At 64.4% G+C, this 55,746-nt stretch carries 53 protein-coding genes (1 of these 53 only partly in view); 25 read left to right on the top strand and 28 right to left on the bottom strand.

Going from position 1 to position 55,746, the window contains the following annotated elements:
- Nucleotides 1-27, top strand: partial view of a DUF5804 family protein gene (locus ACEWFR_RS03090; RefSeq protein WP_374059667.1) — the 3' portion only. The gene continues 600 nt to the left of window position 1, outside the view; 27 of the gene's 627 nt are visible here — the last part of the coding sequence; its start codon lies off the left edge, out of view; it ends in the stop codon at nt 25-27.
- A 16-nt stretch (nt 28-43) separates the two neighbouring features.
- Here ACEWFR_RS03090 and ACEWFR_RS03085 read toward each other — a convergent pair whose 3' ends face one another.
- Nucleotides 44-805, bottom strand: a complete 762-nt coding sequence (locus ACEWFR_RS03085) for a hypothetical protein (protein ID WP_374059666.1) — start codon at nt 803-805, stop codon at nt 44-46.
- A gap of 120 nt (nt 806-925) precedes the next feature.
- The gene (locus ACEWFR_RS03080) at nt 926-1,909 is read right to left on the bottom strand and encodes a PLP-dependent cysteine synthase family protein (protein ID WP_374059665.1); all 984 of its coding nucleotides are present in this window, start codon (nt 1,907-1,909) and stop codon (nt 926-928) included.
- A 647-nt stretch (nt 1,910-2,556) separates the two neighbouring features.
- Here ACEWFR_RS03080 and ACEWFR_RS03075 point away from each other — a divergent pair.
- The gene (locus ACEWFR_RS03075; RefSeq protein ID WP_374059664.1) at nt 2,557-2,937 is read left to right on the top strand and encodes a TlpA family protein disulfide reductase; all 381 of its coding nucleotides are present in this window, start codon (nt 2,557-2,559) and stop codon (nt 2,935-2,937) included.
- A gap of 54 nt (nt 2,938-2,991) precedes the next feature.
- Here ACEWFR_RS03075 and ACEWFR_RS03070 read toward each other — a convergent pair whose 3' ends face one another.
- The 7 genes from ACEWFR_RS03070 to thyA all read right to left on the bottom strand — a co-directional run bounded on the left by ACEWFR_RS03070 (nt 2,992) and on the right by thyA (nt 13,714).
- Nucleotides 2,992-4,557: an acyl-CoA carboxylase subunit beta gene (locus tag ACEWFR_RS03070; protein ID WP_374059663.1), complete on the bottom strand. Its 1,566-nt coding sequence runs from the start codon at nt 4,555-4,557 to the stop codon at nt 2,992-2,994.
- A complete protein-coding gene (locus ACEWFR_RS03065; protein ID WP_374059662.1) occupies nt 4,554-4,724 on the bottom strand; it encodes a hypothetical protein in 171 nt (56 codons plus the stop codon). Before ACEWFR_RS03065 ends, ACEWFR_RS03070 begins: the two co-directional genes overlap by 4 nt.
- Nucleotides 4,725-4,923: 199 nt before the next feature.
- Nucleotides 4,924-7,152: a thioredoxin domain-containing protein gene (locus ACEWFR_RS03060; protein WP_374059661.1), complete on the bottom strand. Its 2,229-nt coding sequence runs from the start codon at nt 7,150-7,152 to the stop codon at nt 4,924-4,926.
- A 159-nt stretch (nt 7,153-7,311) separates the two neighbouring features.
- The gene (acnA, locus tag ACEWFR_RS03055) at nt 7,312-10,038 is read right to left on the bottom strand and encodes an aconitate hydratase AcnA (RefSeq protein WP_374059660.1); all 2,727 of its coding nucleotides are present in this window, start codon (nt 10,036-10,038) and stop codon (nt 7,312-7,314) included.
- 573 nt (nt 10,039-10,611) lie between these two features.
- A complete protein-coding gene (locus tag ACEWFR_RS03050; protein ID WP_374059659.1) occupies nt 10,612-11,208 on the bottom strand; it encodes a calcium-binding protein in 597 nt (198 codons plus the stop codon).
- Nucleotides 11,209-12,143: 935 nt separating this feature from the next.
- Complete coding sequence (locus ACEWFR_RS03045) at nt 12,144-12,701, bottom strand: dihydrofolate reductase (RefSeq protein ID WP_374059658.1); 558 nt, start codon at nt 12,699-12,701, stop codon at nt 12,144-12,146.
- Nucleotides 12,698-13,714, bottom strand: a complete 1,017-nt coding sequence (gene thyA, locus ACEWFR_RS03040) for a thymidylate synthase (protein WP_374059657.1) — start codon at nt 13,712-13,714, stop codon at nt 12,698-12,700. The genes ACEWFR_RS03045 and thyA overlap by 4 nt, the downstream gene beginning before the upstream one ends.
- Before the next feature lie 223 nt (nt 13,715-13,937).
- Here thyA and purD point away from each other — a divergent pair, with 223 nt between their 5' ends.
- Entirely contained in the window at nt 13,938-15,230 is a 1,293-nt protein-coding gene (gene purD, locus ACEWFR_RS03035; RefSeq protein ID WP_374059656.1) for a phosphoribosylamine--glycine ligase, read from the top strand.
- A 40-nt stretch (nt 15,231-15,270) separates the two neighbouring features.
- On the opposite strand, the gene ACEWFR_RS03030 is transcribed toward purD, so the two are convergent.
- The 7 genes from ACEWFR_RS03030 to ACEWFR_RS03000 all read right to left on the bottom strand — a co-directional run bounded on the left by ACEWFR_RS03030 (nt 15,271) and on the right by ACEWFR_RS03000 (nt 21,021).
- On the bottom strand, nt 15,271-15,699 hold the full coding sequence (locus ACEWFR_RS03030) for a type II toxin-antitoxin system VapC family toxin (protein ID WP_374059655.1): 429 nt from the start codon (nt 15,697-15,699) through the stop codon (nt 15,271-15,273).
- Nucleotides 15,699-15,947 (bottom strand): AbrB/MazE/SpoVT family DNA-binding domain-containing protein, encoded by a 249-nt coding sequence (locus ACEWFR_RS03025; protein WP_374059654.1) that lies wholly within the window; start codon nt 15,945-15,947, stop codon nt 15,699-15,701. The genes ACEWFR_RS03030 and ACEWFR_RS03025 overlap by 1 nt, the downstream gene beginning before the upstream one ends.
- Nucleotides 15,948-16,050: 103 nt before the next feature.
- On the bottom strand, nt 16,051-17,415 hold the full coding sequence (locus ACEWFR_RS03020; protein ID WP_374059653.1) for an aminotransferase class III-fold pyridoxal phosphate-dependent enzyme: 1,365 nt from the start codon (nt 17,413-17,415) through the stop codon (nt 16,051-16,053).
- Nucleotides 17,416-17,476: 61 nt separating this feature from the next.
- Entirely contained in the window at nt 17,477-18,775 is a 1,299-nt protein-coding gene (locus ACEWFR_RS03015; RefSeq protein ID WP_374059652.1) for an MgtC/SapB family protein, read from the bottom strand.
- Between the two features lie 243 nt (nt 18,776-19,018).
- Nucleotides 19,019-19,294 carry a PadR family transcriptional regulator gene (locus tag ACEWFR_RS03010; protein ID WP_098723819.1) on the bottom strand — a complete coding sequence of 92 codons (276 nt, stop codon included), beginning with the start codon at nt 19,292-19,294 and terminating at the stop codon, nt 19,019-19,021.
- A 499-nt stretch (nt 19,295-19,793) separates the two neighbouring features.
- Nucleotides 19,794-19,940, bottom strand: coding sequence for a hypothetical protein (locus tag ACEWFR_RS03005; RefSeq protein ID WP_176548075.1), 147 nt, complete (start codon nt 19,938-19,940; stop codon nt 19,794-19,796).
- A gap of 397 nt (nt 19,941-20,337) precedes the next feature.
- Nucleotides 20,338-21,021 carry a hypothetical protein gene (locus tag ACEWFR_RS03000; RefSeq protein ID WP_374059651.1) on the bottom strand — a complete coding sequence of 228 codons (684 nt, stop codon included), beginning with the start codon at nt 21,019-21,021 and terminating at the stop codon, nt 20,338-20,340.
- 364 nt (nt 21,022-21,385) lie between these two features.
- On the opposite strand from ACEWFR_RS03000, the gene ACEWFR_RS02995 reads away from it, so the two are divergent.
- A complete protein-coding gene (locus ACEWFR_RS02995) occupies nt 21,386-22,111 on the top strand; it encodes a TFIIB-type zinc ribbon-containing protein (RefSeq protein ID WP_374059650.1) in 726 nt (241 codons plus the stop codon).
- Between the two features lie 85 nt (nt 22,112-22,196).
- Here the strand turns inward: ACEWFR_RS02995 and ACEWFR_RS02990 are convergent, their stop codons facing one another.
- From ACEWFR_RS02990 to glyA, 3 genes are all read right to left on the bottom strand, one after another.
- On the bottom strand, nt 22,197-23,090 hold the full coding sequence (locus tag ACEWFR_RS02990) for a bifunctional methylenetetrahydrofolate dehydrogenase/methenyltetrahydrofolate cyclohydrolase (RefSeq protein WP_374059649.1): 894 nt from the start codon (nt 23,088-23,090) through the stop codon (nt 22,197-22,199).
- A gap of 99 nt (nt 23,091-23,189) precedes the next feature.
- Nucleotides 23,190-24,002, bottom strand: coding sequence for an alpha/beta fold hydrolase (locus ACEWFR_RS02985; protein ID WP_374059648.1), 813 nt, complete (start codon nt 24,000-24,002; stop codon nt 23,190-23,192).
- Between the two features lie 546 nt (nt 24,003-24,548).
- Nucleotides 24,549-25,796 carry a serine hydroxymethyltransferase gene (glyA, locus tag ACEWFR_RS02980; RefSeq protein ID WP_374059647.1) on the bottom strand — a complete coding sequence of 416 codons (1,248 nt, stop codon included), beginning with the start codon at nt 25,794-25,796 and terminating at the stop codon, nt 24,549-24,551.
- 165 nt (nt 25,797-25,961) lie between these two features.
- On the opposite strand from glyA, the gene ACEWFR_RS02975 reads away from it, so the two are divergent.
- The 7 genes from ACEWFR_RS02975 to ACEWFR_RS02945 all read left to right on the top strand — a co-directional run bounded on the left by ACEWFR_RS02975 (nt 25,962) and on the right by ACEWFR_RS02945 (nt 33,175).
- A complete protein-coding gene (locus tag ACEWFR_RS02975; RefSeq protein ID WP_374059646.1) occupies nt 25,962-28,109 on the top strand; it encodes a hypothetical protein in 2,148 nt (715 codons plus the stop codon).
- Between the two features lie 399 nt (nt 28,110-28,508).
- Nucleotides 28,509-29,327, top strand: coding sequence for a transcriptional regulator TbsP (gene tbsP, locus ACEWFR_RS02970; protein WP_374059645.1), 819 nt, complete (start codon nt 28,509-28,511; stop codon nt 29,325-29,327).
- Between the two features lie 311 nt (nt 29,328-29,638).
- The gene (locus ACEWFR_RS02965; protein WP_374059644.1) at nt 29,639-30,343 is read left to right on the top strand and encodes an RNase P subunit p30 family protein; all 705 of its coding nucleotides are present in this window, start codon (nt 29,639-29,641) and stop codon (nt 30,341-30,343) included.
- The gene (locus ACEWFR_RS02960) at nt 30,327-30,959 is read left to right on the top strand and encodes a class I SAM-dependent methyltransferase (protein ID WP_374059643.1); all 633 of its coding nucleotides are present in this window, start codon (nt 30,327-30,329) and stop codon (nt 30,957-30,959) included. Before ACEWFR_RS02965 ends, ACEWFR_RS02960 begins: the two co-directional genes overlap by 17 nt.
- Before the next feature lie 23 nt (nt 30,960-30,982).
- Entirely contained in the window at nt 30,983-31,468 is a 486-nt protein-coding gene (locus ACEWFR_RS02955; protein ID WP_374059642.1) for an Rpp14/Pop5 family protein, read from the top strand.
- A gap of 4 nt (nt 31,469-31,472) precedes the next feature.
- A complete protein-coding gene (gene psmA / locus ACEWFR_RS02950; protein ID WP_374059641.1) occupies nt 31,473-32,249 on the top strand; it encodes an archaeal proteasome endopeptidase complex subunit alpha in 777 nt (258 codons plus the stop codon).
- Between the two features lie 200 nt (nt 32,250-32,449).
- A complete protein-coding gene (locus ACEWFR_RS02945; RefSeq protein ID WP_374059640.1) occupies nt 32,450-33,175 on the top strand; it encodes a ribosome assembly factor SBDS in 726 nt (241 codons plus the stop codon).
- Between the two features lie 51 nt (nt 33,176-33,226).
- Here ACEWFR_RS02945 and ACEWFR_RS02940 read toward each other — a convergent pair whose 3' ends face one another.
- Entirely contained in the window at nt 33,227-33,541 is a 315-nt protein-coding gene (locus tag ACEWFR_RS02940; RefSeq protein ID WP_374059639.1) for an FUN14 domain-containing protein, read from the bottom strand.
- 523 nt (nt 33,542-34,064) lie between these two features.
- Here ACEWFR_RS02940 and hflX point away from each other — a divergent pair.
- Nucleotides 34,065-35,366 carry a GTPase HflX gene (hflX, locus tag ACEWFR_RS02935; RefSeq protein ID WP_374059638.1) on the top strand — a complete coding sequence of 434 codons (1,302 nt, stop codon included), beginning with the start codon at nt 34,065-34,067 and terminating at the stop codon, nt 35,364-35,366.
- Nucleotides 35,367-35,423: 57 nt separating this feature from the next.
- Here hflX and ACEWFR_RS02930 read toward each other — a convergent pair whose 3' ends face one another.
- A complete protein-coding gene (locus tag ACEWFR_RS02930; RefSeq protein ID WP_374059637.1) occupies nt 35,424-35,609 on the bottom strand; it encodes a hypothetical protein in 186 nt (61 codons plus the stop codon).
- Nucleotides 35,610-35,750: 141 nt separating this feature from the next.
- On the opposite strand from ACEWFR_RS02930, the gene ACEWFR_RS02925 reads away from it, so the two are divergent.
- Both ACEWFR_RS02925 and ACEWFR_RS02920 read left to right on the top strand, forming a co-directional pair.
- The gene (locus tag ACEWFR_RS02925) at nt 35,751-36,911 is read left to right on the top strand and encodes a thiolase family protein (RefSeq protein WP_374059636.1); all 1,161 of its coding nucleotides are present in this window, start codon (nt 35,751-35,753) and stop codon (nt 36,909-36,911) included.
- Complete coding sequence (locus ACEWFR_RS02920; protein ID WP_374059635.1) at nt 36,908-37,267, top strand: nucleic acid-binding protein; 360 nt, start codon at nt 36,908-36,910, stop codon at nt 37,265-37,267. Before ACEWFR_RS02925 ends, ACEWFR_RS02920 begins: the two co-directional genes overlap by 4 nt.
- A gap of 37 nt (nt 37,268-37,304) precedes the next feature.
- Here ACEWFR_RS02920 and ACEWFR_RS02915 read toward each other — a convergent pair whose 3' ends face one another.
- Complete coding sequence (locus ACEWFR_RS02915; protein WP_374059634.1) at nt 37,305-38,048, bottom strand: hypothetical protein; 744 nt, start codon at nt 38,046-38,048, stop codon at nt 37,305-37,307.
- 135 nt (nt 38,049-38,183) lie between these two features.
- Between ACEWFR_RS02915 and ACEWFR_RS02910 the strand changes: the two genes are divergently transcribed.
- The 4 genes from ACEWFR_RS02910 (at nt 38,184) to ACEWFR_RS02895 (ending at nt 42,219) form a co-directional block, all read left to right on the top strand.
- Nucleotides 38,184-38,861 carry a hypothetical protein gene (locus ACEWFR_RS02910; protein WP_374059633.1) on the top strand — a complete coding sequence of 226 codons (678 nt, stop codon included), beginning with the start codon at nt 38,184-38,186 and terminating at the stop codon, nt 38,859-38,861.
- Between the two features lie 259 nt (nt 38,862-39,120).
- Entirely contained in the window at nt 39,121-40,869 is a 1,749-nt protein-coding gene (locus ACEWFR_RS02905; RefSeq protein ID WP_374059632.1) for an AAA family ATPase, read from the top strand.
- A gap of 75 nt (nt 40,870-40,944) precedes the next feature.
- Nucleotides 40,945-41,697 (top strand): ribonuclease H-like domain-containing protein, encoded by a 753-nt coding sequence (locus tag ACEWFR_RS02900; protein WP_374059631.1) that lies wholly within the window; start codon nt 40,945-40,947, stop codon nt 41,695-41,697.
- 111 nt (nt 41,698-41,808) lie between these two features.
- A complete protein-coding gene (locus ACEWFR_RS02895) occupies nt 41,809-42,219 on the top strand; it encodes an acyl-CoA thioesterase (protein WP_374059630.1) in 411 nt (136 codons plus the stop codon).
- Nucleotides 42,220-42,299: 80 nt separating this feature from the next.
- On the opposite strand, the gene ACEWFR_RS02890 is transcribed toward ACEWFR_RS02895, so the two are convergent.
- Nucleotides 42,300-42,581, bottom strand: a complete 282-nt coding sequence (locus ACEWFR_RS02890; RefSeq protein WP_374059629.1) for a HalOD1 output domain-containing protein — start codon at nt 42,579-42,581, stop codon at nt 42,300-42,302.
- Nucleotides 42,582-42,829: 248 nt separating this feature from the next.
- Between ACEWFR_RS02890 and ACEWFR_RS02885 the strand changes: the two genes are divergently transcribed.
- Both ACEWFR_RS02885 and ACEWFR_RS02880 read left to right on the top strand, forming a co-directional pair.
- Complete coding sequence (locus tag ACEWFR_RS02885) at nt 42,830-43,453, top strand: hypothetical protein (protein WP_374059628.1); 624 nt, start codon at nt 42,830-42,832, stop codon at nt 43,451-43,453.
- Nucleotides 43,454-43,460: 7 nt separating this feature from the next.
- Nucleotides 43,461-44,666: a hypothetical protein gene (locus ACEWFR_RS02880; RefSeq protein ID WP_374059627.1), complete on the top strand. Its 1,206-nt coding sequence runs from the start codon at nt 43,461-43,463 to the stop codon at nt 44,664-44,666.
- Between the two features lie 18 nt (nt 44,667-44,684).
- Here ACEWFR_RS02880 and ACEWFR_RS02875 read toward each other — a convergent pair whose 3' ends face one another.
- Complete coding sequence (locus tag ACEWFR_RS02875; protein ID WP_374060049.1) at nt 44,685-45,947, bottom strand: cation:proton antiporter; 1,263 nt, start codon at nt 45,945-45,947, stop codon at nt 44,685-44,687.
- A 96-nt stretch (nt 45,948-46,043) separates the two neighbouring features.
- Here ACEWFR_RS02875 and ACEWFR_RS02870 point away from each other — a divergent pair, with 96 nt between their 5' ends.
- Nucleotides 46,044-46,646 carry a hypothetical protein gene (locus ACEWFR_RS02870; protein WP_374059626.1) on the top strand — a complete coding sequence of 201 codons (603 nt, stop codon included), beginning with the start codon at nt 46,044-46,046 and terminating at the stop codon, nt 46,644-46,646.
- 20 nt (nt 46,647-46,666) lie between these two features.
- Here ACEWFR_RS02870 and ACEWFR_RS02865 read toward each other — a convergent pair whose 3' ends face one another.
- Complete coding sequence (locus ACEWFR_RS02865; RefSeq protein ID WP_374059625.1) at nt 46,667-48,049, bottom strand: hypothetical protein; 1,383 nt, start codon at nt 48,047-48,049, stop codon at nt 46,667-46,669.
- 91 nt (nt 48,050-48,140) lie between these two features.
- On the opposite strand from ACEWFR_RS02865, the gene ACEWFR_RS02860 reads away from it, so the two are divergent.
- Together ACEWFR_RS02860 and ACEWFR_RS02855 are read left to right on the top strand one after the other, a co-directional pair.
- On the top strand, nt 48,141-48,602 hold the full coding sequence (locus tag ACEWFR_RS02860; protein WP_374059624.1) for a MoaD/ThiS family protein: 462 nt from the start codon (nt 48,141-48,143) through the stop codon (nt 48,600-48,602).
- A gap of 90 nt (nt 48,603-48,692) precedes the next feature.
- Complete coding sequence (locus ACEWFR_RS02855; RefSeq protein WP_374059623.1) at nt 48,693-48,998, top strand: CGCGG family rSAM-modified RiPP protein; 306 nt, start codon at nt 48,693-48,695, stop codon at nt 48,996-48,998.
- A gap of 325 nt (nt 48,999-49,323) precedes the next feature.
- Here ACEWFR_RS02855 and ACEWFR_RS02850 read toward each other — a convergent pair whose 3' ends face one another.
- Together ACEWFR_RS02850 and ACEWFR_RS02845 are read right to left on the bottom strand one after the other, a co-directional pair.
- Nucleotides 49,324-50,541 carry a TIGR04347 family pseudo-SAM/SPASM protein gene (locus ACEWFR_RS02850; RefSeq protein WP_374059622.1) on the bottom strand — a complete coding sequence of 406 codons (1,218 nt, stop codon included), beginning with the start codon at nt 50,539-50,541 and terminating at the stop codon, nt 49,324-49,326.
- A complete protein-coding gene (locus ACEWFR_RS02845; protein ID WP_374059621.1) occupies nt 50,538-50,903 on the bottom strand; it encodes an Htur_1727 family rSAM-partnered candidate RiPP in 366 nt (121 codons plus the stop codon). Before ACEWFR_RS02845 ends, ACEWFR_RS02850 begins: the two co-directional genes overlap by 4 nt.
- Nucleotides 50,904-51,050: 147 nt before the next feature.
- On the opposite strand from ACEWFR_RS02845, the gene ACEWFR_RS02840 reads away from it, so the two are divergent.
- Complete coding sequence (locus ACEWFR_RS02840; protein ID WP_374059620.1) at nt 51,051-52,184, top strand: TIGR04053 family radical SAM/SPASM domain-containing protein; 1,134 nt, start codon at nt 51,051-51,053, stop codon at nt 52,182-52,184.
- A 146-nt stretch (nt 52,185-52,330) separates the two neighbouring features.
- Here ACEWFR_RS02840 and ACEWFR_RS02835 read toward each other — a convergent pair whose 3' ends face one another.
- Nucleotides 52,331-54,166, bottom strand: a complete 1,836-nt coding sequence (locus ACEWFR_RS02835) for an acetyl-CoA carboxylase biotin carboxylase subunit (protein WP_374059619.1) — start codon at nt 54,164-54,166, stop codon at nt 52,331-52,333.
- A gap of 269 nt (nt 54,167-54,435) precedes the next feature.
- Here ACEWFR_RS02835 and ACEWFR_RS02830 point away from each other — a divergent pair, with 269 nt between their 5' ends.
- Nucleotides 54,436-55,590 (top strand): SPFH domain-containing protein, encoded by a 1,155-nt coding sequence (locus ACEWFR_RS02830; RefSeq protein WP_374059618.1) that lies wholly within the window; start codon nt 54,436-54,438, stop codon nt 55,588-55,590.
- Nucleotides 55,591-55,746: the final 156 nt, after the last annotated feature.

Below are 55,746 nucleotides of genomic sequence, written 5' to 3'. Positions count from 1 at the left end.
CTGACGGAAGCCGAATATTCTCCGTGAGTCGTTTCTCGAGGCGCTACGAGCCGTCGCCGGGCTGACTGTTGCTACCGCTGCCCGATGTCGAATCGACGCTCGTGCTCTCGGATGCTGATGCACTGTCGCTGGCCATCGAGACGCTCGAGGTACTGCCGTCGTGACCGACGATGGTCGCCGAGATGGTCGTCAGCGGTTCCGTCTCGAACGTTACCCGAACCAGGCGGCCGACGGTCGCGATCGACTGGGCACAGACCTCGTCCTCGGCCGACGTGTCTCGGACCGCCGCCTCGAGGACGAGTTCGTCGGTCCCGTCGTCGTCCTCACCGTCGCTTTCGTCGTCGCCGTCGGTACCGGTGTCGTCCTCACCGTCGCTCTCGACGATGTCGATGGACTCGAGGACTATCTCGTAACACGGAGTGGGCGTGGTAGACTCGAGCGACACGAGGATCGACGTCTCGAAATTGGTCTCGTCGATGAATTTGTCGAGCGACTCGGTGTCGGACGGGAATCGTTCCTCGAGCCAGTTCGCAGCGTCGTCGGCGTCCCGGAGGAGCCCCACGTCGGACTCCGTCGACGACGAACCGTACTGATAGGCTAGCGTCCGGTAATCGGCCACTCCGTTCGGGAGATCCTCGATGTCTCCGTCCTCGCCGACCGACTTGGGGTCGCTCTCGTTACTGTCAGGGGCCGGCGAGCCTTCATCGGCATCGTTCCGATCATCATCGTCGTCGGTCGGACTCCCGGTGCCGTCGGCGATACAGCCAGCCGAGAGACCGATCAGCGTCGCAGTGCTACCTAACAATGTCCGTCTGGAGGGACGTGTCATCGTAACTGACCGTACGAACGGGGAGGTAAAGGCGGTTCGGCTAGGTGAAAAAGTTCTTTTCGCCAGATGCGATTCCTCGAGCGTCTCGCTCCCCGCTCAATCGAAGAGGCCGGTCGAGAGATAGCGCTCGCCGCTGTCCCAGAAGACGGTGACGACCAGCGGGCAGTCCTCGGCCGCCTGACCGCCGTCGGTTTCCGGCGAGGCCGGTTCGCTCGCGTCGTCGAACGCGGTCGGGACCTCGGGACAGTCGACACTGGGGTTGGCGATCTCGCGGGCGATGCGCTGGGAGACGAGACTCGTCGCGCCGCTGGACTGGCCCACGAGGACCCCCTCCTCGCGCGCGAGGCGGCGACACTCGTCCTCGGCGTCCTCGAGTTTGACGGTCTCGACGCGGTCGAGCAGATCGAGATCGAGGTTGTCACTGATGAACCCGGGCCCCATGCCCTGGAACTCGTCTTTGCCGGCCTCGCCCGTCGAGAGGACGGCGTTTCTCGCCGGCTCGACGGCGACGATCTCCATCTCGGGGAACGCCTCGCGGAGTCGGCGGCCGGTGCCCGAGATCGTACCGCCGGTGCCGACGCCGGCCACGAAGGCGTCGATCTCGCGGTCGCCGACCTGCTCGATGATTTCCTCGCCGGTCGTCTTGTAGTGTGCGTCGGGGTTGGCCGGGTTCCCGAACTGACCGAGTTGGATCGCACCCGCCGACTCGAGTTCGTCGGCGCGAGCGCGGGCGTCGGCCATTTCGCCGTCGACCAGTTCGAGGTCGGCCCCGTAGGCGGCCATGATCTGCCGGCGTTCCTTCGACTTGTCCGACGGCATGACGATCGTCAGGTCGTAGCCGCGGGCGGCAGCGACGAGCGCGAGGCCGATACCGGTGTTGCCGCTGGTCGGTTCGACGAGCGAGTCGCCGGGTTCGATCAGGCCGTCGCGCTCGGCCGCCCGGATCATCTCGCGGGCCGGCCGGTCCTTGGCCGAGCCGCCGGGGTTGAACGATTCGATCTTCGCGGCGACCGTCACGCCCTCCGGCGAATCGACCTGGACGAGCGGCGAGCCGATGGTGTCCAGGATACTCCCTTTCATTAGCACGGTCTATGGAATCGAGACGTATACTGTTTGCTGTAACGAGTGACACTGACTTCCAGCAAACAGTAGAGACCCGTACTGGACTCAGGCAGGACGTGCCGGCTAGTCGTTCGACGAGTTGGTTACGGCTCCGAGTCACGGACCGCAAACGGCCAGAAAGCCCCTGGACGTCTGGAGTCGATGGGCTCGCTGTCGTTCGAGAGAGCGAAGCTCTCTCGTGACTGAGCGAATTGGAGCTAAGCGGGAGCTTCGCTCCCGCGAGGTCAGCGGGACTATGTCCCGCCAGAATTCCCGAGGTCCGCGAGACCAAAGGTCTCGCTTGATGACGAAAGACGCGAAGCGTCTTTCGAACCACGCGCTTCGGGTTCGCTTCGCTCACCGCTGCAGTGCTTGCGTCGCCCGTCTTCCCCGAGCAACGGAAGAGCACGGCTCTCCCGAGCGGCGAGGGACCAGCGGTCCCTCGAGCAGTCGGCGCTGAGCGCCGACGACCTCGCGGACGCTTTGCGTCCGCTCAGCCCACCAGCCCCTTTCAGTCCCGCCCGGCGGCGGTTGGTCGGGCGGCTACGAGACAAACCCGGTGGGCTCTCGAGCGGAGACCTGCCAGAAACACCGCGGTTAAGCCGTCCGAGCCGTAAACCGTGGGTATGAGTCTCGAGACTATGCGGCCGAACCCCACGTGGGACGCGGCGTCCTACGAGGAGGCGGTCGAGACGCTCGCAGCGTACAACGACGACGTAGTGTACAAGATCTGGGGCGGCGACTGGTGCAAGGACTGTCGCGCCCTGCTGCCCGATTTCGGCGCGGCGCTCGAGGCCGCGGCGGTCCCCGACGAGCGGATCGAGGAGTTCAGCCTCGATCAGGACAAGCAAGGCCCCGGCGTCGACGAGTACGATATCGAGTACATTCCGACGATCGTGATCGAGAACGACGAGGGCGAGGAAATCACGCGGTTCGTCGAAGAGGAGGACGTGCCGCCTGCAGTCTGGCTCGCCGAGGAAATCGAAACCGCGCCCGAGTCGGCGTAGTTCCAGTTCGATCGGACTGACCGACGAAGACGGCCAGCAGGCAACCCGAGGCGCTCAGATCGGGTTGATCGGCCGTTTCTTCGGCGGCCAGTCGTCCTCGTGCGGTTCGTCCGCTCGAGCGAACGCGCGCAGGACCCGGTCGCGGGTGTCTTCGGGCTGGACGACGCCGTCGGTTCCGACGCGGGAGGCCGCTCGGACGGCGTCGGTTCTGTCCTTAAACTTCTCGATCAGTTCCGCACGTCGGGCCTCGGGGTCGTCTGCGGACTCAATCTCTCGGCGGTACGCGATGTCGACGGCCCCCTCGATGCCCATGGCGGCGACTTCAGCCGTGGGCCACAGCACCGTCAACTCCGAGTCGATCGAGCGGCCGCCGCCCATCGCCACGTAGCCGAAGCCGTAGCCGCGTCTGAGGACGACGTTAGCGATCGGGACCGTCGCACGCGCGAGTTCGAATGGGAGCTTCGCGGAGTGGCGAGCGATCCCCTCGCGCTCCGAGTCCGGGCCGGGCAGGATTCCGGGTACGTCGGCCAGCGTGAGGACCGGGAGCCCGTAGGCGTCGCAGATCGCCGCGAAGTGGGCCGCCTTCTCCGATGCGCCAGTATCGATGGTTCCGGCCTTGATCCGGGGGTTGTTGGCGATGACGCCGATCGGCTCCCCCTCGAGGCGAGCGAAGGCGGTAACGATGTTCCGCGCGTAGGTCGGCTTCAGTTCGAACACCGAGTCCCGGTCGACGATCCCCTCGACGATCGCGTCGATGTCGTACCCCTTTCGTGGGCTCGAGGGGATGATCTCTCGCAACCGCTCGCCGTCGACGGCCGGCGGTCGCGAGTCGGCCGTCGGCGGCTCCCGGCGAGCGTTTCGCGGCAGGTACGAGAGGAACGTCCGGATCGCGTCGAGGCAGGCCTCGTCGTCCTCGCAGGCGAGGTCGGCCATCCCGGTCTCGGTCGTCTGAAACCGCGCGCTGCCGAGTTCCTCCTTGGTGCCGTCGACGCCGAGAGCGGCTTCGACCAGCGACGGTCCGGCGACCCCCATCGTTCCCGTTCCCTCGACGATCGGGACGAAATCCGACAGCGCCGCGAAGTTGGTCGGCGCGGCGAAAGCCGGCCCCATCATCGCCGAGACGACGGGAACCCAGCCGGAGAGAGCGGTCTGGAGCTTCGAGAAGCCGTTGTCGCCCCGGGCGAAGGGCGCGGCGTCGAGTCCCTCCTGGATGCGGTGGCCGCCGCCGTCGTGGAGCATGAGCAGCGGCAGTCCGCGGTCGAGGGCGCGCTCGGCGACCCGTGACATCTTTCGGCCGCCGGCGTGGCCGATCGAACCGCCTTTGACCGTGAAGTCGGTGGCGATTAGCGCGACCGAGCGGCCGTCGATCTCTCCGTAGCCCGTCACGACGCCGTCTGACGGTGCGTCCTCGCGCACCCAGTCGGTCGTCTCGGGCGTCGTCGGCATCGGCGACGCGAGGCGGCCGATCTCTTCGAACGTCCCCTCGTCGAGCAGGTACTCGACGCGCTCTCTGGCGGTTAGCTTACCGAGGTCGCGCTGGCGCGCGACGGCCTCCTCGCGCGCCTCGTCGGAGAGCGACCGCTTCGCGTCGGCGACTTCCTCGAACGGATCGTCGCTCATTCGAGGCGCGCCTCCCGGAGGTCGAACGCCCGCATCTCGTTCGTCTCCGTCTGTACTCCGTCTCCGACGAGCGTCTCGTCGGCTCGTACGAAGCCGGGAAGTCGAATCCGAAAGTGATTGTCCGTCGCGCTCTCCTCGATCGGCCGATCGTCGAACGTGATTGCCATTGTCTCTCTCGGACTTAGCTAACTACGTACAAGAATCTCCGAGATGCGGTAACATTGTTCTCGAACGCCAGGACGAGCGCTAACAATAGACGTGGCGCGTCGAGAACGCGTGAGACCGCCGCATCACGTGGCAGCTCGAACGTTCCGTCTCGAGACGAACGCCGGCGGCTCCGCGGACTGGGGCAGTTCTGCGGCAGGTTCAGAACGGCGCGTCCGATTCGCCTTCCGTGTTCTCGCCCGAATCGCCGAGCCACTCGAGCGCATCCGCCACCTCGTGCGTCGGCGGCGAACACGTCTGATCGCGACAGACGTACAGCGTCGGCTCGCCGTTGCGTGCCTCGCGGCCCGCCCAGATCGGGGGTTCGTCCTCGAGTCCCAGCGTCTCGAGCCACGCCTCGAGTCCGTCCTTGGTCGGCGGCCGTCGCGCGAAGAGTCGGTCGGGGTAGTACCGCGACGCGAACCCGTCGCGCCACGCATCGGGGAGTTCCTCCGCAGCGATCGTCACCTCGAGTGCGCCCGACTCGAGTCGGTCGGCGGCGAGACAGAGCGTCGCGTGCTCGAGCGCGTTCGCCTCAATGGTGTTCGAATGGGTCTCGAGGACCGTGGCCGCGATCCCCTCGAAGTCTTCGTCGACGGCTTCGCCGTCTTCCCGAGGGATCTTTGATCCCTCGCTATCCGCAAACTCGTCGAGTGCGAGCAGCGTCTCGAGCGCCACGCCGGTCGCGGAGGGCGTCGACTGGTCGCCCAGTTCTTGGGGTCGCGTGACGAGCGACTCGCCGCTCTCGGGGGTGAAGTAGAGCGTGCCGCGCTCGGCGTCCCAGAACTCGGCCTCGATGACGCGAGCCAACTCGAGCGCGAACGCGAGGTGGTCGACGTCGCCGGTGGCCTGATAGCAGTCGAACGCGCCGCGCGCAAGGAACGCGTAGTCCTCGAGATAGCCGTCGACTTTAACATCTCCGCCCTTATACCGCCGCGAGAGCCGCTGTTCGTCCTCGTCCCAGAGTCGATCCCGTACGAACTCGAGGGCATCGACCGCGGTCTCGGCGTACTCGTCCTCGCCGAGCACCAGCGCGGCCTCGGCGAAGGTGGAGATCAGTAGCCCGTTCCAGCCCGCGAGTACCTTCTCGTCGCGGTCAGGGCGGGGCCGCTCCTCGCGGGCCTCGAATAGCTGTTGGCGAGCCGACTCGAGTCGCTTCAGAATCTCGTGCTCTTCGAGATCGAACTGGCCGGCGAGTTCCGACACCCGCGCGACGCGATTGGGCTGGTTCCGTCCCTCGAAGTTTCCCGACTCCGTGATGTCGTAGCGCGCACAGAAGAGGGCGGCGTCGGTCTCGTTCTCGAGTATCTCGTGGACTTCCGCGGGGGTCCAGACGTAGAACGCACCCTCCTCGCGCTCGCCGGTCTCGGGGGACTCGCTCTGGGCGTCGAGCGTGCTGAAGAAACCGCCTTCGTCGTGGGTCAGCTCCCGAGTGACGAACGTCAGCGTATCCGCGACGATTTCGGCGTAGCGGTCCTCACCCGTCAGCTGGTAGCCCGCGAGAAAGGCCCGCGGAATCTCGGCGTTGTCGTACAGCATCTTCTCGAAGTGGGGGACCGTCCAGTCCCGATCGACGCAGTAGCGGTGGAAGCCGCCGCCGACGTGATCGTAGAGGCCGCCCACGGACATCGCGTCGAGGGCTTCCTCGAGCACCTCGAGATACTCCTCGCGACCGGTTCGGTCGTACGCTCGAGCGAGCACGCGCAGGCGCGAGGGCTGGGGGAATTTCTGGCCGGAACCGAAGCCGCCGTGCTGGCGGTCGGCGCTTCGCAGCGTCGCGTCCGCGGCCGTCTCGAGGACATCGCTCGAGGGAGGCTCCGGGCTGGAACCGGCCTCGGTGCCGGCTCCCGCCGCGTCCGGAGTCTCCTCGAGTTGATCTGTCGCCGCGTCGGTCCACTGCTGTGCGCGGTGTTCCATCTCCTCGCGGTCGTCCTCGCTGTCCCAGGAGTCGGCAATGCGCTCGCAGAGGTCGAGAAAGCCGGGCTGTCCCTGCTGTCCCTCTCTGGGAAAGTACGTTCCGACGAAGAAGGGTTTCCCCTCGGGGGTGAGCCACGCCGAGAGCGGCCAGCCGCCCCGTCCGGTCACGAGCTGGCAGACGGTCATGTAGATGCTGTCGACGTCCGGACGCTCCTCGCGGTCGACCTTGATCGGGACGAAGTTCTCGTTGAGTACCTCGGCGACCGACTCGTCCTCGAAACTCTCCGCTTCCATGACGTGACACCAGTGACACGCCGAGTAGCCGATCGAGAGGAAGATCGGCACGTCGCGTTCTTTGGCGGCCTCGAGGGCCTGCTCATCCCAGGGCTGCCAGTTGACGGGGTTGTCCGCGTGCTGGCGCAGATAGGGGCTTTCCTCCTCCTCGAGCCGGTTGCGCCGGGTCGGATCGTTCATGGGCGGTCCTACGACCGACGCGGCTAAAAGCAACGGGTGATCCGGAGGCGCTCGCTCTCGCGTGTATCCGTCGAGACGCCGATCACACCTCGGAAAAGAACTGCAGTGATCGAGTTAGCCGCGATCGGTTTGACGAGGGTTTGGCGTCCCCCTGTTTCCCTATTCCGTGAGCAGGCGGCGGAGCACGAGGTGGAGCACGCCGCCGTTCTCGACGTACTCGACCGCCGCGGGCGTGCCGACCTGTGCGGTCACGTCGAACTCGGTCGTCTCGCCCGCATCGTCTTCCGCGACGACGGTGAGTTCGGCGTTGGGCTCGAGTCCGTCGTCGAGGCCCTGAATATCGAACGTTTCGGTCCCGTCGAGACCGAGTTCCTCCCAGCCCTCGCCGTCTTCGAACTGCAGCGGCAGGACGCCCATGCCGAGGAGGTTGTCGCGGTAGATGCGCTCGTAGCTCTGGCCGATCGTGGCGCGGATGCCCAACAGGTCGGTCCCCTTGGCCGCCCAGTCGCGACTCGAGCCGGTCCCCAGTTCCTCGCCGGCCATGACGATGAGCGGGGTGTCGTCCTCGCGGTAGCGCTCGGAGGCATCGAAGACAGTCGTCTCCTCACCGGTCGGGTGATGAATCGTGTAGCCACCCTCCTTCCCGTCGAGCAGCTGGTTTTCGATGCGGACGTTCGCGAAGGTGCCACGCATCATGACCTCGTGATTCCCGCGGCGAGAGCCGTAGGTGTTGAACTCGTAGGGTTCGACGCCGCGTTCGCTCAGCCACTGGCCGGCGGGCAGGTCCTCGCTGAACGGCCCCGCGGGGCTGATGTGGTCGGTCGTCACGGTGTCGCCGAGCGTGAGCAGACAGCGCGCATCCGCGATGTCGGAGACGCCGGGTTCCTCGAGCGGGAAGTCCTGGAAGAACGGTGGCTCGCGGATGTACGTCGACTCGTCGTCCCAGTCGTAGACTTCGCCCGTGGGCGCGTCGAGGGCCTCCCAGCGCTCGTCGCCCTCGAAGACGCTCGCGTACTTGTCTCTGAACAACTCGGCGGAGACGTTCTCGTGGATCGTCTCCGTGACCTCCTGTGGGTCCGGCCAGACGTCCTCGAGGAAGACGTCTTCGCCGTCGTCGTTCGTGCCGATCGGTTCGTTCTCGAGGTCGATGTCCATTTTGCCCGCCAGACCGTAGGCGACGACAAGCGGCGGACTGGCGAGGTAGTTCGCGCGGATCTTCGGATGGATGCGGGCTTCGAAGTTGCGGTTGCCCGAGAGGACGCTGGTCGTCCAGAGGTCGTGCTCGTCGATCGCGGCCTCGATGGGATCCGCCAGCGGGCCAGCGTTCCCGATACAGGTCGTACAGCCGTAGCCGACGACGTTGTAGCCCAGACCCTCGAGGTCGTCGAGCAGGTCGGCCTGCTTCAGGTACTCCGTGACGACCCGGCTCCCGGGTGCGAGACTGGTCTTGACGTAGTCGGGCACGTCGAGACCCTGCTCGAGCGCGTTGCGTGCGAGTAGGCCCGCGGCGACCATCACCGACGGGTTCGAGGTGTTCGTACAGGACGTGATCGCGCTGACGAGGACCGAACCGTGGCCGATCTCGACCTCGGTGTCGTCCTCGAGCGTGACGGGGATCTTCTCGTCGAGGCCGGGTTGGTCCGTGGTGACGAGTCCGCCGTCCCCCTCCGCAGCGCCCGAGTCAATGACACCTTCCTCCGCGAGCAGCGTCGGGAAGTGCTCGTCGAGGTCGCCCATCGGAATGCGGGCGTGGGGCTTCTTGTGACCAGCGAGGCTGGGCTCGACGGAGCTGAGGTCGAACTCGACTTCCTCGGTGAACTCCGGATCGTGCTCGCCGAAGAGACCTTGGGCCTCGAGATACTCCTTGGTCAGTTCGATGTGGTCGTCGTCGCGGCCGGTCAACTCGAGGTAGTCGAGCGTCGCGTCGTCGACCGGGAACATGCTGATCGTCGATCCCTGCTCGGGGGCCATGTTGGCGATTGTCGCGCGGTCGGCGACCGAAAGCTGGGAGACGCCGGGGCCGTAGAACTCGACGAACTTGTCGACGACGCCGACCTGGCGAAGCTTCTCGGTGATGTGGAGCACGAGATCGGTCGCGGTCGCGCCCTCCGGCAACTCGCCAGTGAGTTTGACGCCGACGACTTCGGGCAGCGTCATGGTGATGGGCTGCCCCAGAAGGGCTGCTTCGGCCTCGATGCCACCAACACCCCAGCCGACGACGCCGATCCCGCCGATCATGGGGGTGTGGCTGTCGGTACCGACTAGCGTGTCGGGCAGGAGCCACTGTTCACCGTCTTCCTCGCGTGCGTGGACGACCTTGCCCAGGTGCTCGAGGTTGACCTGATGGACGATGCCCGTTCCCGGCGGGACAACGTTGAAGTCCTCGAAGGCCTGCTGGGCCCACTTGATCGCACGATATCGCTCTTCGTTTCGCTCGTACTCGAGTTCGACGTTCTGTTCGTAGGCATCCTCGCTGCCGAAGTAGTCGACCTGGACGCTGTGGTCGATCACGAGGTCGCATGGGACTTCGGGTTCGACGATCGAGGGCTCCTTGCCCGCGCGATCCGCGGCCGAGCGCAGCGCCGCGAGGTCCACGACTGCGGGAACGCCGGTCAGATCCTGAAGAACGACGCGCGAGGGCTGGAAGGGGACCTCGACGTCGGGGACGTCCGGTTCCCACGAGGCCGCGTTTTCGACGTCCTCGGCCGAAATCATCTCGCCGTCGGCATTTCGGAGGACGGACTCGAGCAGCACCCGAATGCTCACGGGCAGTGTTTCGAGGTCACAGAGGCCCTGCTCCTCGAGGACCGTGAGATCGGCCATCTTGTAGGTCTCGCCGTCGTGTTCGAACTCCCGGATTGCGTTCGGGAACGTATCACTTGCCATATGTCGGCTTGGAAGCGGGGGCATTTGAATCCCTCGAGAATGATACGGCAAGTTGTACGTACCCGTTATTTGTCGGTGTTACGGGGGTCCAGAGGCCGCTTTCGAAGTGGTGAAAGTCCGACACGGGCCGTCGAAGCGATCTGTCGAGGCGGGTTCTGACCTCGATGGAGTCGGAGGCCGCCGCAGGGCCGCGCGGCTCTCGGCCCGGTCGCCGAGTCGGCCGTTCGAAGCTGGCTGCGGTCTCAGGGGTCACGTTCTGTTCCGATCAATTGCTGTTATTGTTGCATCGGCTGCGAGGAATACGGACGTGAGAGCGCAACAGAAGGTCACAGAACTGAATCAGCCGGACGGCGAACGGGTGGATATCGTGACGCCTCGTATAGACCGTTTCCGTGGAACAACAACCGTCGAACTCGGAATGGGCCACGACCGTCGTGAAACGGGATCGCCACACAACGGACTCTCCTTTCGGTTGACTCGCTCCGCTTTCGCAGGGACGAACTCGTTCGCCGAACGAGTCCCTCTCTTCGCCTCCGTGTGGATAAACCGAAAGAAGAACGCGAAACGACTGGGTTAGTTGCCGCCGCCAGTCTCGTTACCGCCTGCGCCGCCGCCGTTACCGCCGTCGTCGCCTGCGCCGCCACCGTTACCACCGTTGTCGCCTGCGCCGCCACCGTTACCGCCGTCGTCGCCTGCGCCGTCACCGTTACCGCCGTCGCCGCCGTTACTGGAGGCCCCGAGGGTCGTTTCGACCATCGCGAGCGACGGGTTGCGGAACTCGCCGTCCTCACCCATCGTGTTGCTGTCGCCTTGACTGAGGTCGGCTTCCTCCGACATTAGGATCCCCATCGACGGAGCGGATCCACCGAGGTCGTAGTTGATGATGTACACGTCCCAGTCGTCCGGGGTGCTGAACTCTTCGGCTGCTCCGGTCTCCTCGAGCAGACTGTCTCTCGAACCCCCGGTCAGCGCCGCGGCGACGGTGAATTCGACGCCGGGCTTGTAGTCTTCAGCGTGGACGATCACTTCGCCGTCGGTGTCGTCCTGGGCGGCCCCGGTTCCCGTCATCGCGCCTGCGCCGAGAGCGGCCATTGAGGTGGCAAGTGCTCCCTTTTTCATAAACGATCGCCGCGAGTCGTCGAATAATCCGCTGTCGGTATCTTTTGTCATGTCTCTCACTCCGAGTCCCCTATTCGGGGTGGATGCTTCTTGACCAATTTTCGCATAAGTGATGGCCATCGTTTCACTGTCCACGGTGTCTTGCGTACACAGAAACCTTCCAATGCGGGCTCTATTACCGAACTTAGGCCTCTTGAGAGAGCAGTCGCCAAAGATGTCAACAATGACTGTTTAGCGAGCGGAACGGGCTCGGACGAACGTGTTTGAGGTCGTTAAAATGCTCTGCGAACCCGCGTGGGCGATGTCTCCTCGTTCGTGAGAGGTATCCCCGGATACGGTGCGATCCGAGACCAAGAGCCGGACCATCCGCGGGGTTTCGGTGGCAGAGACAGTAGCGTCGAACGGATCATACAGCAAAACAAACGATTTCCCGGGACTGTTCGGGGGACAGTAGCATGGTGATTCAGTCGAAACCGGCGACTGTCTCCGACCGTGTCTTTAACGTCCACCCGAATTTGCGGCTTCCGTGGCACTCAGGTAGGTCGTCTTCTCGTTTCGCGCTCGGAGTACTCGAGACTCCCTCTACGCGGATTTCCGGCTGTCGTCTCGAGTGGCCTCGAGTCGACACCGAGCGGCGATTCCGAACCCACTTGGTCCGGGAGTGAGGTGAGACCGGATTCGTCCATGCGATCGCATTCGGGGCCCGCTGGTGCGTGCGCTCGCCACGCCGACCGATCGACACCGTCGTGGGATCGATCGGTAGTCGGCGCCCGTCCGTCGCGATCTATACGCGGGCAGTCCCGCCCGGTTGATCCACACGAGACGCCGACAAATGACACATTGTGTCGGCAGAAACAGGAGACAAACACATCACGATCGGTGTACCGTTCGTTCCGGCGAATTCGCTCTTCTGCGTCGCTTCACTCGTCTGCTCTGGGGGCCGCGGAACAGGGCGACCGGATCAGTACTCTGAGCGACAGCACAGGTCACTCCCGGCGAACGTATTCCACAAACGCGAACTCGTCCCGTTCATCTCGAGACACCATCTCCCACGTGTCCCGATCCCAGTCCGGGAACTCCGTATCGCCCTCGGGTTCGTCGTGAACCTCCGTCGCGATCAGCCGATCGACTGCGGGCAGAAACTGTTCGTAGACGGTCGAACCGCCAGCGACGAATATTCGATCGGTTCCGCCGTGGCGCTCGCGCGCGGCCGCCTCCGCCGTCTCGAGGGCGTTCTCGAGCCCGTGGGCGACCACGGCTCCCTCGGGCGTCTCGAGGTCTCGACTCGTCAGCACGACCGTCGTTCGGCCGGGCAGCGGTTCGCCGAGGGTCTCGAGAATGCCCTCGTACGTCACTCGTCCCATGATGACAGGGTGGCCCATCGTCGCCTCCTTGAAGTGGCGGAGGTCCTCGGGGATGTGCCACGGCATGTCGCCGTCCTTCCCGATGACGCCGTTGTCGGCGACGGCGACGATCGCGACGAGTTCGTGGTCCGTCTCGAGGTCCTGCGTCGCGTCTGCCGCCGCGTCCCGGTCCCCGTTCATTCGGCCACCGAGAACTCGAGTCCGTCGTGGGACTCGTACTCTCGAAGTTCGACGTCCTCGTAGCACAGTTCGTCGATCGAGACGTCGGCGACCTCGAGCGTCGGGCGCTCGAGTGGCTCCCGCGAGAGTTGCTCGAGGAGGCCGGGGATGTGATCGAGCCGTTCGTCGCCCTCGGCCTCGGCAGGGGCCTCGGACTCGAGCCAGTCCTTGATCTTGAGGTAGTCCGCCCGCTCGTCGGCGTCGGCCAGCCGCGACTGGAGGGACTCGAGGTTGTCTGCGTACCAGTCACCACGCGCGCCGCGGCCGCAGTAGACGTGGGTGTCGACGACGGTGTGGGCGAACGTGCCCGGTTCGAAGCCGGTCTGCTGGGCGATAACTTTGGTCAGCAGCGCATAGGCCGCGATGTTGAACGGGATCCCGAGTGCGGTGTCGCCCGACCGTTGTGTGAGGTGGCAGTTCAGCCGGTCGCCCTGCACGTTGAAGACGAACGAGTAGTGACAGGGCGGCAGCGTCGAGACGGCCGCGTTCGCGGGGTGCCACGCGTTGACCACGAGTCGCCGGGAGTTCGGCGAGTCCGAGAGGGTGTCGATCACGTACTGGAGCTGATCGAAGGTCTTCCGACCGTCCGCTTCCTCGGTGACCCACTGGTGGCTCTCCGCTGGCCAGGACTCGCCCTCGAGTTGTGCGTCCGCCTCTGGTACCGGAAACCGCCGCCAAAAGCGGCCGTATGCCGTATCCAGCCGGCCGTCGTCGTCGGCCCACGCATCCCAGATCTTGGTTTCCTCGCGGAGATCGCGGATGTGTTCCTCGCCGGAGAGATACCAGCAGACCTCGTGCAGCATCGAGTTCCAGCGGTAGCCGTCCATCTCCTTGGTCGTGAGCAGGGGATACCCGTCCTGGAGATCGACCTCGTAGTGCTCGCTGAACGATGAAATCGTGTCGACGCCGGTCCGATTTGGCTTGTGGGTCCCCGTCGAAAGGACAGTGTCGACGAGCTCGAGGTACTGTTGCATTATCATCCTCATTCGGACGCGTATTTATCATCGTTACGTCCCGTAGATCGACCCGGGCCGCTACGCTATAGTAGCCACTGAAACGATTTACACACTGATCGCAATGCAGTCGTGCGATCAGGTGTGCAGTGACTTTCAGTGGCTACTATAGCCACCACGAACGTGCATATTTCCGCTCGAGGAAAGAGCAACGCTTACAGGTTCGTGCGTTCCGCTTTCGACCATGCGAGAGAACGTGCTCCTGATCGGGGGTGGCGGCCGCGAACACGCCATCGCCCGCGCGCTCGAGGACAGCGAGGCAGACCTGTACGCCTGTGCCAGCAACCGAAACCCTGGTATCGCGCGAATTGCGGCCGGGTTCGAAACGCTCGAGACGACGAATCCGGAGGCCGTCGTCGACTACGCCGAGGCGGTCGACGCGACCATCGCCGTCATCGGCCCCGAAGCACCCCTCGAAGTCGGCCTCGCGGACGCACTCGAGGCTGCGGGAGTCTACCCGTTCGGCCCGAAAGAAGCCGACGCACGCATCGAGACGGACAAGGCCTTCCAGCGGGAGTTCATGCAGGAAAACGACATTCCGGGCTGTCCGGACTTCGAGACGTTCGACGACATGGAGGCAGCCTGCGACTACATCGACGAGTACGACGGCGACCTCGCGATCAAACCGGTCGGCCTCACCGGCGGCAAGGGCGTCAAAGTCATCGGCGATCAGGTCACTGCCGAGGAGGGTAAAGAGTACATCCGCGACGCCGGCTACGACCGGATCGTCCTCGAGGAACGACTGATCGGCGAAGAGTTCACCGTCCAGGCGTTCGTCGCCAACGGCGAGTTCCATACCGCACCCGCGGTGCAGGACCACAAGCGCGCCTACGAGGGCGACGAAGGGCCGAACACTGGCGGCATGGGGAGCTATACCGACGCGACGGACGAACTGCCGTTCATGACCGAAGACGATTACGACGAGGCGGTCTCGATCATCGAGGCTACCGTCGACGCCCTCGACGACTACCGCGGGATCCTCTACGGCCAGTTCATGCTGACCGAGACCGGTCCCCGCGTCGTCGAGTTCAACGCCCGCTTTGGCGACCCCGAGGCGATGAACACGCTGCCGGTGCTCGAGACCGACTTCCTCGAGATTCTGACCGCCGCTCGGAACGGCAACGCGCCACCGGAACTGGACTTTGCCGAGCAGGCGACGGTTTGCAAGTACGCTGTCCCGGACGGCTATCCGACGGACCCCGAGGCCGGCGCGAAGGTGCAGGTCGACGAGGAGAGCGCGGGCGACGCCCTGCTGTACTACGCCAGTGTAGACGAGCGCGACGACGGGATCTACACGACTACCTCCCGATCGTTCGCGCTGGTCGGCGTCGCCGACTCGATCAGCGAGGCCGAGGAGATCGCCGAAGACGCGCTCGCCGTCGCCGGCGAGGAGGGACTGCGCGTTCGCCACGACATCGGCAAAGCCGACCTCATCCAGCGCCGGATCGATCACATGACCGAACTCCGCGGCGAGTGAGGTGCCTGTTCGAAGGAGCAGACACCGCGACACAAACGAGCTATTCGAACGGGTTGGCCGGCGTCGTCAGTCGAGTAATACCATCGACAGCATCGAACCCGTCGTCGAGCGAATAGAGATACTCGAGTTCTTGCCGTCGCATCGAAGCCGCAATAACGGCGTCCGTCAGCGAGAGCGATTTGTACTTCCGGAACAGTGACCGTCCGGAATCGACATCGCGTTTCGGTGTGTGGACGATTTCGAATCCGCTGCTCTCGATGAGCGCATCGAGCGTCTGTACGGCGACATCGTGCGTACTCCTCGCTTGGAGATAGTTGATACTCTCCTCGAGGACATCGCTCAACACGTATGCGGTCGGAAGAGCACCTCGGTCGAACGCTTCCAAGATGGCAGCGGCGCGTTCGTGATTTTGATCCCGCGATAACCGAGCGCCAATGAGAACGTTCGCATCAACTACGGCGCGGGCCATCAGCAGTCACCGGCGACGAGATCGTGATCGTCGGCCGCGTTCGTCTCTTCACCGATATCGACCGGCTCGAGTTCGGAGAACGCACCATACCGTTGCGTAACGACCTCGACTGACAGGGTCCCATCCTCGTCGACACGCCAGCGGATTTTGTCACCGGACTCGATATCGAGCTCATTCCGGACGGCTGCGGGCACTGTTACCGAGTAGCTGTCGTTTACTGTCGTTTCGTCTTCGACCCGGTGTGACATACTCGACTCTAGACGGTCCGCCGCAAAATAATTTGGGCCCTAATTTTCCTACGATCAGCGGCCGACCTCGGTACCCGCGTCGATAGTGGACCGAGATGAGAAGTCATCTCGCTTCACCGACGGTCCCGTCTACGTCAGCAATCGCCTCGAGCAACAGTCCCGCACCCAGTTCGATCTCCCGCTCAGTGACGTCGAGCGGCGGCAGCAACCTGAGCGTCTTGTAGCCACAGCCGAGGGTCAACAGCCCCCGTTTGAACGTGCCCTCGAGCACCGCATCCCGGCGAGCCTTGGTATCGAACTCGACGGCGAGCATCAGTCCGCGGCCGCGCACGTCGATCGCGCCGGGCGCGTCGCCGTCGGTAATGGCGTCCTCGAGTCGCGTCCGGAACTGCGCGCCTCGCTCGCGGACGTTCGCGAGCAGGTCGTCCTCGTGGATGGTATCGATCGTGAGCACGCCCTGCATGGCGGCGACGAGATCGCCCGCGCCCCAGGTCGAGGAGAGTCGACTCTTCTCCCGCGGGAAGACGTCCGAGCGCGAGATCGTTGCGCCCACCCGAAGCCCCTTCCCGCTCGTAATGACGTCCGGCGTGAGATCGAGGTGGTCGACGGCCCACAGTTCGCCCGTCCGTCCCAATCCGGACTGGATCTCGTCGGCAACGATCCGGAGATCATACTCCTCGCGCAGCGCCTCGAGGTCGCGGGCGAACGCAGGATGGGCCACTCGATAGCCGCCCTCGCCCTGAATCGGCTCGAAGATGAGGTAGGCGACTTCCTCGGGATCGACGACACCGCGCTCGGGGTGGAGCGCGTCGGCGACGACGTTCCCGCCGGGGCCGTCGGTCCGCCAGCGGGTTTCGTATGCCTCGTCGGTGTCGGGATACGGGACGCTGACGACGCCGGGGATTTCGGGAAAGCCGCTCCGGTGGACGGCCTTCGAGCGGTTAAGCGAGAGCGCGCCGAGCGTTCGGCCGTGGAACGCGCCGTCGAACGTGATCGCGCGGTGGCCGCCCGCGGCGTAGCAGATTTTGATGGCGTTTTCGACGGCCTCCGCGCCGGAGTTCGAGAGAAAGACCCGGTCCATGTCGTAGTGGTCGGTCATCGCGACCAGTCGATCCATCAATTGCGTCGGCCCGGGAAAGTCAGGGTTGTCGGGTCGGCCGCCGCCGCTGACGTAGAAGTCCTGACCCGCGATTTTGAGCGGATCGACGGGATCGAACGCGCGGAGCTTCTCGCGGATCGTCGGATTGTTGTAGCCAAGCGGCGCGGCGGCGACGTGACTCGTGAAATCGAGCAGGACGTTACCGTCGACGTCGGTGCAGAACGGGCCGATGGCCTCGCCGCCCGCGTCCCAGACGAACTCGTAGACGTACGTGCTCGGGGCGGCGAACCGATGGTGGTAGTCGACCCATTCGCGGGCCCGGTCGCCGGGAATGGTCTCTACCCGCGGTTCCGCCGTTGCTCGGTCCATACGACACTTACGACCGGCATCGGGTAAAGTTACTGACCGCTATACGGTGATGGACGAATCGCTATACGACGACGAGCACCGACGCGAGCGCGCCGCCGATCAGCAGGATCGTACTGTAGATGGCAACTCGGTTCCGGAAGCCGTCGTTCGTCGACGTCGCCGCCAGCAGTGCCTTGACCACGATGCTCGAGACCGTCGCGAGCAAAATAGCGATCGTCGCCTCGGCGGCCCCCAGTTGCCCGCCACGGTAGAGGACGACCGCCGACGTGGTCGCGCCGGCACTCGAGACGAACCCGCTCGCGACCGCGGTCGCGTAGAAGCCCAGCGTGCCGAACCACGTCTCCGCCAGCGAGCCGAACACGAGGACGACGAGGAAGACGGCCCCGAAGCCGAGCGCGTTTTGCAGTGAAAACGGGCTCTCGAGTTCCATCGGACCGGACTCACTCCAGTCGGCGGTGAGCGCGGCGATGGCGAACGCGAGGACGATGACGGCCCCGAGCGGAACGATCGCCTCGAGGAGGATCTCGGAGCCGCTCCCGGCGGTAAAGCCGACCGCGATCGCCAGGTTTCGCGCGGCCATCGCGGCGTTCGCGAGCAAGATGGCAGCGACGGCGTAGGAGGACGCCTCGGGCCGCTGATTGACGTGATCGAGCATCGTCCCGACGACCGCCGTCGAGGAGGCCAGCCCGCCGAAGAAGCCGGTGATCGCGATACCGCGACCGCCGTAGGTGGAGACGATCGCGTAGTTGGCGATCCCGATTCCCGCCACGGCCACGACCATCAGCCAGATGACCTGCGGCTCGAGCGGGATCGCCAGCCCGGCGAACTCGACGGTCGTCTCAGCAGGGAGAATCGGGTAGATGACGAACGCGAGGATGGCGAACTCGGTCGTCGAGCGCATCTCCTGATGGGAGAGCCCCCACGCGAACTCGTGGAGCTCTCGCTTCAAGACGAGCAACAGCGACGAGAGGACGGCGACGGTGACCCCCTCGAGAATGAAACCGACGGTGACCAGCGCGCCGACCCCGTAGGCGACGAGCATCGAGACCGATGTCGTCAGCGAGAGCCCGGCGTCGTCCTCGCTCATGAGGCCCTGGATTGCGAGTAACACGCCCTGGACGATCACGAGCACGCCGCCGAGCACCAGGAGGCTCTCCCCGATGACGCCCTCGGTTTCGACGACGAGGACGGTAAAGACGGCGGCGAGCAGGCTGATCAGCGAGAACGTTCGGATCCCGGCGGACTTCTGGGACCACTCGCGTTCGAGCCCGAGAAACATCCCCAGCGCGCCGGCCAGCGCGATCCGAACGACCGTCTCCTCGAGCGGCGCGTCGGCGACCTGCAGCGCGACCTCGTTCACTCCTGATCGTTCACCGTGATCGTATATAAGCGACCTGCCGACTATGGGACGTGTCAACCGGCGGATCCGACGCCGTGAACCGACGGGGAGCGACGCGGCGACGGTGTCGTCAATCGGACGAACCGAGAACAGACGGGGGACGACGATACGATACTGATGGCTCTCTGTTATATAATCGGACGTTTCGGACGGCGATCATGGGAGCGACCGAACGGGGCGACCGCGATACAGCTCGACGTACTGCTACAGCTCGACGTACTGTGTCTCCCACTCGCGGCGGGCTTCGAGTTCGCGGCGACCGCGGCGGGTGAGCGTGTAGAAGTTCGTTCGACGATCTCGGCGGCCCTTTTCGACGAGCCCCTTGTCGACGAGGGTGTCGAGATTGGGATAGAGCCGACCGTGATGGATCTCCTTCTCGTAGTACTGTTCGAGTTCATCTTTGATCGCCAGTCCGTGGGGTTCGTCCTCGCCAGCGATGACATAGAGCAAGTCACGCTGAAATCCTGTCAGGTCGTACATTGGGAAAGTACCAATCGTACTTACTGTCGAATTTTAATAAGGCTATCGGGTTGTTACGATCGAAAGCAGGCTATTACCAGCGAGACGCCTCGTTTCGTGCGAGAGATATCCATAACGCCCGTGACGAATCATCCGATGAATCTCCCATAATTCGGGGTTCATGTTTACAGTACATGCATTTTGTTTCGGTACGATTATACTGCACACAGACGTTGGTATCAGGTTCCACTGAGGGCGATTAGAACGAAGTTTCGCCACTACGTGGTACGGTATCTGAAACAGGAAAGCAGATCGCGTGACGGAAAAATGTCACGCGATCGCTTGCCGCCCTGAATTGGTCCCCGCTGACGCTTCGGCCCTCCAAGCGAAGCGTCACGTAGAAGATTTTGTTGTGTGTACTTAAATGTAACGACAACGATTGACATCCTCCCTGCCCTGAATAGGGGGATTTCTCCTCGATTATTCGCCTTTGCGATCAGATCTCCCGGCCCCGACACCTTCAGATGTGTTCCTCTTCCAGTACCCAACCCAGCGCCCGTTTATAGTAGGTAAACATCTGTTCGACGCCGTCGTGGCGCATCTCGTCGCTCTCGAGGTGCTCTTTGATGAACTCGTATTGCTCTCGGACTTCTTCTTCGTCGCGCATACCCGTCACTATCGGCCGGCGAGACAAAAAACCGCCACACGTCGTCCGGTGGTATCTCGAGTGGCTCGAGGTGTTCCACAGCGGGTGGGCCGGGTGACCGCACTGTTTCGTCACGAAACCGATCGTTCCGTTGCGAAACGGTTGGAAACGGGTTGCAGCCAGCGGGAACCGTCGCTCGGTGTGCCGTCGGTCGGGATCCGGAGATCGCTCGAGTGCGTTGTAGCGATCGTCGGCAACCGAAACGAGCGACCGTTGCAATCGATACACGAACCGCGGCGACCGACGGTATCACCGACGCAGGGGGGATTTCGGCAGCGTTCGTTCGTGGCACTGGTCGACACGACGGGTCGCGACGGGAGGGGACAGGGCTCCCGCGACAGAGACCAGCGGAAACCGGTTAGTTGCCGGTCCCGTTCGTCTCGTTGTCTCCGGTGTCGGTCTCGTTGCCCGACTCGGATTCGTTGCCGGTCGTGTCGCCCTCGCCGAGCGTCAACGTAACTTCCTCGTCGTCGCCGTCGATTTCGACGTCATCTTCGGTCTCCTCACCCTCGTTTTCTGCGGTGACGGTGTACTCGCCGTCCTCGAGTTCCTCGAATTCGACCTCGCCGTTCTCGTCGGTCTCGTCTTCTATCGGAAAGCTCTGACCGATGTCCGTCGCACCACCGTCGGTCGTGGTTTCGTTGTCCGATTCGTTGCCGGTTCCGCCGTCGGATTCGTTCTCGGACTCGTTGTCCGATTCGTTGCCGATTCCGCCATCGGACTCGTTGCCGATTCCGGCGGTCGATGTCTCGTTCTCCGATTCGTTACCGGTGGTGCCCTCACCTCCGCCGGTCATTCCGGCTTGCTCGAGGGTGACGGTCGCGCCTTCGACCGGTCCCTGGTCGTTTTCGACGGTCACGGTCAGCGCGTACGTTTCGTCGTCGCCGGTTTCGTCCCCCGACTCGTTCTCGGATCCGTCTTCCGGGTCGTCCTCCGATTCGTTCCCACCGGGACCGCTGTCGGCACAGCCGGCCAGTGCAATCGCACTCGCTGTTCCTGCCGCGGTCACGAACGATCGTCGGGTTAGTCTGTTGCGAGACATAGATCTGGATAGAACGTTCCGGCTGGTTTCGATGTGGTCTGCTCCTGCAGCCCGTTAATACCCTATTGAGAGACGCTATATTGTCGATTACAGTCATCTATATCGGGACCGTCACGGTGCAAACAACATCCGAGATACACGGCGCTCAGGAGCGAGATCGGACGGTCGGCCGGCCGATTTCGAAGCCCAACAGCGAATTATGGTTTAAAGCTGGCAATTCGAGCGAACGGTGTCACTGTCTCGTATTCACCGAGTGCCATCTCCGTCGGCTCGAGGCGGACGATCGAGGTCTCGGTCGACGCGGTGATGTCGTCACCGGTTCGGGTTCGGTGGCCCTTTTTGTGCGCCGGTCGTAGCGATACGCATGAAAATTCGGGGCGAGCGCGAGTGCACGGAGTGTGAGACTCGCTGGTCGTACTACGAGACCGGCAGCGTGGGCTGTCCTGCCTGCGGGAGTCTGCGCAGCGTCGGGGTCGACGAACGTACCGAACACACCGACATGCAGGTGGCGTTCGATCTCACACCCGTTCGGAACGCGATCGACGAGATCGGAACCGACGACCTCGCCGAGCGGGCCCGCGATCGCTGTCGCGAGTACGTGCGCCGCCGCGGATTCGTCAACGCCGGCACCCTTCGGGAACTCGACGACACCTATCTCGCCGCGATCGAACTGCTCCACGTCGCCGACATCGTCGCGCGCGAGATTCGCCTCGAGGACCGCGAGGAACTGTACTTCCTCTCGCTGCTCCGAGACGCCGATCAGAGCGAGCGCCCGCCCGCCGAGGACGTCCCGCGATCACTGCGGGCGGCCCGCGGGCTCGCGTACGCGAACGCCGTCCGGGAGTACCGCCGCGACGTCCGGACCTGGGCCGACGACCGGGAACTGACCGCGGGCGAACGGAGCGCCCTCGAGACCCTCGGCGAACACGTCACGCGCATCCGGATGCTCGACGGCGACGTCGATCCGCGGACTGCCGAACGACTCGTCGCGGCGACGCGCGACCTGGCAAACGGCCTCCGCGGCGACGAGCTCGCGCTCTCGCAGGCCCAGGAGCGACTGGACGGCCTCGAGTTCGGTTCGATCGACTGATCGGCGGGGAGCGAGCGATCCAGTCGACGACCGGTGAAATCAGAGACGACGAACAGACTGCAGGATGTCGGGGGATTCCAGAAACTCAGGGAAGTTCGACGACGACGTCTTCCTGCAGGCTCGCGGCTTTGACCGTGTTATAGAGCAACATCGCGCGGGTCATCGGACCCACGCCGCCGGGGACGGGCGTGATCGCGCTCGCCTTCACCTCGGCGCTCTCGAACTCGACGTCGCCGACGAGTTCGTACCCCTTCTCCGTATCCGCGTCGACCCGGTTGACGCCGACGTCGATGACGACCGTCCCGTCCTCGAGCATCGAGCCGTCGATAAGTTCGGGGACGCCCACCGCCGCGACCACGATGTCCGCACTGCGAGTCTTTGCGGCAAGATCGTCTGTTCGGGAGTGACAGACGGTCACCGTCGCGTTGCCGTCCTCGGCCTTCTGGATCAGCAGATTGGCGAGGGGCTTGCCGACGATGTCCGAGCGGCCGACGATGGTCACGTCTTTTCCCTCGGGATCGATGTCGGCGGACTCGAGCAATTTCTGTACCCCGTGTGGCGTACAGGGCCGGAAGCGAGCGTCACCGGCGACCAGTCGGCCGACGTTCTCCGGATGAAAGCCGTCGACGTCTTTGATCGGGTCGACGCGACGGATCACGTTGCGGTAGTCGACGTGGTCCGGGACGGGTGCCTGGACGATGTAGCCGTGGATGTCGTCGTTGTCGTTGAGATCGGAGATGGTGTCGAACAGTTCTTCTGGCGGCGCGTCCCCGTCGACGTCGACGTGGTGGCTCTCGATGCCGACCTCCTCGCAGTCGCGTTGTTTCATGTTCACGTAGGTCTGGCTCGCGGGGTCGTCACCCATCAGCACGGTCGCCAGGCCCGGTCGCGAACCCGCGTCTGCGAGGGTCTCGATTGCATCGGTCAGATCGTCCCGAATATCGCTCGCGACGGCGTTGCCGTCGATGATCTCGGTCATTACTCGAGTGGGCGACCGCGAGGCCCATTAATCCCCGGATTCGTGCGCAGAATCGGTCCAGAAACGGAACCAATATACACGTTTGTGTATATATCTGTCTTAGAACCGCTCGTCGAGGAACGCTCTGATCGAATCGTTGACCGGCCCTGCTTGCTCGAGGTTCGAAGAATGACCCGCCGCCGGAATGCGCTCCATCTCGGCGTCGGGTAGCTCCTCGAGCATCGGCTCGGCCCGCGATGGCGGGAGCGTCGAATCTTCTTCGCCGTGGACGATGAGCGTCGGGACATCGATCTCAGAGAGTCGATCGGTCACGTCCGCCCGGCCGAGCCACGAGTTGAGTTCGTAGTAGACGGCCTTCCCGGGATAGGTCGCCCAGCGATCGACCCACGTCTCGACGAGTTCGCGGTTTTCCTCGAGCGTCGTCTCGCCGAACAGTTCGGCCGTCGACCCCTCCGCGATCTCGCGGGGCATCGGCTCGAGCACGTCCTCGTAGGGCTCCACGAGCGCGCTGTACTCCGCGCGCTCTTCGTTGGGATGGGGGGCAGCTATCGAGTCGATCAGGACGAGGCCGTCGACGCGCTCCGGGTACTCGAGGGCGAATCGCAGCCCCATGAAGCCGCCCATCGACATGCCGGCGATGACGGCGCTTTCCTCGCCGATTCCGTCAAGTAGCGCATCACAGTCGTCGACCAGATCCCACAGGTCGTAGCCCGGCGCGTACCGATCCGTTCGCGCCCGCAGATCGTAGGCGACGGCCCGATACTCGTCTCGCAGAGCCTCGAGTTGGGGCGCGAACATCGTCCGATCCATCAGCGTTCCGTGCGCGAAGACGACGGGCTGGCCTTCGCCGACGTCGGTTGTCAGCGCGTCCGTTCTGGTCCGGTACATCTCCGTGGCCGTCTCGTCTTCCATGCGATTCGGTAACGGGAACCGTTATGAAAAAGGTATGTCATGCGGAAGCGAGCGAACCGTCTCACTGGATACCGGTGTCAGAGCCGGGCCAGTCGCTCGAGCAACCGGTCGTCGTCCAGAATGGGTACGTCGGGCGCTCGGACAGTGGGGGCGGTACGGCGAGCCGGCGGAAACGCCGCGTGTCGGCGAGTGACAGGCGACGGTGCAGGCGCTCGGAGCGCGAATCGAGCACTGAGTCGAAGCGTACGTTCTTCCCGTCCGGGCTCTACGAAACGACCATGGCTTCGAGATCGACGACACGCGATTCGGTATCCTCCCTCTCGCCGGTCGTCGGTTTCGGTCTCGTCGTGGCGATCACGCTGGCCGCGGTGATCGCTGTCGGTTTATTTGCAGTCGTATTAGTCGGCTAGGAACCACCCGAGATACTCGAGGTCGTGACGCGACCGACCGTTCCGAACGGCCGCCGACCGCGATGGAGAAAGACGAGCGAGTCAGTGATCGTACCCGACAGAATGCGTCGAGCCGACTGCCTGCCCGCCGGCTCTCCTATTCGTACAGCGGGTTCTCGTCGCACAGCGTCGCGACGGACTCGCGAACGTCCTCGATAACGGCCTCGTCCTCGGGGGCATCAATGACGCGGGCGATCAGGTCGCCGACCGTGCGGCAGTCGTCCTCGTCGAAGCCGCGCGTGGTCAGCGCCGGGGTGCCAGCGCGGATCCCGCTCGGGTTGAACGGCGAGCGGGTCTCGCCGGGTACCGTGTTTCCGTTGAGGACGATGCCAGCCTCCTCGAGCGCCTCCTCGGCGTCGCCGCCGGTCGTGTCGGGGTGGCTCTCGCGCAGGTCGACGAGCACGAGGTGGTTGTCGGTACCCTCCGAGACCAGCGAGAGGCCGTTCTCGGAGAGGCTCTCGCCGAGCGCTTTCGCATTCGCGACCGTCTGCTCGGCGTAGTCTTCGAACGCTGGCTCGAGGGCTTCCTTGAAGCCGACAGCCTTGCCGGCGATGTTGTGCATGAGCGGACCGCCCTGCCCGCCGGGGAAGACGGCGGCGTCGATGTCGTCGGCGTACTGCTCGTCGCACATGACGATGCCGCCGCGGCCGGAGCGGATGGTCTTGTGGGTCGAGCCGGTGACGAAGTCGGCGATACCGACCGGCGACGGGTGGACGCCAGCGGCCACGAGGCCGGTGATGTGGGCGATGTCCGCGAGGTGGAGCGCGTCGACGTCGTCGGCGGCATCCTGAATGCGCTCCCACTCGATCTCGCGGGGGTATGCGGAGTAGCCCGAGACGATGATGTCGGGGTCGAACTCGGCGGCGTGGTCGGCGAGATCGTCGTAGTCGAGGTAGCCCGTTTCGGGGTCGACCTCGTATTGCTCGACCTCGTAGAGCTGGCCCGTGAAGTTCGCTGGGTGGCCGTGGCTGAGGTGGCCGCCGTGGTTGAGATCCAGCGAGAGGATCTTGTCGCCGGGTTCGCACATTGCGAAGTAGACGGCCTGGTTGGCCTGGGTGCCCGAGTGGGGCTGGACGTTGACGTGTTCCGCGCCGAACAGCTCCGTCGCGCGGTCGATTGCCAACTCCTCGACCTCGTCGGCGAACTCGCAGCCGCCATAGTAGCGCTCGCCGGGATAGCCCTCGGCGTACTTGTTCGTCAGGGCGCTTCCCTGCGCGTCGATGACAGCCTCGCTGGCGTGGTTCTCACTGGCGATCATCTGTAACGTCTCTCGCTGACGGTCTACCTCGCCCTCGAGCGCGTCGGCGACGGCGGGATCGACGTCCCGAACCTGGTCGTGGTTCATGTTCGAAGTGCGGTCTGGCGGCTGTATAAGTGTACCCTTCCCCGGCAAATCGAGCCACTACCGGCGGTCCGCGACACGACGGATCCGAACGGTTATTGGCAATAGTTTGGTACTCGGTGACGCCCCGATACAACTAACTTGCCGGAGTGACATTCAGCCAACCGAATGATCGAGTGGGCGGTAAACGGCGACACCCTCCACGCCACCGACGCCGACAACGCGGAGCTGACGGTCGACGGATCCGACCTCGCCGTCGATACCTCCGATGTCGATATCCCGCGCCCGGTCGACGAGACGGTTGTCGTGACGACTGACGAACTTCGGTTCCCGCACGCGGTGGTGTACGCGTTCTCGCTTGGCCTCGACGAACAGTACGAGCTCGATCCCGCCGGCGAGCCGCTCGCGTTGTCGCCCGACGAGTACGTCGTCGACATCGATACGGAGATCAAAGCGTACCTGCGTTTTTCCGGCGCGGTGCGGATCGAAAAGACCGACGACTACGAGGAGATCGTCGTCTCCTTTCCGAACCGAACCCGCGTTATTCTCGGCTTCCGTTGTCGTCACGAGTTTCCCGCGGGGACGATCACCGTCCCCGACTCCCCGTCGGCCGTCGCCGACGCGATCACGCACATGGCCGCCTCACAGAAGACGGACAATCCAGACCGTTCGTATCCGACGCTTCGGGGCCACCCGTCCCTGATCGAACGCGGCGATACCCTCGAGATTTCCGACTGCATCCGGTCTGACACGCCCGATCACGGGATCGAACTGGTTGTCCCGCCCGACTACGAGTCGCTATTCGTCACCGCCCCGCTGGCGTACTACCTGCAGGCGACGGTCCGCACGACCGATGACGCGCTCGGCCGTCGAACAGGTTCGGGCACCGTCCGACCGCGTCTCCGACTCGTCGACCACGCGATCGAGACGGAGCTCTCGCCGATGCCCGACCTCGAGCGCGACGTCGAGCGGCTGCTCCGGAAGACGTTCTTTCTCGACTGTCTCGTCCGCAACGCTGGCCCCTACGCGACGACCCTCTCGGAGCTCAGCCTGCTCGAAGCCCTCGAGATCGACGCCGAGACGCTGTACGAGGCGTCGCCACAGGATCGGCTGGCGACCTACCTCGACGTGCCCTACGCGGCGATCAAGCATCGGCTCCCGGAGTGGCACCTCTCGACGTACGTCGCGCCCGAGTACCAGAGCGTCGAAACGATCCCGTTCTTGCTCGATCGACTGAGCATGATCTATACCCCCCGGACATCCGAACTCGAGGGGCGAGAGCTGGTCGAACGCTCGCTCGAGGATTTCTATCGGGGCGACGATTCGGACCGCGAGTGGACGAGGCGCCGCTACGGATCCGATGCGACCAGAGCGAGCACTGGGCGGGTCGCGTCGGTGGACATCGTCAAACCCGACCTCCGGAGCGGTCGAACCCACGGCTGGCTCGCCGACGGCGTTCCGATCGACGTCTTCAAATCCGCGCCAGCGGCCTACCGCAACCGCCTCGAGTTCCTCGAGCGAGAGAGTGATTCGACCGCCATCTGCGTCGTCCTCAACGATCCGGAGATGGCCGGCGAACACGACCACGTCGCCGAGATCTATCGCCAGCGCTCCGAGGAGCTGACGATGGACATCACCGTCGAGGAATCCCTCGAAACGGCCGCCCTCGCCCGCCTCCTCGAGGACGATCACGACTTCGTCCACTACATCGGCCACTGCGAAACCGGCGGGCTGTGCTGTCCGGACGGGACGCTCGCGGCCTCGAGCCTCGATCGCTGTCGCGCGCAAACGTTTTTCCTCAACGCCTGTGGCTCCTTCTACGAGGGGCGAGCGCTGATCGAGAAGGGCAGCGTCGCCGGCGCGGTCACGGTCACCAAGGTCCTGAACGACCACGCCGTCAAGGTCGGTTCGACGTTCGCCAAACTGCTGGTCCACGGCTTCAGCATCGAACGGGCGATGGGACTCGCACGCCGGCGTATCATGATGGGCAAGGACTACGCCGTCGTCGGCGACGGCACGCACTCGCTCACGCAGGGCGAACACGAGCCACCGACGACCGTGACGCTCGAGGAACTCGCGGACGAGGGCGACGAGGAGTATCTGCTGGGCGTCGACTGTTACTCGACGCGAGCGACCGGGTCGTACTACTACCCGCACACCGAGACCAACGAGTACGCCTATCTCTGCGGGAACGAATCGACGTTCAGGTTGACCGCGTCGGAACTCGTAACGATGCTCAAAGAGACCGAAGCGTCCGTGATATACGACGGGGACATCTACTGGTCGAAAGAGCTGTGGCCCCAGTTCGATCAGTGAGTGATCCTACGGTCCGCCGTACGTACTGACACGTTTCGCCCGCATCGTGACGTGCTGCGACGATGCGTCGGTTTGCAGTTCGGTTCGTGCCCAGTCGACTAGCTCGCGTGTGATCGACCGCGGTTGGCTGTCTCGAACACCCATACGATATCGTAATAACACGTTCCCGGTATATAATTATTGTTAGTATTCAAACATCCTTTTCCCACCCGTACTATCATCTCACTGTCTCGTCCATCGCTGACCGAGTCTCCAACGCTGTAAGTGTCACCGGGGTCTCATCGGCGAACTAACGGGTTATGGGACAAAAATTACCGGTTCTTGGGGGAGACGAGAAGTTCTGCTGTGCGAACGGCCACCAAAATTAAGTGCTACGGTCCCGATTACTTCTGTATAGGCATGACTTCGAATTTACTCAACCACCAAATTGACGATATCCTCGAGTCGGTTCTCGAGGAGGCGAGCGGCGACGTATACATGGTCAACCCATCTCGTGAAGCGATCGAAGAGTTCGTTTCCGTCGCGACGGCGTTCGACAGCGACCTGCCGTCGGTACACATGCTCGCCGACGAACGGACGCTGAAAGAGATCATGGACGACTTCATCGTCGCCTCGAACGCGGCCGACCTCATCAGCGAGGGCGCACTCTCGCTGCGGACGCTCAAGCAGGCTCCCGAAAACTCGCTGCTTGTCACCGACGACCGCGTCGTCGCCGTCGTTCACGCCGACGACCGTGTCGGCGGGCTCATCACCGACGACGAGAGCTTCGTCACAGACACCTACGACACCTATGCGGCCCGCTGGGAGGACGCATCCGACTTCAACCTCCGGACGCCCCCGATCACGGACGTCCGCGAAACCCTCGCCGACGAGATCAGTCCGGAAGCCGAGGCCGACTTCGCGTCGATCCTCGACTCGCTCGAGACCGCTCGCGGCGACGGCGACGGCCTCGACGAAGTCACCATTTCGCTGCTCGTTGCGGCCAAGAACGAGGCGCTGCTCTACGACATCAGCAAATGGGGCGAGGACGTCGGGATCGCCTCCAAGGCGACGTTCTCCCGAACGAAGACCAAGCTCGAGGATATGGGCCTGATCGACACCGAGAAGGTCCCGATCGATGTCGGCCGACCGCGTCTGCGCCTCAAGATCGGCGACGAGCGACTCAGCGAGGCCGACAACGGCCAGCTGGCTACTGTGGCACAGTCCATTCTCAACTAACAACCTTTTACTCTGCAGTCTGTTGCGCTGGCGGCTTCGCCGCACAGCGCAACGTCCCTCGGTAAAAGGTTGATCAAAAGCACTCCTCCTTCCGTTCACTCACTCCCGTCGGTCGTTCGTTCACATCAGTCGTCGGCCCGCTCGCTCGTTTCACTCGCTCGCGGTCGTAACGGAAAACGGCCTGCCCTCCCCCGGGTTACGCGATTCTCACTATCGTTCGAACCGCGTTCCCGGCCACCGCGTTTTCTATTCGCTTTGACCGCGAGTCCCATGGCGCAAACCCCAAGTCACCGCCGCGAGAGGGTTCGAGTATGTACGAAGCCGTCTACGCCCACCCCGACGGGAAGAGCACGGTCGCCAGATTCGCGAAACGGGCGGCCGACTACGGCTTCGAGGGCGTGGTCGTGCGCAATCACGCTGACACACCAGCGGCATACGACCCCGAGCGGATCCGCGAGGAGTACGGCATCGACGTGGTCGAGGGGGTCGAGATCCGCGCCGACGATCGACAACAGGCCAGCGGCGCGGTCGGAAATCATCGGACCACCGAAACCATCGTCGGGATCCACGGCGGCACGAACGCGCTGAACCGATTCGCCGTCGAACAGTCGAAGGTCGACGTGCTCGCGCATCCGATGGCCGGCAACGGGGATGTCAACCACGTGCTCGTCAAAGCCGCCGTCGAGAACGGCGTTCGCCTCGAGTTCGACCTCTCCGGCGTGCTCCGGGAGAGCGGTGGCCGCCGGGTCCGGATCATTCAATCCCTGCGGAAGCTCCGGGAGATCGTCAATCACTACGACGCGCCCTACGTCGTCAGCGTCGACCCGACCTCCCACCTCGAGTTGCGGGCCCCCCGCGAACTGAAAGCGCTCGGTGAGCAGATCGGGTTTGCGCGAGACTTCATCGAGAACGGCCTCGCCGAGTGGGGGCGGCTGGCCGAGCGGAATCGCCACATCAACTCCGAGTCGTTCATTGAGCCGGGGGTCGAACGAGGCAGGTATGAAGAAGACTCTTGAGGAGCACGCCGCCCGGTTCGACGAGAAGGCCGGCGAGTACGACGACTCGAAATCCGACGAGTACCGCGCCTGCGCGAACCTCGTCGTGGAACACGCCGCGCCCGAGTCCGACGACATCGTCCTCGACCTCGGGACCGGGACGGGCGCGATCGCACTGGCGCTCGCCCCCGACGCCGACCAGGTCGTCGGTCGCGATATCAGCGAGGAGATGCTGGCCGAAGCCGAGCGGAAGGCCGACGATGATGATCTCACGAACCTCGAGTTCGATCGCGGAACCTTCCGGGAACCGAACTACGACGGCCCGGTCGATCTGGTCACCTCGAACTTCGCCCTGCACCACCTCTCGGACGCCGAAAAGCGCGAGGCGATCGCGGTCATCGCCGACCTCGAGCCCCGCAAATTCGTCCTCGGGGACGTGATGTTCTTCGGCGAGCCGGATCCGGACGATCCCTTCTACTCGCCCGAGGTCGACGATCCAGCGACTGTCGGAATGCTCGCGGACGCCTTCACCGATGCCGGCTTCTCGCTGACAGCGGTCGAGCGCGTTCACGAGCAGGTCGGCGTGCTGGTCGCCGAGCGGAGTCCGACCGCGGTCGACGCGACGGCCGAAGAGTAACATGAAGCACGTTCCGACATAATATGAAACACCTTCCAAAACACCTTCGCCCGCGCTGGCGGTATCTCGCTATCGAACTCGAGACGTGGCCGGACGAGCGAATCGGCCGGCGGTCGCTCCAGCGGGAACTGTGGTATGCGGGCCAGAACCTGCTGGGCGATCCGGGTAGCGCCGACGCCGATCTGAGCGTCGTCAGGTTCGAATTCGGCGACGGAACGGGGAACGCGATCGTCAAAGTCCGCCGCGGAGAGACCGAACCCGCTCGGGCGGCACTCGCCTGTATCGACGGGATCGACGGCGTTCCCGTCGGGATTCGAGTCTGCGGTATCAGTGGCACGATCCGGGCCGCTGAAGAAAACTATTTAGGACGCGACGGGCAAGAATCCGAAGAGAGAAACGTCGTGTTCGGGAACGAAGAGCGAGTCGCCGTCCTGCGGGACGGCAGTGGGGACGTGCGACTCGATGAGGCGTTCGTGGGCGCGACAGACCTCGATTACGATTTAGTGTGATACTATGCAGGGACAACAACAACAGCAGGCGTACGACCGCGGCATCACGATCTTCTCGCCCGACGGCCGACTCTACCAGGTCGAGTACGCTCGCGAGGCGGTCAAGCGAGGCACAGCCAGTATCGGCGTCCGGACGAACGACGGCGTCGTACTCGCCGTCGACAAACGAGTCCCCTCTCCGCTGCTCGAGGACTCGAGCGTCGAGAAGATTCACAAGGCTGACGACCACGTCGGCATCGCCAGCGCGGGCCACGTCGCCGACGCCCGCCAGCTGATCGACTTCGCCCGCCGCCAGACGCAGGTCAACCAGCTGCGCTACGGCGAGCCCATCGGCGTCGAGACGCTGACCAAGGAAGTCACCGACCACATCCAGCAGTACACCCAGGTCGGCGGCGCCCGACCGTTCGGCGTCGCGCTAATCGTCGGCGGCATCCAGAACGGCGAGCCGCGCCTGTTCGAGACCGATCCGTCGGGGACACCCTACGAATGGAAGGCCCTGGCCGTCGGCTCCGATCGCGGCGAACTTCAGACCTTCCTCGAGGAGAACTACGACGACGAGGCCGACCTCGACGGCGGTATCCAGCTCGCCCTCGACGCGCTCGCATCGGTCAACGACGGCTCCCTGCTCCCCAGCGAAGTGGGACTGGCGACCATCGACGCCGAAACCGAGTCCTTCGAGCAGTTCGACCAGGACCGGATCGCAGACCACCTCGAGGAGAACGACCTCCTCGATACGGGCGAGGACGACGAGGACGAACCCGGCGACGAATCTGCCGAGTAATCGAGACGCCGATTTCGGTTTTCGACTCCCGTTTTTCCGACTCACTGGGCTGCGTACGAGCCCCTCGCTCCAAATCGCCGGTTATCCACGTCTCAGCCGCGCTGAAACGGATCGAACTCGAGACGCCATGACGTGACCCGATCGAGATCATCGGTACAGTTCGGGAAACACTCTTTTAATTGGCGGCGGAACTGTCACTCATGATTTCGCTTGACGAGGCCGTGACGGCGCGACTCGAGTCACATGGAGCGCGCTTCGAAGTGCTAGTCGATCCGGACGCAGCGCTGGAGATCAAACGCGACGAGTTCGACGGCGAACTCGAGGACGTAATCGCCGCCGAGGACGTCTTCGAGGACGCCTCCCGCGGCGATCGGCCCGCGGAAAGCGATCTCGAGAAGGTCTTCGAGACGACCGAGCCCCTCGAGATCATCCCCGAAGTGATCAAGCGCGGCGAGATTCAGATCACGGCCGATCAGCGCCGCGAGATGCAAGAACAAAAACGCAAGCAGCTGATTGACACCATCACGCGCAACGCGGTCAACCCGCAGATGGACAACGCGCCCCACCCGCCCGAACGAATCGAGAACGCCCTCGAGGAAGCCGGCTTCACGGTCGATCCGATGGAGCCCGTCCAGGAGCAGGTCGACGACGCCCTGGACGCACTGCGGCCGGTGATTCCGATCCGATTCGAGGAGGTCACGGTCGCTGTGCAGGTGCCGGCCGACCACGCCGGCAGCGCGCAGGCGAAGATCCGCCAGTTCGGCGACCTCGAGCGCGAGGAGTGGCAAAACGACGGCTCGTGGATCGGCGTGCTGACGTTCCCGGCGGGACTGCAAAACGAGTTCTACGACACCGTCAACGAACACACCAGCGGCAACGCGGAGACGGAGATCGTCAAGGATAAGGACGATCTGAAGACGCGATAATCGGAGGATTCGATAGAGATTCGAGCGGATTCGCAGTGTCCGGAGTGCCGATCAGCCGCGCTGAAAGCCGATCAGGAAGCCACCGGTAAAGCCCGCGCCGATCGACAGCGTCGAGAGGACCGACTGAAACCAGTGAATGTCTGCGCCCTGCGCACGCTCTTGCGTCTTGAGGATGCCGGCCGAAAGCCGATTCCAGTCCACGACGACGATTCCCTGCGACTCGAGGTAGCGAAAGGCCATCAGTTGGACGCCGACGATGACCGCGAGCAGCTTCGCGATCTTTTTCGTGGCGAATCCGATGATGCCGCCGATGAGTGCGCCGCCCCCGAACTCGAGGCCGAGCGTCGTTGGATCGAGATCGATCATTATCCGGTCCCATTCGAGTCGGTTCCTATGACTGTTGTGGTCGAGCGGATTCCGTCCGCATTCAGTCGGGTGGTTTTGTCGGCCGGTTTCAGTAAATTCGACAGACACGTCATCCGCTGACACTGTTTCTCGACGACTGAGACGGCCTATCGCCAGACAGGCCCGGTGCATCTGTGACCCCACGTGCTGTTGTGCCGGGACATCGGTACAGCAGACCATCTGAGCGCTCTGTGGCTCGTCGTGGATTGTGTATCACGGTGGGTGGCCCGCGCAGTGGCGACGATCGAATCGAGTGCCGGCGTTGGGCACTGGATTCAAGACGGTTCGCCGCGTACAATTTGCTATGAGTCGCGTCCGTCCAAGAGAGGTGTTCGACCGGCATCGTTAGCGTTATCGGCTCACTGCGACGGTGGTCGCCCCGTCGGCGCCAGCGCCGCGCGCGAAGAGCGATCCGTCGGATCGACAAGCGACGCAACTCGAGCGAGCACGACCGAACGCCCCCGGGGGACGCACACCGTTTCGCATGAATACGATCATCGTCAAACGCGTCGATTCAGGCACCGCAGACACGAGCGAGATTCGCGACCTAGCACGAGCGGCGGGCTATTCCGTCGTCGGTGAACTCACGCAGTCCCGACGGGCCGACGCGGCCCTCCAGATCGGCGAAGGGAAAGCGGAGGAACTGGCCGAACTGGTCGCGGAGAGCGACGCCACGACCGTCATTTTCGACAACCGGCTCGGCCCCTACCAGATGTACAACCTCGGGCAACTCCTGCCCGACGGCGTCGAGGTCGTCGACCGATTCACGCTGATCCTCGAGATCTTCGGCCAACGCGCCCAGACCCGGAAGGCACAGCTCCAGGTCGAACTGGCGGAGCTCCGGTACGAACTGCCCCGAGCGGAGGCGAAGACGAGCCTCGCCAAGCGCGAGGAACACCCTGGGTTCATGGGGCTGGGCGAGTACGACGAGAGTCGCGAGCGGGACATCAAGTCCCAGATCAGCCGGATCAACGACGAACTCGAGCGGATCGAGCAGACCGAACAGCACCGCCGTGAGCGCCGACGCGACTCCGGGTTCGATCTGGTCGCGCTCGCCGGCTACACCAACGCGGGCAAGTCGACCCTGCTGCGCCAGCTCGCGACTGACCTCGAGGTCGAGGAAAACGAGGAGCTCCACCCCGATCTCGACCCGACGGCCGAGTCCCAGGACAAGCTGTTCACGACGCTGGGGACGACGACGCGGCGCGCGGCGATCGACCGCAGGGACGTGCTGGTGACCGACACCGTCGGGTTCATCAGCGATCTCCCCCACTGGCTGGTCGAGTCGTTCAAGTCGACGTTAGACTCGGTGTACCGGGCGGATCTGGTCTTGCTCGTCGTCGACGTCAGCGAACCGATCGACGAGATCCACGAGAAGCTCGTCACCTCCCACGACACCCTCTACGAGCGCAACGAGGCTCCGATCGTGACCGTGCTGAACAAGATCGATCAGGTGACCGACGAGGAACTCGCGGAAAAACGCGAAGCCCTCTCGTCGCTCGCGCCGAACCCGGCCACCGTCAGCGCCAAAGAGGGGCTCAACGTCGACGGCCTGCTCGAGCGGATCGACCGCGAACTGCCGGACTGGGTGGAAGAACGGCTCGTGTTACCGATGACCGAGGACACGATGAGCGTCGTTTCGTGGATCCACGACAACGCGAACGTCGACGACGTCACCTACGGCGACGAGGATGTCGTCGTCTCCTTCGAGGCCCGAGAGGCGGTCATTTCACAGGCGCGCGATCGCGCGAGCGAGCTGCGGACGGCCGCGGCGGAATCGGCATAGATCATCGAGACTCTTCTCTTGACAGATCTCACGAAACGGTGGTTTGTTCAACACCCGTCACTGCTGATTCCCGTCGTCCGTCGTATTATCGTGTGCGGAATCCGGGAGGACAAACTCACCGCTCTCGGAATCGACGAATTCCCGTCCGAAGAACGCGCGCAGTGCCATCTTCCCGCCAATATACGATCCAGCGATGACGATGCTCAACGCACCAACCAAGACGAGTATTGTCTCCCAGATCATATCCACTGATCGTCCCCTGTCGGTAAAGCCATTACTTACCTAATTGATATAAATCCTCTTTTTAGCTACTCAAATACATTTCGTAAACCAGACACTGTCGTAACCACTGCTTATAAATTCTTGATTCGAGTCCCGTAGGATATGGAACGTGTTGCAATCATCGGCGCCTCGATGACCCAGTTCGGGCAACGTGAGGGGGAATGGATCCAGGACCTCCTCGCGGAGGCGGGAATCGAATGTCTCGAGGATGCGGGCGTCGGCGCGGACGAAGTCGAACATCTGTACGTCTCGAACATGGCGAGCGGCGAGTTCGAGGGACAGACGGGCGTGCCGAACGCCCTGGCCCACGACCTCGACGCGATGCCGGCGTACACCCAGCGAGTCGATCAGACGAGTTCGAGCGGCGGCGCGGGCATCTTCGCCGCCTGGCAATCGGTCGCCAGCGGGGCCAGCGACATGACCCTGCTCGTCGGCGGCGAGAAGATGACCCACAAGACGACCGGGGAGGCCACCGACGTCATCGCGTCGCTGACTCACCCCGTCGAGTACAAGACCGGTGTCACGCTGCCGTCGTTCGCGGGTCTCACGGCGCGCCACTACCTCGAGCGCTTCGATGCGCCCCGCGAGAGCCTCGGAAAGGTCGCGGTCAAGAATCACAGGAACGGCGTCGACAATCCTCACGCCCAGTTCCAGAAGGAGGTCGACCTCGAGACGATCCTCGAGTCCCCGATCGTGGCCGACCCGCTGCGGCTGTACGACTTCTGTCCGATCACGGACGGCTCGGCGGCGCTCATGCTCTGTCCGGAGTCCGTCGCTGACGAATACGCCGACGACTACGTCGTCATCTCGGGGATCGACGGGGCGACGGACACCCACGTCGTCCACGAGCGTGAGGATCCGACCGTGATGGGCGGCGTCGTCGAGAGCGGGAAGGGTGCCTACGAGATGAGCGGCCGCGGCCCCGACGATATCGACGTGGCCGAACTCCACGATATGTTCACCATCCTCGAGTTCCTCCAGATGGAGGGGCTGGGCTTCGCCGAACAGGGCGAGGCCTGGAAACTCGTCGAGGACGGCTACACCGAGCGAGACACCGGCGAGTTGCCGATCAACACGTCGGGCGGACTCAAGTCGAAGGGGCACCCGCTGGGTGCCAGCGGGGTCGCACAGGGGGTCGAAATCTACGAACAACTCGTCGGCGAGGCCGGCCCGCGACAGGTCGATGCGGACGTCGGGCTCTGTTGTAACGTCGGCGGCTTCGGCAATTGCGTGATCACCACCATCATGGAGGCAGCACAATGACGATGGACGCGACGCGATACGATGACGGTTCGATCAGCTACCCCGGTCACCCGCGCGGCCCGGGCGGAACGGAGCCGGTCGAGACGATCGATCTCAGCGAGTACACCGCGGAGGTCGTGACGTGGACGACAAGCACCGCGACGCCACCGGGCGTCCGCGAGCCAAACCATCTCGCGATCGTCGAGTTCGATATCGACGGCGAGTCGGTCCGCGCGATCGGCCAGCTAACCACCGGCGACGTCGAAACTGGTGACGAGGTCCAGCCGGTCTACGTCGACGAGCTCCGCGAACCAGGTGCGGGCATCAGAGAGCCCGAGAGCCAAGAGTGGGACGGGTACCGGTTCGAGCCGGTCTAAACGGATCCCGGCTATCCCCGAGCCCAGTACAGCGAATTCAGTTTTCGTCGCTTCCGTCGCTTCCGTTTTCGGTGCCACCAGCCCCGGCACCGGAGCCATCCGCGTCCGATCCGTCGTCATCGTTCTCGCTCGAGTCGTCGCCGTCCTCGCCGTACTGATCTCGCAACGTCTCGAGTTCGGCGTCGACGTCGACGGCAGTATCGGGTTCGTCGTCGGATGCGCTCGCATCACCGTCGCCGAGGGGTCCGTCCTCGATGTCGATCGTAACCGCGCCGTCGGCGCGCGTTCGATCGAAACCCGCCGGTTCCGCGTCCGAGTCCCGCTCGGTGGCCGCTCGGAGACGACTGTCCACGTCGTCGCGGAGTTCGCGGGCCTCCGTGAGGAGGTCGCGCGCCTCTTCGTTGGCGGGAAGCCCGCCCTCCGAAGCGGCTCGCTGGAGTTCAGTGAGGACGGTATCGAGCTGAGAAAGCGTCGTCCGCCGGAGTTCGTTTGCGCGCTCGCTCGCTGCATCGGCGGTCGCCGACGTTCGGTCTCGAGCTTTCCGCTCGGTTCGGACGACTTGCAGGCTCCGCTGAAACGCCTCGAGCGCACGGACGCTGGTCTCGAGGACTGCGAGCGCGGCGGGGAGGGCTACCTCATCGGTAAACCGGAGGAGCTCTCGTGGCGTCGGCGGCCGCAGTAGCGGCCGGCGGCGTGACCCGTCGAGTTCCGTTCGAAGCGCGTCGATCGTTCGCGTGAGTTCGCGAACGGCGTCGACGAGTTCGTCGTCGTGGTCGGCCATACGTAATCTACGACCGCCGGGCTCAAAAACCGGCCGATCGGTCCGATACGAACCGCGACGAGGAGCGCGAGTCACTATTCGGAACGCATGTCAGGCACAATTTTTATTGCAGGGCCACCGCTCCGATAGAACGAAATGGAAGACGAGCGAGGGGCTCTCGTGCCGGACAGTGCCACGTTTGCACGGGCCCTCGATGCGCTCAAACGGGACGGGAGCAACATTTTGCTCGTCGGTGAGGAGACGGAAGCGGCACACGAAACGGTCTGCCAGCGATTGTTCGGACCACCGGAGCGCGAGTCCGTGTATCGACTGCAGGTCTCGGGCGAGGGGGCTCGAGTCGCGTGCGAGAGCGCGTGCCACGCCCCCGAATCGAACTGGATCCGAACGATCGAGTACTCGGATCTGGTGACCGAACCGGGAGCGGATCCGACGGTCCGCGGCGGGCCGGAGTCGCCGAGGGAACTCGGGATCGAACTCGTCGAAGCCGTCGACGAGCTCGCCGGCGACGCCGACGGATTCGAACCGGCGGAACTGCGCGTCTGCGTCGACTCGCTGGTTCCCCTCTGTCGCGAGTACGGGATCGAAACGGTGTTTCGACTGCTTCACCTGGCGACGTCACGAGTCGATCGGGCTCGCGGAATGGGACACTTTCACGTGCCGATCGCGAGCGATCACGATGTGGTCTCCCTCATCGAGCCGCTGTTCGACGCCGTCGTTACGGTCCGATCCCGCGACGGGATTGCCGAACAGCGGTGGTCGCTCCGCGATCCGGCGCTGTCCACCGACTGGCTCGAGCTCTCCCATCCCGACTGACGATTGAGTAACTCCCCCCATAGCTGTCGCGCGATTGGGTGTATCGTGTCGTTCGGTAGCGACGATACCCTGATGGAACCCTCCGTCGACAGCTGTCAGAATACCGAATAGGTCCGCAATCCTGACGGAGTGTGGGGGGCCGAGAGTGGTCACAGAACGCTGTGTTCGACGCTTTACTAGTGCTCTCTCTCCAGTGCTATCGGTGTTACGGCATAAGGTCTATATATCGAACGACCTATCGGTTCACAGAGTAGCATATATGGTCGAAGCCAACACTGAGCTTCTCGGTGGAGCCGCCGTTACCGTTTTCCTCGCACTCCTGTTTTTCGGCGTCGTCGTCCTCTGGGACGTAGCCCTCGCCTTGCGAAGCGTCGGCGACAAGATCGACAAGCTCGAGGATAACATCGACGATGATCTGACGGATATCGCTCACCACCTCGACGGAATGTCCAACGCACGGGGCGGTGGTGGAGGAACGCAACTGCATCTCAGCGGCGGCACGATTAGCTCCGGTCCGGGCCCGAACCAGCCCCAGCAAGCGCCACAGGCCGGACCCCAGCAATCACCACAGACCGGAACCCAGCAAGCGCCACAGGCCGGACCCCAGCAGGAACAACCGACGGCCGATCCGGCGGACGGAGTCGGTCCACAGTCACAGTCGCATTCCCAGCAGGCCAAACAGCAGTCGGTTGGGGCTCGACGTGCGGAGGAACCGGACGAGGAGACGGCCTCGAGCGAGACGGCAGACCCCACTGAATCGCCGGGATCGAATGCAGACGATCCGCAGTCGGACGATCGAGCCGATGGGGCGGCCGACGACGAGCGCTCCGCCGACGAATCGGCAACGGACGCCGAACCCGACGCCGACGGCGAACCGACTGAACACCCGCGAGCCGAACGCAATCGCGGCCGGTTCATCACGTCGCCGGATCGAACTGCCTGGTACGCCACGCCGCTGGATCGCGAGGCGATCGTAGCGGCCCGGCCGACGATCGCCGGCGCACTCACGGACGGATCCGACGACGGAATCGACGACTCCGACGTGATCGCAGCGGGACCGGTCGGCTCGAGCACGGGAGCCGAGACCGAGGCGCACGTTACTGCTGCCGAGACAGTACCGGGAGACACGGCCGACGGAGAAACGGACGATGCGGCTGACGGTCGGGAAGCCTCGGACGCGGCGTCCGAGACGGCCGAGCGAACGGACTCCGAACCGCGCGAATCGGGCGAGAGAGAAGACGGAGATGCGGTCGACGACGAAGCCGACGGGGGGCTCGAGGACGCCCCCGACGAGTCCCCGGACTCACCCGACGACCTCGATTCGCTCTCGTTTGACGATCTGACCGAGGAGGCCGACGCCCCGGCGGAGGGAGCGAAACCGGCAGCCGTCGACGACGAACCCGCTGACGATGAGTTCGCTGACGACGAATCCGAGAACGCGAACCCGGACGATCCGGATCGCTCCGACGTCCCCGATGTCGCCGACGACTCGACCGAGCCCGAACCGGCGGGCGAGGACCCCTCGCTCGAGGACGACGCGGCGTCCGACTCCGGTGGGGCGGCTGTCACGGAATCCGACGCGGACGACGCGGCTACCGCGGACGCGCTGTCGCCCTTCGAGTTCGACGAGGACGAATTCGAGGCCGAGGACGTGTCCGTCGAGGACGCTGTCGACACGATGAACGAGAACGCGCCGGCACCGGAGCTCTCGAGCCACCGGTTCGACGTGACGGCCGAGGAAACCGGCGACGGCGGGGCGGTGGTGACACTCGCGTTCGAGCCCGACACGATCGAAATCGAGGGGTCGACGAAGCGACTCCTGCAGTATCAGCTGCAGAGCTTCGCTGATCGGGAGTCGACGCCGGCGGCCGACGTGACGATCGGTCGGGATCGGATCGTCATCAAAATCGCCGACTCCGAGGGCACCGCGATCCAGCGGTGGGGCGAAGCGGCCGTCAGCATCGTCGATCGGACGCTGTACCTCTCGGATAACAGCCCCGACAGCTAGCGAATCGACCGCTGACGGTACCGCGGACGGCGACCGATCCATACGTTTTTCCCTCCCCCGTTCCCCTGAACGGGTGTGCGAATCGAGAACAGCTTCATACCCGTCCGCGGGGTCGGTGAAACCACCGAACGACGCCTCTGGGAGAACGGCGTCACCCACTGGGACGAGTTCGACGGCAGCGTCGTCGGCTCGACGCTCGCAGATCGGATCGAGAGCTTCATCGACGAGGGGCGGACCCACCTCGAGCGCGGGGACGTCTCCGTCTTCGCGGAGGCACTCCCCGCGTCGAGTCGCTGGCGGTGCTACGAGAACGTCAGTGCCGAGACCTGCTTTCTGGACATCGAGACGACAGGGCTGAGTGCCGACACGAACGACGTGACGACCGTCAGCCTCCACCAGGGCGGGGAGACGAAGACGTTCGTCAGGGACCGAGATCTGTCGAGCGACCGTCTCGAGCGCGAACTCACCGACGCCGCCCTGCTCGTCACTTTCAACGGGCAGCGCTTCGACGTTCCGTTCCTCGAGACGTGTTTCGACGTCGACATCGATGTGCCCCACGTCGATCTCATGTATCCCTGCAAAAAGCTGGGGCTCGACGGCGGACTGAAAGCGATCGAACGGGAACTCGGCATCGACCGGGACATGCCGGACATCAGCGGGCGCGATGCCGTCCGTCTCTGGCACGAGTACGAACGCGGCGACGACGGGGCCCTCGAGACGCTCGTCGAGTACAACCGTGCTGACACCCGCAACATGGAGCCGCTGATGGAGATCGTCGCGGATCGGCTCCACGAGACCGTTTTCGAGGCCGCGATAGCGGACGAGTGAGCGGCCGAGTCCAGTCGATCGCCTCGAGCGTTTTTCGTCGGAACCGTGCCGGCCGTACAGTGGGACGGCGACGAGTAGATATATATGGGACTCGTCCCGAACTCGCTCCCAATGACCGATTTTAGCTACGAGACGTCCGTCGACGTGCGGCTCCGCGATATCGATTTCATGGGTCACGTGAACAATGCAACGTATGCCACCTACCTCGAGCAGGCGCGGGAGGCCTATTTCAGAGACGTGCTCGACGTTTCGCTGGCCGAGACCGACACCGTCCTCGTGAGCCTCGAGCTCGAGTACGCACGGCCGATCGAGGCGGGCGACGACGTCACGGTCGCGCTCCGCGTCGCGGACCTGGGAACGTCGAGTCTGCCGATGGCATACGAGATCCGCGCGGGCGGGTCGCGTGCGGCGACGGCGTCTACCGTCCAAGTGCTCGTCGACTCGGAAACGGGAGAGTCGCGACCGCTCCCGACCGAGTGGCGAACGCGAATCGAGCAGCGAGAGCAGTCGTCGACCGAGTGATCTGGTCAGCTGTAACTCTGTCCCGACGCACCCATATTGCGGGTCACGGCCACGTCGGAACTGACGGAGAGTAGTCCGTCTTACTCGAGGTCGGAGACCTCGACCTCGCCGTCGCTCGCGACGGTAATATGATAGCCACAGAAGGGGAATTCGACGCAGCCGGTCGGTCGCTGTCGGCCGTTTTCTCGGGTCGCGAAGAGCGAATCGAGCGCTTCGGGATTAATAACGTCGTAGAGGGCTTCATACTCGGGCGGCTCGAGATTGAGGGGATCGATTCCTTCACGCTCGGCGACAGCTGCGATAACGTCGAAACTTACTGACTGCGAAACTGTCGCGTCCGAGCGATCAACTGAGAGTAGCATTGGCCGGACTCTTACATCGATCAGGTATAAATCCTCTGGCCTCAACCAGGTCTTGGACCACATATCCAATCATCGGTGGATAGATACGGCCTCTAGTGCATATATTGGCAGTCAATTATAGTCTAAATTTATTGTATTCATATATTCTAAAACTATTCAGGGACTGATAGTCAGTGCACAATCACTGGTTATCGATTCGGAACATTGGCAATCTATCGGTTCCGAAGGTCGATTCCGGATTTCGTTACATGTTCGGCAATATCTATTGGCGGAACGGGATCGTACCCGCATTCACGATGAACCCCTTTTCCAGCGGACGTGTGGCGGATGACGACACCGACTTCGACGAACCGGATGCGTTCGTTTCGGAGCACGTTCCGGAGCCGGGCCCGTTCCTCGAGAGCCATGACGTTCTCGAGGGCGAGGCGCACGTCGCCGTTCACGAGATCGCTCGCGATCTGTTCGAGGAGCGTGGCGTCTACGACGCGACGTTCGGCTACAATCTCGCGCGGCTCAACCTCGACCGACGCCATCCCGACGCGGGCTACCGGTACGCGGTCGACGCCGATGATCCGTCCGTTCTGCGCGCCGAGTTCAGCCCCACCACGGAGTTCTGTCCGCAAGCGGGCGCGCTCATCAAGGGGTCGTTCCGCGCGTGGAACGGACTGAGCGATCGTCACGAGTACGACCTCGTGTCCGTCCGCGTCCGGCCGACCCACCACCAGTCCGAATCGCTCAACGAATCCCTCGAGGAACTCGAAATGCGATATCGCGAGTCCGGCGACGTACCGGGCGAGTCGACTGGACCGGGGTCGACCGCCCCCCTCGAGCGCGAGGGGGACAACGAGACGAACGACCCCTCCCCTTTCTGATCGATCGATGGGAGCAGGGACTGGAACGGCAACGATCTCACGCTGGTCCCGAGCGTTCGTCGCGGCCGGCATCGGCTTTTTCGTCGCGTGGCAGGTCGCGGTCGCGGTCGGGGTTCCGCGAGCAGCGACCGTCCCGCTCGGCGTTTCCGGGTTCGTCTTCCACGTTATCTTCGGGAAGGCATACACGCTCGTCCCATCGTACTTCGCGCGGGAACTGATCGTTCCGTACGCGCCAGCGATTCACCTCCCGCTCGCGCTGGTCGGCGCGGTCGGGGCGTTCGCCGCCGGTGCCGGACTCGGGCCGCCGATCGTCGCCGTCGCCAGTGCGACGAGCTGGCTCCTCGGCTGCCTCGTTTTCGTCGCCACGCTCTTCTGGACCGTCCGGGACAATCCGACCGGGCGGGAAACCGGTACCGGTGAGGCCAACGCCCACCGCCGGCGAGTCGACCGACTCGCGAACGCTGCGATCCCGGTCGTCTTCACCTACCTGCTCGTCGGCTCGGCGCTCCCCCTGGTAGTAGCACTCGGCCTCGAGCCGTCCCCCGTTCCACCGGGACCGGCGACGACCCACCTGCTCGCGGCCGGGGCGGCCGGCTTGCTGGTCTTCGCCGTCGGATTTCGTCTGTTACCGCGATTGCTGGTTGTCTCGGTCCGACCGTCTCTCGTCGGCGTCGTGTTGTTCGCCGGCGTCACTGGCCCTGCACTGCTCGCCGTCGACTTCCGCGGGGGATCGCTCTTTCGCCTCGGCGCCGCACTTCAGGCGATCGCGTTGCTCGGATTCGCGGTCGCCATCGCTGCCCTCGTTCGACGGAGCGACCGCCGTCGGGTCGGCTGGCGAGCGATCCTCGGTGCCGCGGCCTGTGCCGCGCTGGTCGCCCTGCTGGGGCTGACGTTCGCGTTCGCGCCCGCCTCGAGCGTTCCGGCGACCGCCTTCGACGCACACTATCGGCTCGCGATTGGCGGCTTCGTCGGGCTGACGATCGTCGGCGTCACGTACCACTTCTATCCGCCGGCCGTCGCCTCGACCGCCGGTATCGGCGATCGGACCGCGCGGTGGTCGGTCACGGCGCTACTGGGAGGACTGGGCCTCGAGGTCGGCGGCTCGCTCGCATCGGTATCGCCGCTCGTCGGGGCGGGCCGCTGGCTCTCCGTCCTCGGCGCGGTGTTGTACGCGACCGTCCTGTGGACGATCTTTCTCGAGCGAGCGAGATAGCGGGCGCGAACGGCCCCCCTAGTCGGCTCGCGCCTCGAGCCAGCGGACGGCGGGCGTCGCGGTGATCCCGTGGACGACGATGGAGACGAGCACGACCGCGCCGACGACCGCCCACAGGAGACCGGAATCGGGGAACGCGGCGTGATTCAGCCCGTATGCGAGATAGTAGAACGAACCGATCCCCCGGATGCCGAAGAAGGCGATCGTCGCCCGTTCGGCGGGGTCGCGGTCGAAGCCGAGAAAGCCGACGAGCCCGGCGAGCGGACGGACGACGAACACGATCGCCACCGCGGCAGCGATCGCCTCGAGGGTGAGCGGCTCGAGGAGTCCGCCGACGATCGCCCCGCCGAAAAAGACCATGATGAGCGCCATCATCACCTGCTCGGCGAACTCGCTCACCTCGTGGAGCGAGCGGTTGTACTCGTGGGTGCGCTCGTAGTGGCGGACCATCAGCGCCGCGACGAAGACCGCGATGAAGCCGTAGCCGGCGACGAGTTCGGTCGCCCCGTAGACGAGGAGGGTGCCGGCGATCGCCTCGAGCCCCTGGACCGATTCCGCGACGGGGGTGTCGGGCTCCGTCGCGAAAATGAGGCGCGCGGTCAGATAACCGAGGACAACGCCGGCGATGACGCCGACGACGATTCGATAGCCGACGTCGACGAGGAGCCACTCGCCGATCCAGTTGCCGGGAGCGAGTCCCACGAGCGCGGTCGCGATCGCCAGATTCGTGAACGGGAACGCGAGCCCATCGTTCAATCCCGCCTCGGAGGTAAGCGCGAATCGGACCTCGTCTTCCCCGCCGGCCGCCTCCTCGAGGCCTTCTTCCTCGTTGCCCATCCCCGGACCACCGACCTGAACCTCCGACGCTAACACTGGGTCGGTCGGCGCGATACACGCGCCCAGCAAAATCGCAGTCGGGATACCGAGACCGACCCACCGACCGAACAGCGCCGCGCCGGCGATCGATAGCGGCATCGTGATCGCGAGCAACCGCCACGTCGACGCCCACGCGCGGAGCCCCGGAAATCGATCGATTTTGAGTCCGACGCCCATCAGTGCGATGATGACGCCTAGCTCGGTGAGGTGCTCCGTCGTCGTCCCCTGCTCGAGCGGATCCGGCGGCGGGAGCCCGATCGGGAGCCCGAATGCCAGCATACCAAAGGCGACGAAAAACACCGGCATCGAGACGGCGCGATCGGAGACGAACCGCGGGAGGACGGCGACGCCGAACAGTGCGATACCGAGGACGACCAGGCCGACGTTGTACAGCTCGAGGACCATCTGTTGGCGCTTTTCGGTACGACTAATCACTCCTTTATCTCCATGCCGGCGTTTGCAGAACGAAGCCATTTTTTCCGGGACGGCGATCCCACGCCCATGGATCGGAACGCCTCGGGCGAAGAGTACGAGGGATCGACGCGGCGGCGGTTCCTGCAGGGCGGGACCGTCGTCGCGGCCGTCGGACTCGCCGGCTGCATCGAAGAGATGGGAACTGAATTCCCCAAAAACACGGAGTGGCCGGTCTCGGAGTACGTTCCCGACCTCCCCGTCGAGGAGCGAAGCGCGATCCTCGTGGAACGGATCACGGAGCTCGCAGATGCCGATATCTCGGACCCCGGTGGGTTAGCGTCGACGCTCGAGGAGTACGAGATGACCGTCGAATCGGTCGAACGCGACCGGGACGTGCTGACGCTCGAGTACGTCAACACGGATCGCGACGACGAGGGGAATATCCACGACGTCGCCCTGCTGGCGGGCGGCTACGCAGCGCTGATCGACGCCGGCTACGACGCGGTCGCTTTGGGAGCGACGATCCTCGATGACGCACCCGCGTCGTACGGATCGGCGACGGTCGAGACGGTCCGCGCGGCGGAGTACAACACAGGCGAACTGACTGCCGCCGAGTACGGCGAACTGGTCGTATCGACGATCGAGTCCCAGCGATACGAGCCGGAGGTCGGTGTCTCGCCCGAGGAGTAGCCTCGAGACGGTCACTCTGACTACCGGTCCGGCGAAACGCCGAGATCGGACTCTCCATCGCCCGCTGTGGGCGACTCCTGCTCTGACTCGAGCGCGCTTGACAGCACGCCCGCGATCCCGTTCGGACCGTGCTGGTGGATCGTCAGCAACACGTTGATCACGAACAGGGCGACGCCGATCGTCGCGAGGACGCCGCTCGCGGTGACAGCGACCGACGGCAATCCAACGAGGGGAGCCGCGGAGAGGCCGCCGAACCCGACGAGCGTCGTCCAGAAATCCCCGCGCTCGAGTCGGTCGTCGTAGAGGTCGTCGATCATCGGAACCTGCTCGAAGCCGAGCCGATCGCTGTAGCGCTCGATCCAGATGATGAAGGGAACGATGTGGTAGAGCGAGCCGATGACGACGAAGCCGAAGACGCCAAACAGCAGGAGTCGCTGTGCGTCGGGGTGACCGAACAGCGAGCCGTACGCGATCGGCTCGGCCCACCACGTCGGTGCGGCGAGGGCGATCCACGCGAGCAGCGCCGAGACGACGACCCAGTAGCGGGCGATCATGGGCGAGCGCTCGACGGTGGCACCCGCCAGGAGGCGTCCGATTACGATCGCGAACGCGGCGAGTCCGACGAGGAGCGCGATCGCGCCGACTCGAGCCACCGGCTCGATAGTGAGTCCCCGTCCGAGTGCGAGCACACCGATCCCCGCGGGGAAACACAGTTGCTCGAGGGTCAGCAATCGCTCGTCGAGTCGATCCGGTTCCGCCTGCGTGAACATCTGCTCGAGCTGAAAGAGCGCGCCGACGACGGTCGCGAGCAGCGCGCCGAACAGCGCGAGCGTCGCGTGCGAGAGATGGACTTCGAACCGGGAGACGGCGACTGAATCGAATGCCGGCGTCGTGAAGTCGACCGCCAGCAGGAACCCGAACGGGGCGACGAGCCCGAAACAGGCGAGCGCGACCGCGAAGTGTCGCTCCGTAAAATCGAACGGGCGCGCACGTGTGAGCGTGCGGCCGACGTTGTAGACGAACACCCATATCCCCGCCAGCATGAGCGCCCCGCCGACCGGGAGCCACTCGAGCGCGCCCGCGAGCAGGGCCGCGGCGAAGCCGGTTAGTCCGGCCGTAACGAGCCACAGTTGAGCGACGGCCAGGCGCCTCGAGTGGATCGTCACGCCGGACCAGACGGGGACGAACTGAGTCATCGCGCCCATGATCGTCACCGCGATCCATCCGACTAACAGGAGATGGAGGTGTGCCAGCCCCGCCAGTCCCGGCAGCGTCGCAACGGTCATGACGGTGCTCCCGCCGACCCCGACGACGAGGAACCCCAGCGCGAGCACGAAGTGCCGCAGCGGGATCGCCATCGGGGGCTGCTGGTCGGTTCGTAACCCGCCAGGTATTCCGTCCATAGCTTGCAGTTCGCCCCCGGCGGCTGTCCCGTTCGCCCCGAACATGTTTGGAAGTGAGCGTTTGCCTGCTCGAGCCGTACAGTAACTCACGATGGACGCCAACCCAGCGACGACAATCGACCAGCAATCGGCCGCGACGGAAAGCCGGGCGACCGACCGCGAGGCCGACACGGCGACCGATCGCAATGCCGACACGACGACCGTCACCGTCCGCTGTACCGGCCACGTCCGCGACGCGGTCGGCACTCACGAACTCGAGTTCTCCTTCGAGGGGAACCGCCTTCGGGACTTCCTCGAGTCGTTCTTCGTCGAGTACGACCTCGAGGACATGCTCATCGCCGAGACCGAAGCGGACGCGACCCACAGCGGCTGGGCACCGGTGCCCGACGACCTGCCCGGCACGTGGCGGAAGAATCCGGAGGGCGAGCAAACCCGGCCGTACGCTCGAGTCTGTATCAACGGCCGGTTCAACGAACACCTCGGCGGGTTCGAGGCGGAGCTGACGGATGGCGACCGCGTCGCCCTGCTCTACCCGTTCATATTCTGCTGTTGAACTGGCCGTTGCTTGCCCGAGGCGACGATGGTGGCGCCACCGAACTCGTTCGGCTCAGCCCTTAGGCGCGTTCGGAACCGAGCCGGAACCATGACCCAAGACGTCTCCAGCGTCGAACCCGTCACGCGGAGCCAGCACGACGCCTCGTGGTCGGCGAACCTCGAGGGGCCCGAACACGCCGCAGACCGGGATCTGCTCCTCGAGCAGGCGAAAGACGCGATCGACGCGACGGCCGACGGCTTCCACGTCAACCTCGTCACACACGGCGACCACGGCCATCCCGAGACGTATCTCTGGGACGAACTCGAGGCCGCGTTCGACGGGATTCGACTCGAGTACGTCGACCGGTGTGGCTGTGGCGGGCACGTGACTCGCGTCCATGTGGGCGGTGAGTGAGGGGACACGAAAGCGGAGTCCCGCGACGGGAAAATCGGAAGGCGGCCCGCTATTCCTTGCATTGGTCAGCCGGAGAGCTATTTGACCCCGTTCAGTAGGGACGATGATGGGCGCACGAACGCAAACGATAGACGAACCGGTCACCTGTCGGATCTGCCAAACAAAGAACGACCGCTGTTACACGTACTGTCGAGAGTGTCTCGGACAGCTTCCCGCGAGACCGGACTCTCAAGCGTAGACGAACCCGTGTCCGTCGATCCGAGACGGACCTGCGTCCGCCGAGCCGGTCTCGATACCTCGTTTCGAACTCGTGACTCGAGAGCGATCAATCCGCAGCGCCGCCGCTGGCAGACCGCCTCCCCTCGCCCCGTACTTCCTCGTCGCGAAGATAACACTGCGGATCGGGTGCGAAGAGATCACCCGTCGTCGCTAGCGCCCGGAGCCGCGAGGCACCGCGACAGATCGACTGGTACTGACAGTCGGCACACTTGCCGTTCAGGTGTTCCTCGCGGTTTCGCAGCGCCTCGAGCAGCGGGTTCGACTCGTCCTCCCAGATCTCGCCGAAGGGACGGTCTCGGACGTTCCCCAGGCTGTATCCCTGCCAGAACTGCGTCGGATGGACGTTCCCCTGATAGTCCACGTCGGCGATCCGCTCGCCCGTCGGATCGCCGCCGTTTCGCTCGAGGTAGTTGTAGACCGCTCGCGCTTTCGCCTCGCCGAACTCCTCGCGGGCGTACTCCACGAGGAAGGCGGCGTCGGCGTAGTTGCCAACCAGCAGCGTCTCGATCTCCTCTCCTCGGTCGTGGTACTCGAGCGTGAGATCCGCCACTCGCTTCACCGCCGCGCGTTTCTCACGGGGTGAGAGGTCGGCGTCGACAATCTCGGCCCCGCGACCACCGTAATCGAGATGGTAGAAACAGAACCGGTCGAGCCCCTTCTCGGCCAGGAGGTCGACGACTCCCTCAAGGTCGGGCGCGTTGGCCTCGGTAATCGTGTATCGGAGGCCGGTCTTGAGGCCGACCTCGAGGCAGTTTTCGATGCCGCGGACGGCCGCGTCGAACGCGCCGTCCTCGCCGCGGAAGCGATCGTTTCGCTCGGGGAGGCCGTCGACGGAGATGCCGGCGTACTGGAGGCCAGCGTCCCGCAGCGCCGCGGCCTTCTCGCGGGTGAGCAGGGTTCCGTTCGAGGAGAGAACCGGCCGGAGGCCGAGATCGGCCGCGTACGAGACGAGTTCGACCAGGTCCTCTCGAACGAGCGGCTCGCCGCCGGAGAAGAGGACGACCGGCGCGCCGTAGTCGGCCAGCTGCTCGAGGAATGTCCGCCCCTCGGCGGTGGAGAACTCGCCGGTCGCAGGCTGGGTCTCGGCCCCGGCGTAGCAGTGCGAGCAATAGAGGTTACACCGGCGGGTCGTGTTCCAGACGACGACGGGCCGGCGCTGTTTCTCGTCGGTGATCTGGGGTTTCTCGGAGCCCTCGGCCGCGTCGTAGCGCAGCCCGTCGCCTTCGGCGTCGAGATCGCAGAGCAGTTTGCTGATCGAGATCATGCGTCCCGCACCTCCGGGGAGCCCTCGGTTTCCTCGTCGACGCGCGGTTCGTCGCTTTCCGGATCGGTTCGGCGATCTGCCCCGTCACCAGCGGTCGCAGTGTCCCGTTCGTCGGCCGCATCCGCGAGTCCCCGCGTCGAATACCGTTCGACGGAATCGGCCGGACAGAGCCAGACGTCGGCGGCGTACCAGCCGAACAGACGGGACGCGTGCTCGTGCGCTTCCGTGGCGTTCGCAGCGGCGACGCTGCCGACGTGGCGCATCGGGTCGCCCGGCTCGTTGCGGACGAACACCTCCCACTGGGGAGTCGGATTCCCTCGCTCGTCGCTCGGGACGGCTGACCGGCGTGCGTTCTCGACCATATCGACATCTTCGAGACGAGACCGAAGGTCGTTTCCTCACCTCCCAGCGTGCGGGAACACCGCGCCGAGCGAGCGAACATCTTCCCGTCTTCCCGACCCGCGGGAACGAGAGGGGCGTTTTCGGTCGCCCGCCGCCCAGCCTCCGCTATGCGCCCTGGCAATCTCGAGACGTCCGAGCGACCGTTCGTCCTCATCTGGGAACTCACCCAGGCCTGCGGGCTCGCCTGCGATCACTGTCGGGCCGACGCCCAGCCCCGACGCCATCCCGACGAACTCTCGACGGCCGAGGGGAAAGCGCTGCTCGAGCAGGCCGCCGACTTCGGCGACGGCCAACTGGTCGTCCTCTCGGGCGGCGACCCGCTCGTCCGCGACGACGTCGAGGAACTGATCGCCCACGGTGACGACCTCGGGTTGCGGATGACGATTACGCCGAGCGGGACCGGCTCGCTGACCGCCGATCGGATTCAGGAGATGGTCGATGCGGGTCTCAAACGGATGGCCGTCAGTTTCGACGGTGCCTCGCCCGCCGCTCACGACGCTTTCCGCGGCGAAGACGGCAGTTTCGAGGAGACGGTTCGAGCCGTCGAAGCCGCTCGAGCGGTCGGCCTTCCCGTCCAGGTCAACACGACGGTGTGTCGACAGATCGTCGACGAACTCCCCGCGATTCGGGACCTGTTGGCCGAGATTGGTGTCGTCATGTGGAGCGTCTTCTTCCTCGTCCCGGTCGGTCGCGGGCGGGTTCTCGAGCCGGTGGCCCCCGGAAAAGCCGACAGGGTGATGGAGTGGCTGGCCGAGGTCAGCGAAACGGAGCCGTTTGGCGTCAAGACCACTGAGGCCCCGCAGTACAGACGAGTCGCGATGCAGCGACAAGCGGACGGAGATGATGCAGACGACGGTGCGGGCGGTCCGGGAGCCGGTATCGAGCGCCGCACCGGTATCGTCGCGGGCGACGGCTTCGCGTTCGTCAGTCACACGGGCGAGGTGTTCCCCTCGGGCTTCCTCCCCGAATCCGCGGGCAACGTCCGGGACCGGTCGATCACCGAACTCTACCGGGACTCCTCGTTGTTCCAGTCGCTGCGCGACCGTGATCAGCTCTCGGGCAAGTGCGGGGCCTGTCCGTACCGCCACGTCTGCGGCGGCAGTCGCTCGCGCGCGTTTGCCCACACCGGCGACCCACTCGCGAGCGATCCGCTCTGTCCGTTCGTTCCCGAGGGGTACGACGGGCCGCTCCCCTGGGACGACACCGACGGCGAGACGCGCAGCGTCTCGAGCGGGGAGTGAGCGGTCACTGTTCGAACGATCGATTTTCGTGACTCCAATGGACCGAACAGCGGTCGCTGCAGTCGCTGGAACAGTAGATGAGCGGAGGCCACCGCCAAATACGTTCGCGGTGGGGCTCGGTCCGTACCTGCAGTACCGCGACCGCGTTACTCGAGGACGACCAGCGTATCGCCCATGTCGACGCTATCGCCTTCCCCGATAGCGATCTGGGTGACGGTACCGCCCTGAGAGGCGACGATGTCGTTTTCCATTTTCATGGCCTCGAGGACGACCAGCACGTCACCGGCCGCGACCTCGTCGCCCTCCTCGACTTCGATGTCGAGAATCGTTCCCTGCATCTCGGCGTCGACGGTCTCGCCCTCGCCCTGAATGTCGGTCTCGCCGCCGCTGCTGGAGCCGCCCGCCGGCTCCGGTCGACTCGACTGGCCGCCGGCGGAGACGTCGCCAGTCGGGATGGCCGGCGCACCGTGTTCCTCGAGTTCGACCTCGAAGCGCTTGCCGTTGACCTCGACGGTGAACTCGCGCTCGACGGCGTCGTCCTCGTCCTCGCTCGCGCCGTCGCCGATGTCGCCGCCCCACTGTTCTTGGGCCTCCTCGATGCGGCTCTCGTCGAGTTCCTCGTCGAGATACTTCGTGGTGTGCGTGCTCTGGACGAACTCCTCGTCGGTGAGCATCAGCCGGTGGAACGGGATGATCGTCGGGATCCCCCCGATCTGGTACTCGCGGAGCGCACGCAGCGAGCGCTCGATACACTCGTCGCGGTCCTCGCCCCAGACGACCAGTTTCGCGATCATCGAGTCGTAGTCGGTGACGAGTTCGTCGCCCTGACGGAGCGCGTCGTCCAGGCGAACGCCGATTCCGCCCGGCGGGTCGTAGGTCTCGAGGTTCCCACCGGTCGCGGGCGCGAAGTCGTTGGCCGCGTTCTCGGCGTTGATCCGGAACTCGATCGCGTGACCGTCGATCTCGACGTCGTCCTGTGCAAAGTCGAGTTCCTCGCCGGCGGCGATTTTGAGCTGTCGTTTGACGATGTCGAGGCCCGTGATCTCCTCGGTGACTGTGTGTTCGACCTGGATCCGCGTGTTGACCTCGAGGAAGTAGAAGTTCGCGTCCGGACCGAGGACGCCGTCGCGGCCGGGTTCCTCTTCGACGAGGAACTCGACGGTGCCTGCATTGGTGTAGTCTGCCGCGGCGACGCCTCGACGGGCGGCCTCGCCGATCTTCTCGCGCAGTTCGTCCGAGAGGGCCGCGGACGGCCCTTCCTCGATGACCTTCTGGTGGCGGCGCTGGAGCGAACAGTCGCGCTCGCCCAGATGGCGCACGTTGCCGTGCTGGTCGGCGACGATCTGAACCTCGATGTGACGGGGCTTCTCGAGGTAGCGCTCGAGGTAGACCGAGTCGTTGTCGAAGTAGGCCTCCCCTTCGCGCTGGGCGCTCTCGAGTTGGTCTTCGACCTCGCTTTCGTCCCAGACGACCTTCATCCCGCGGCCGCCGCCGCCGCCTTCGGCCTTAATGGCGATGGGGTAGCCGTGTTTCTCGCCGAATTCTTTGACTTCCTCGGGTTGGGTGACGGGGTCCGTCGTCCCGGGAACAATCGGCACGTCGGCCTCCTGCATGATCGTCCGGGCCTTCGTCTTCTCGCCCAGCGATTCCATCGCGTCGCTTGACGGGCCGACCCATGTGATTCCCTCGACATCCTGGACCTTGCCTGCAAACTCCGCGTTCTCCGCGAGGAAGCCGTAGCCGGGATGGATCGCGTCGGCGTTGGCCTTCCGCGCGGCCTCGATGACCGCTTCGTGATCGAGATAGGAGTCGGCCGCGCGAGCCGGCCCCACGTTGTACGCCTCGTCGGCGTAGCGCACGTGTCCTGAGTCCGAGTCGGCCTCGGAGTAAACAGCGACAGTCCCGATGTTCAACTCTTCACACGCCCGCATAACACGGACCGCGATTTCCCCGCGGTTCGCCACGAGAACCTTCCTGAACATTCCTGTGGAAACAGTCGTGAGGGCCCTACCTTACTTTTTCGCAACTGATTCGAGAACGCGACATATTTTGCCAGTTGACGGCACCGGTTCCCGGCGACGATACCAGTCCCGGGCCGAACCACACGCGCGAACCGTCTACAACGGCGATCGCCGCACTGACGGCCTCGAGCAGCACCCGGTAAATCGAGGCCGGCCCGGCGCGCATCCGAGGGACTGTCGTATGCTAGTTGTGGGCAATCGTTATCCGGTTCCGGCCGCTAGAACGCACAATGTACGAGTTCGCAGTCGGTCCGCTGCAATCCCAATCGGTGCTCGAGGAGCCCCTCCTCCTCGTCGGAGCGGTCGGGCTCCTCCTCGTCGTGATCACGGTCTGGCAGATGGTCGAGATCGTTGACGCCTACGACAGGGCCGCGCTGACCGTCTTCGGCGAGTACCGCAAACTGCTCGAGCCGGGGCTGAACATCGTCCCGCCGTTCGTGTCGCGAATATACACGTTCGACATGCGAACGCAGACGCTGGACGTCCCCCAGCAAGAAGCGATCACCCGCGACAACTCGCCGGTCACCGCCGACGCAGTCGTCTACATTCGGGTCATGAACGCCAAACGCGCCTTCCTCGAGGTCGATGACTACCAGCGCGCGGTCTCGAATCTGGCACAGACCACGCTGCGCGCCGTGATCGGCGATATGGAACTCGACGACACGCTCAGCCGGCGCGAGATGATCAACGAGCGAATTCGGACCGAGCTCGACGAGCCCACCGACGAGTGGGGCATTCGCGTCGAATCGGTCGAGGTCCGTGAGGTGACCCCCTCGGCCGGCGTCAAGGGTGCGATGGAGGAACAGACCTCCGCCGAACGTCGCCGCCGCGCGATGATCCTCGAGGCACAGGGTGAACGCCGCAGCGCCGTCGAGAAAGCCGAGGGTGACAAGCAGTCGAACATCATCCGCGCCCAGGGGGAGAAACAGAGCCAGATTCTCGAGTCCCAGGGTGACGCGATTTCGACCGTGCTTCGTGCACGCTCCGCCGAATCGATGGGCGAGCGCGCCGTCATCGACAAGGGAATGGAGACGCTCGCCGAGATCGGCCAGGGCGAGTCGACAACGTTCGTCATGCCCCAGGAACTCACCTCGCTTGTCGGCCGCTACGGCAAGCACCTCTCGGGCAGCGACGTGGAAGGAAACGGAACGGACCTGGAAAGCCTCGAGTTCGACGATGAAACCCGCGAACTGATCGGCCTCGACGACATCGCGGACATCATCGGCGAGATCGACGAACAGGCCGAGATGGACGTCGAAGCGATGGAAGAACAGGCTCGAGCGATCAAGGAAGGGCAGGACGTGGGAATGGCAGCCGACGAGCCGATCACGATGTCGGAGACGGAAGACGAACCTGAGCCCGAACTGGGCTCCGATTCGGAGTAGCGCTACCCGTACCGTTGCTATGTTCTCTAGTAGCCACTGAAAGTCATTGCACATCTGATCGAACGACAGCGATACGATCAGTGTGTGAATCGTTTCAGTGGCTACTAGAGAGGGATCGGGTGAGACAACGCATCCTGCTATCGTGGCACCAGGGAA

Origin of the sequence: Natrinema sp. H-ect4, assembly GCF_041894845.1 — an archaeon.
Classification (GTDB): Archaea; Halobacteriota; Halobacteria; order Halobacteriales; family Natrialbaceae; genus Natrinema.
The sequence above is the reverse complement of the archived record's forward strand: the minus strand, read 5'-3'. Positions and strand labels throughout refer to the sequence as shown.

Excerpts from the sequence above, each read along its gene's own strand:
- ACEWFR_RS03080 (WP_374059665.1), bottom strand. The coding sequence starts at position 1,909 with ATGAAAGGGAGTATCCTGGACACCATCGGCTCGCCGCTCGTCCAGGTC.
- ACEWFR_RS03075 (WP_374059664.1), top strand. The coding sequence starts at position 2,557 with ATGAGTCTCGAGACTATGCGGCCGAACCCCACGTGGGACGCGGCGTCC.
- ACEWFR_RS03070 (WP_374059663.1), bottom strand. The coding sequence starts at position 4,557 with ATGAGCGACGATCCGTTCGAGGAAGTCGCCGACGCGAAGCGGTCGCTC.
- ACEWFR_RS03065 (WP_374059662.1), bottom strand. The coding sequence starts at position 4,724 with ATGGCAATCACGTTCGACGATCGGCCGATCGAGGAGAGCGCGACGGAC.
- ACEWFR_RS03060 (WP_374059661.1), bottom strand. The coding sequence starts at position 7,152 with ATGAACGATCCGACCCGGCGCAACCGGCTCGAGGAGGAGGAAAGCCCC.
- acnA (WP_374059660.1), bottom strand. The coding sequence starts at position 10,038 with ATGGCAAGTGATACGTTCCCGAACGCAATCCGGGAGTTCGAACACGAC.
- ACEWFR_RS03050 (WP_374059659.1), bottom strand. The coding sequence starts at position 11,208 with ATGACAAAAGATACCGACAGCGGATTATTCGACGACTCGCGGCGATCG.
- ACEWFR_RS03045 (WP_374059658.1), bottom strand. The coding sequence starts at position 12,701 with ATGAACGGGGACCGGGACGCGGCGGCAGACGCGACGCAGGACCTCGAG.
- thyA (WP_374059657.1), bottom strand. The coding sequence starts at position 13,714 with ATGCAACAGTACCTCGAGCTCGTCGACACTGTCCTTTCGACGGGGACC.
- purD (WP_374059656.1), top strand. The coding sequence starts at position 13,938 with ATGCGAGAGAACGTGCTCCTGATCGGGGGTGGCGGCCGCGAACACGCC.
- ACEWFR_RS03030 (WP_374059655.1), bottom strand. The coding sequence starts at position 15,699 with ATGGCCCGCGCCGTAGTTGATGCGAACGTTCTCATTGGCGCTCGGTTA.
- ACEWFR_RS03025 (WP_374059654.1), bottom strand. The coding sequence starts at position 15,947 with ATGTCACACCGGGTCGAAGACGAAACGACAGTAAACGACAGCTACTCG.
- ACEWFR_RS03020 (WP_374059653.1), bottom strand. The coding sequence starts at position 17,415 with ATGGACCGAGCAACGGCGGAACCGCGGGTAGAGACCATTCCCGGCGAC.
- ACEWFR_RS03010 (WP_098723819.1), bottom strand. The coding sequence starts at position 19,294 with ATGTACGACCTGACAGGATTTCAGCGTGACTTGCTCTATGTCATCGCT.
- ACEWFR_RS03005 (WP_176548075.1), bottom strand. The coding sequence starts at position 19,940 with ATGCGCGACGAAGAAGAAGTCCGAGAGCAATACGAGTTCATCAAAGAG.
- ACEWFR_RS03000 (WP_374059651.1), bottom strand. The coding sequence starts at position 21,021 with ATGTCTCGCAACAGACTAACCCGACGATCGTTCGTGACCGCGGCAGGA.
- ACEWFR_RS02995 (WP_374059650.1), top strand. The coding sequence starts at position 21,386 with ATGAAAATTCGGGGCGAGCGCGAGTGCACGGAGTGTGAGACTCGCTGG.
- ACEWFR_RS02990 (WP_374059649.1), bottom strand. The coding sequence starts at position 23,090 with ATGACCGAGATCATCGACGGCAACGCCGTCGCGAGCGATATTCGGGAC.
- ACEWFR_RS02985 (WP_374059648.1), bottom strand. The coding sequence starts at position 24,002 with ATGGAAGACGAGACGGCCACGGAGATGTACCGGACCAGAACGGACGCG.
- glyA (WP_374059647.1), bottom strand. The coding sequence starts at position 25,796 with ATGAACCACGACCAGGTTCGGGACGTCGATCCCGCCGTCGCCGACGCG.
- ACEWFR_RS02975 (WP_374059646.1), top strand. The coding sequence starts at position 25,962 with ATGATCGAGTGGGCGGTAAACGGCGACACCCTCCACGCCACCGACGCC.
- tbsP (WP_374059645.1), top strand. The coding sequence starts at position 28,509 with ATGACTTCGAATTTACTCAACCACCAAATTGACGATATCCTCGAGTCG.
- ACEWFR_RS02965 (WP_374059644.1), top strand. The coding sequence starts at position 29,639 with ATGTACGAAGCCGTCTACGCCCACCCCGACGGGAAGAGCACGGTCGCC.
- ACEWFR_RS02960 (WP_374059643.1), top strand. The coding sequence starts at position 30,327 with ATGAAGAAGACTCTTGAGGAGCACGCCGCCCGGTTCGACGAGAAGGCC.
- ACEWFR_RS02955 (WP_374059642.1), top strand. The coding sequence starts at position 30,983 with ATGAAACACCTTCCAAAACACCTTCGCCCGCGCTGGCGGTATCTCGCT.
- psmA (WP_374059641.1), top strand. The coding sequence starts at position 31,473 with ATGCAGGGACAACAACAACAGCAGGCGTACGACCGCGGCATCACGATC.
- ACEWFR_RS02945 (WP_374059640.1), top strand. The coding sequence starts at position 32,450 with ATGATTTCGCTTGACGAGGCCGTGACGGCGCGACTCGAGTCACATGGA.
- ACEWFR_RS02940 (WP_374059639.1), bottom strand. The coding sequence starts at position 33,541 with ATGATCGATCTCGATCCAACGACGCTCGGCCTCGAGTTCGGGGGCGGC.
- hflX (WP_374059638.1), top strand. The coding sequence starts at position 34,065 with ATGAATACGATCATCGTCAAACGCGTCGATTCAGGCACCGCAGACACG.
- ACEWFR_RS02930 (WP_374059637.1), bottom strand. The coding sequence starts at position 35,609 with ATGATCTGGGAGACAATACTCGTCTTGGTTGGTGCGTTGAGCATCGTC.
- ACEWFR_RS02925 (WP_374059636.1), top strand. The coding sequence starts at position 35,751 with ATGGAACGTGTTGCAATCATCGGCGCCTCGATGACCCAGTTCGGGCAA.
- ACEWFR_RS02920 (WP_374059635.1), top strand. The coding sequence starts at position 36,908 with ATGACGATGGACGCGACGCGATACGATGACGGTTCGATCAGCTACCCC.
- ACEWFR_RS02915 (WP_374059634.1), bottom strand. The coding sequence starts at position 38,048 with ATGGCCGACCACGACGACGAACTCGTCGACGCCGTTCGCGAACTCACG.
- ACEWFR_RS02910 (WP_374059633.1), top strand. The coding sequence starts at position 38,184 with ATGGAAGACGAGCGAGGGGCTCTCGTGCCGGACAGTGCCACGTTTGCA.
- ACEWFR_RS02905 (WP_374059632.1), top strand. The coding sequence starts at position 39,121 with ATGGTCGAAGCCAACACTGAGCTTCTCGGTGGAGCCGCCGTTACCGTT.
- ACEWFR_RS02895 (WP_374059630.1), top strand. The coding sequence starts at position 41,809 with ATGACCGATTTTAGCTACGAGACGTCCGTCGACGTGCGGCTCCGCGAT.
- ACEWFR_RS02890 (WP_374059629.1), bottom strand. The coding sequence starts at position 42,581 with ATGCTACTCTCAGTTGATCGCTCGGACGCGACAGTTTCGCAGTCAGTA.
- ACEWFR_RS02885 (WP_374059628.1), top strand. The coding sequence starts at position 42,830 with ATGTTCGGCAATATCTATTGGCGGAACGGGATCGTACCCGCATTCACG.
- ACEWFR_RS02880 (WP_374059627.1), top strand. The coding sequence starts at position 43,461 with ATGGGAGCAGGGACTGGAACGGCAACGATCTCACGCTGGTCCCGAGCG.
- ACEWFR_RS02875 (WP_374060049.1), bottom strand. The coding sequence starts at position 45,947 with ATGGTCCTCGAGCTGTACAACGTCGGCCTGGTCGTCCTCGGTATCGCA.
- ACEWFR_RS02870 (WP_374059626.1), top strand. The coding sequence starts at position 46,044 with ATGGATCGGAACGCCTCGGGCGAAGAGTACGAGGGATCGACGCGGCGG.
- ACEWFR_RS02865 (WP_374059625.1), bottom strand. The coding sequence starts at position 48,049 with ATGGACGGAATACCTGGCGGGTTACGAACCGACCAGCAGCCCCCGATG.
- ACEWFR_RS02860 (WP_374059624.1), top strand. The coding sequence starts at position 48,141 with ATGGACGCCAACCCAGCGACGACAATCGACCAGCAATCGGCCGCGACG.
- ACEWFR_RS02855 (WP_374059623.1), top strand. The coding sequence starts at position 48,693 with ATGACCCAAGACGTCTCCAGCGTCGAACCCGTCACGCGGAGCCAGCAC.
- ACEWFR_RS02850 (WP_374059622.1), bottom strand. The coding sequence starts at position 50,541 with ATGATCTCGATCAGCAAACTGCTCTGCGATCTCGACGCCGAAGGCGAC.
- ACEWFR_RS02845 (WP_374059621.1), bottom strand. The coding sequence starts at position 50,903 with ATGGTCGAGAACGCACGCCGGTCAGCCGTCCCGAGCGACGAGCGAGGG.
- ACEWFR_RS02840 (WP_374059620.1), top strand. The coding sequence starts at position 51,051 with ATGCGCCCTGGCAATCTCGAGACGTCCGAGCGACCGTTCGTCCTCATC.
- ACEWFR_RS02835 (WP_374059619.1), bottom strand. The coding sequence starts at position 54,166 with ATGTTCAGGAAGGTTCTCGTGGCGAACCGCGGGGAAATCGCGGTCCGT.
- ACEWFR_RS02830 (WP_374059618.1), top strand. The coding sequence starts at position 54,436 with ATGTACGAGTTCGCAGTCGGTCCGCTGCAATCCCAATCGGTGCTCGAG.